The sequence below is a fragment of the Kribbella sp. NPDC051137 genome (assembly GCF_040682535.1).
GTDB classification, from domain to species: domain Bacteria; phylum Actinomycetota; class Actinomycetes; order Propionibacteriales; family Kribbellaceae; genus Kribbella; species Kribbella karoonensis.
The window spans coordinates 1,470,475-1,516,680 of sequence record NZ_JBFBBI010000001.1 but is presented as its reverse complement, the minus strand read 5'-3'; the positions used below and the strand labels follow the sequence as shown (position 1 = coordinate 1,516,680).

46 protein-coding genes, 7 tRNA genes and 1 riboswitch (1 of these 54 only partly in view) are annotated in these 46,206 nt (G+C 69.6%); of the genes, 25 read left to right on the top strand and 28 right to left on the bottom strand.

Translation table 11 applies throughout. The features are described 5' to 3' along the window. The coding region (locus tag AB0M51_RS07240; RefSeq protein ID WP_363748448.1) for an HIT domain-containing protein at positions 1–472 on the bottom strand (472 nt) is incomplete at its 3' end. Further along, complete coding sequence (thrS, locus tag AB0M51_RS07235; protein WP_344196432.1) at positions 469–2,490, bottom strand: threonine--tRNA ligase; 2,022 nt, start codon at positions 2,488–2,490, stop codon at positions 469–471. The genes AB0M51_RS07240 and thrS, both read right to left, overlap by 4 nt. Positions 2,491–2,664: 174 nt before the next feature. Between thrS and AB0M51_RS07230 the strand changes: the two genes are divergently transcribed. The 3 genes from AB0M51_RS07230 to AB0M51_RS07220 are packed head-to-tail and all read left to right on the top strand — an operon-like array spanning position 2,665 to position 4,972. Further along, on the top strand, positions 2,665–3,588 hold the full coding sequence (locus AB0M51_RS07230) for an ATP-binding cassette domain-containing protein (protein ID WP_344196434.1): 924 nt from the start codon (positions 2,665–2,667) through the stop codon (positions 3,586–3,588). Then, positions 3,585–4,232, top strand: a complete 648-nt coding sequence (locus tag AB0M51_RS07225) for a DedA family protein (protein WP_344196436.1) — start codon at positions 3,585–3,587, stop codon at positions 4,230–4,232. The genes AB0M51_RS07230 and AB0M51_RS07225 overlap by 4 nt, the downstream gene beginning before the upstream one ends. Further along, positions 4,229–4,972: an ABC transporter permease gene (locus AB0M51_RS07220; protein ID WP_344196438.1), complete on the top strand. Its 744-nt coding sequence runs from the start codon at positions 4,229–4,231 to the stop codon at positions 4,970–4,972. Before AB0M51_RS07225 ends, AB0M51_RS07220 begins: the two co-directional genes overlap by 4 nt. A 10-nt stretch (positions 4,973–4,982) precedes the next feature. Here the strand turns inward: AB0M51_RS07220 and AB0M51_RS07215 are convergent, their stop codons facing one another. The 4 genes from AB0M51_RS07215 to AB0M51_RS07200 all read right to left on the bottom strand — a co-directional run bounded on the left by AB0M51_RS07215 (position 4,983) and on the right by AB0M51_RS07200 (position 10,054). Continuing rightward, positions 4,983–6,509 (bottom strand): AAA family ATPase, encoded by a 1,527-nt coding sequence (locus AB0M51_RS07215; protein WP_344196440.1) that lies wholly within the window; start codon positions 6,507–6,509, stop codon positions 4,983–4,985. Positions 6,510–6,735: 226 nt separating this feature from the next. After that, positions 6,736–7,389, bottom strand: coding sequence for a response regulator transcription factor (locus tag AB0M51_RS07210; RefSeq protein WP_344196441.1), 654 nt, complete (start codon positions 7,387–7,389; stop codon positions 6,736–6,738). Further along, a complete protein-coding gene (locus tag AB0M51_RS07205) occupies positions 7,386–8,933 on the bottom strand; it encodes a histidine kinase (RefSeq protein WP_344196443.1) in 1,548 nt (515 codons plus the stop codon). Before AB0M51_RS07205 ends, AB0M51_RS07210 begins: the two co-directional genes overlap by 4 nt. Positions 8,934–8,980: 47 nt before the next feature. Then, entirely contained in the window at positions 8,981–10,054 is a 1,074-nt protein-coding gene (locus AB0M51_RS07200; RefSeq protein ID WP_344196445.1) for a GntR family transcriptional regulator, read from the bottom strand. A gap of 82 nt (positions 10,055–10,136) precedes the next feature. Between AB0M51_RS07200 and AB0M51_RS07195 the strand changes: the two genes are divergently transcribed. Next, complete coding sequence (locus AB0M51_RS07195; RefSeq protein WP_344196446.1) at positions 10,137–10,853, top strand: SDR family NAD(P)-dependent oxidoreductase; 717 nt, start codon at positions 10,137–10,139, stop codon at positions 10,851–10,853. A 32-nt stretch (positions 10,854–10,885) separates the two neighbouring features. Further along, positions 10,886–12,349, top strand: coding sequence for a glycosyltransferase family 39 protein (locus tag AB0M51_RS07190; protein ID WP_344196448.1), 1,464 nt, complete (start codon positions 10,886–10,888; stop codon positions 12,347–12,349). 13 nt (positions 12,350–12,362) lie between these two features. Here the strand turns inward: AB0M51_RS07190 and AB0M51_RS07185 are convergent, their stop codons facing one another. Beyond that, on the bottom strand, positions 12,363–13,331 hold the full coding sequence (locus AB0M51_RS07185) for an NADPH:quinone oxidoreductase family protein (RefSeq protein WP_344196449.1): 969 nt from the start codon (positions 13,329–13,331) through the stop codon (positions 12,363–12,365). Between the two features lie 104 nt (positions 13,332–13,435). Between AB0M51_RS07185 and AB0M51_RS07180 the strand changes: the two genes are divergently transcribed. Beyond that, positions 13,436–13,954 (top strand): GNAT family N-acetyltransferase, encoded by a 519-nt coding sequence (locus AB0M51_RS07180; RefSeq protein ID WP_344196451.1) that lies wholly within the window; start codon positions 13,436–13,438, stop codon positions 13,952–13,954. Between the two features lie 53 nt (positions 13,955–14,007). Here the strand turns inward: AB0M51_RS07180 and AB0M51_RS07175 are convergent. The 3 genes from AB0M51_RS07175 to AB0M51_RS07165 all read right to left on the bottom strand — a co-directional run bounded on the left by AB0M51_RS07175 (position 14,008) and on the right by AB0M51_RS07165 (position 14,278). Further along, positions 14,008–14,079, bottom strand: a tRNA-Val gene (locus tag AB0M51_RS07175). Between the two features lie 33 nt (positions 14,080–14,112). Next, a tRNA-Cys gene (locus tag AB0M51_RS07170) sits at positions 14,113–14,183 on the bottom strand. Between the two features lie 22 nt (positions 14,184–14,205). Beyond that, positions 14,206–14,278: transfer RNA gene (locus AB0M51_RS07165), tRNA-Gly, on the bottom strand. Positions 14,279–14,454: 176 nt separating this feature from the next. On the opposite strand from AB0M51_RS07165, the gene AB0M51_RS07160 reads away from it, so the two are divergent. After that, entirely contained in the window at positions 14,455–15,273 is an 819-nt protein-coding gene (locus AB0M51_RS07160; protein WP_344196453.1) for an aminotransferase class IV, read from the top strand. 111 nt (positions 15,274–15,384) lie between these two features. Here the strand turns inward: AB0M51_RS07160 and AB0M51_RS07155 are convergent, their stop codons facing one another. Continuing rightward, complete coding sequence (locus AB0M51_RS07155) at positions 15,385–15,945, bottom strand: CGNR zinc finger domain-containing protein (protein WP_344196454.1); 561 nt, start codon at positions 15,943–15,945, stop codon at positions 15,385–15,387. 127 nt (positions 15,946–16,072) lie between these two features. Here AB0M51_RS07155 and AB0M51_RS07150 point away from each other — a divergent pair. Beyond that, positions 16,073–16,144 (top strand) — tRNA-Val (locus tag AB0M51_RS07150). A gap of 363 nt (positions 16,145–16,507) precedes the next feature. Here AB0M51_RS07150 and AB0M51_RS07145 read toward each other — a convergent pair. From AB0M51_RS07145 to AB0M51_RS07135, 3 genes are read right to left on the bottom strand one after another with little or no spacing between them, the layout of a single operon-like run. Beyond that, complete coding sequence (locus AB0M51_RS07145; RefSeq protein WP_363748438.1) at positions 16,508–17,206, bottom strand: hypothetical protein; 699 nt, start codon at positions 17,204–17,206, stop codon at positions 16,508–16,510. Further along, positions 17,203–17,652, bottom strand: a complete 450-nt coding sequence (locus AB0M51_RS07140; RefSeq protein WP_344196457.1) for a hypothetical protein — start codon at positions 17,650–17,652, stop codon at positions 17,203–17,205. The genes AB0M51_RS07145 and AB0M51_RS07140 overlap by 4 nt, the downstream gene beginning before the upstream one ends. Positions 17,653–17,678: 26 nt before the next feature. Then, positions 17,679–18,665, bottom strand: coding sequence for an SDR family NAD(P)-dependent oxidoreductase (locus AB0M51_RS07135; protein ID WP_344196459.1), 987 nt, complete (start codon positions 18,663–18,665; stop codon positions 17,679–17,681). 71 nt (positions 18,666–18,736) lie between these two features. On the opposite strand from AB0M51_RS07135, the gene AB0M51_RS07130 reads away from it, so the two are divergent. Then, positions 18,737–19,681 (top strand): AraC family transcriptional regulator, encoded by a 945-nt coding sequence (locus AB0M51_RS07130; protein ID WP_344196461.1) that lies wholly within the window; start codon positions 18,737–18,739, stop codon positions 19,679–19,681. On the opposite strand, the gene AB0M51_RS07125 is transcribed toward AB0M51_RS07130, so the two are convergent. Then, positions 19,663–20,595, bottom strand: coding sequence for an aldo/keto reductase (locus AB0M51_RS07125; RefSeq protein WP_363748434.1), 933 nt, complete (start codon positions 20,593–20,595; stop codon positions 19,663–19,665). The two genes, AB0M51_RS07130 and AB0M51_RS07125, sit on opposite strands and share 19 nt — an antisense overlap. A 34-nt stretch (positions 20,596–20,629) precedes the next feature. Next, positions 20,630–21,067 (bottom strand): pyridoxamine 5'-phosphate oxidase family protein, encoded by a 438-nt coding sequence (locus AB0M51_RS07120; protein ID WP_344196464.1) that lies wholly within the window; start codon positions 21,065–21,067, stop codon positions 20,630–20,632. A gap of 91 nt (positions 21,068–21,158) precedes the next feature. Between AB0M51_RS07120 and AB0M51_RS07115 the strand changes: the two genes are divergently transcribed. The 4 genes from AB0M51_RS07115 (at position 21,159) to AB0M51_RS07100 (ending at position 22,436) form a co-directional block, all read left to right on the top strand. After that, positions 21,159–22,037 (top strand): sigma-70 family RNA polymerase sigma factor, encoded by an 879-nt coding sequence (locus AB0M51_RS07115; protein ID WP_344196465.1) that lies wholly within the window; start codon positions 21,159–21,161, stop codon positions 22,035–22,037. A 146-nt stretch (positions 22,038–22,183) separates the two neighbouring features. Next, positions 22,184–22,256: transfer RNA gene (locus AB0M51_RS07110), tRNA-Gly, on the top strand. A 22-nt stretch (positions 22,257–22,278) separates the two neighbouring features. Then, a tRNA-Cys gene (locus AB0M51_RS07105) sits at positions 22,279–22,349 on the top strand. A gap of 12 nt (positions 22,350–22,361) precedes the next feature. Beyond that, a tRNA-Val gene (locus AB0M51_RS07100) sits at positions 22,362–22,436 on the top strand. A 42-nt stretch (positions 22,437–22,478) separates the two neighbouring features. On the opposite strand, the gene AB0M51_RS07095 is transcribed toward AB0M51_RS07100, so the two are convergent. The 4 genes from AB0M51_RS07095 to AB0M51_RS07080 form a co-directional block, all read right to left on the bottom strand. Then, positions 22,479–22,970: an EamA family transporter gene (locus AB0M51_RS07095; protein ID WP_344196467.1), complete on the bottom strand. Its 492-nt coding sequence runs from the start codon at positions 22,968–22,970 to the stop codon at positions 22,479–22,481. 472 nt (positions 22,971–23,442) lie between these two features. After that, positions 23,443–24,186, bottom strand: a complete 744-nt coding sequence (locus AB0M51_RS07090; protein WP_344196469.1) for an SDR family oxidoreductase — start codon at positions 24,184–24,186, stop codon at positions 23,443–23,445. Between the two features lie 16 nt (positions 24,187–24,202). Next, complete coding sequence (gene rsgA / locus AB0M51_RS07085; RefSeq protein ID WP_344196471.1) at positions 24,203–25,270, bottom strand: ribosome small subunit-dependent GTPase A; 1,068 nt, start codon at positions 25,268–25,270, stop codon at positions 24,203–24,205. Between the two features lie 153 nt (positions 25,271–25,423). Further along, on the bottom strand, positions 25,424–26,602 hold the full coding sequence (locus AB0M51_RS07080) for a YihY/virulence factor BrkB family protein (protein WP_344196472.1): 1,179 nt from the start codon (positions 26,600–26,602) through the stop codon (positions 25,424–25,426). Between the two features lie 63 nt (positions 26,603–26,665). On the opposite strand from AB0M51_RS07080, the gene AB0M51_RS07075 reads away from it, so the two are divergent. After that, on the top strand, positions 26,666–28,291 hold the full coding sequence (locus AB0M51_RS07075) for an acyl-CoA dehydrogenase family protein (RefSeq protein ID WP_344196474.1): 1,626 nt from the start codon (positions 26,666–26,668) through the stop codon (positions 28,289–28,291). After that, a riboswitch (ZMP/ZTP riboswitch) is annotated at positions 28,290–28,372 on the top strand. Its footprint overlaps the gene before it by 2 nt. 29 nt (positions 28,373–28,401) lie before the next feature. Beyond that, a complete protein-coding gene (locus AB0M51_RS07070; protein WP_344196476.1) occupies positions 28,402–29,850 on the top strand; it encodes a glycine hydroxymethyltransferase in 1,449 nt (482 codons plus the stop codon). A gap of 3 nt (positions 29,851–29,853) precedes the next feature. Here the strand turns inward: AB0M51_RS07070 and AB0M51_RS07065 are convergent, their stop codons facing one another. Beyond that, the gene (locus AB0M51_RS07065; RefSeq protein WP_344196477.1) at positions 29,854–31,404 is read right to left on the bottom strand and encodes a DHA2 family efflux MFS transporter permease subunit; all 1,551 of its coding nucleotides are present in this window, start codon (positions 31,402–31,404) and stop codon (positions 29,854–29,856) included. A 63-nt stretch (positions 31,405–31,467) separates the two neighbouring features. Here AB0M51_RS07065 and AB0M51_RS07060 point away from each other — a divergent pair, with 63 nt between their 5' ends. After that, positions 31,468–31,938, top strand: coding sequence for a MarR family transcriptional regulator (locus tag AB0M51_RS07060; protein WP_344196479.1), 471 nt, complete (start codon positions 31,468–31,470; stop codon positions 31,936–31,938). Further along, positions 31,935–32,477, top strand: a complete 543-nt coding sequence (locus tag AB0M51_RS07055; protein WP_344196480.1) for a DUF6624 domain-containing protein — start codon at positions 31,935–31,937, stop codon at positions 32,475–32,477. Before AB0M51_RS07060 ends, AB0M51_RS07055 begins: the two co-directional genes overlap by 4 nt. On the opposite strand, the gene AB0M51_RS07050 is transcribed toward AB0M51_RS07055, so the two are convergent. The 4 genes from AB0M51_RS07050 to AB0M51_RS07035 are packed head-to-tail and all read right to left on the bottom strand — an operon-like array spanning position 32,470 to position 36,104. Further along, positions 32,470–33,696 carry an amidase gene (locus AB0M51_RS07050; protein ID WP_344196482.1) on the bottom strand — a complete coding sequence of 409 codons (1,227 nt, stop codon included), beginning with the start codon at positions 33,694–33,696 and terminating at the stop codon, positions 32,470–32,472. The genes AB0M51_RS07055 and AB0M51_RS07050 overlap by 8 nt on opposite strands. A gap of 38 nt (positions 33,697–33,734) precedes the next feature. After that, positions 33,735–34,337: a hypothetical protein gene (locus AB0M51_RS07045; RefSeq protein ID WP_344196483.1), complete on the bottom strand. Its 603-nt coding sequence runs from the start codon at positions 34,335–34,337 to the stop codon at positions 33,735–33,737. Next, entirely contained in the window at positions 34,312–35,538 is a 1,227-nt protein-coding gene (locus AB0M51_RS07040; RefSeq protein WP_344196485.1) for an MFS transporter, read from the bottom strand. The genes AB0M51_RS07045 and AB0M51_RS07040 overlap by 26 nt, the downstream gene beginning before the upstream one ends. Beyond that, the gene (locus AB0M51_RS07035; RefSeq protein WP_344196487.1) at positions 35,535–36,104 is read right to left on the bottom strand and encodes a winged helix-turn-helix domain-containing protein; all 570 of its coding nucleotides are present in this window, start codon (positions 36,102–36,104) and stop codon (positions 35,535–35,537) included. Before AB0M51_RS07035 ends, AB0M51_RS07040 begins: the two co-directional genes overlap by 4 nt. Before the next feature lie 387 nt (positions 36,105–36,491). Here AB0M51_RS07035 and AB0M51_RS07030 point away from each other — a divergent pair, with 387 nt between their 5' ends. Genes AB0M51_RS07030 through AB0M51_RS07005 form a run of 6 tightly spaced genes read left to right on the top strand, consistent with a single transcriptional unit; the run spans position 36,492 to position 41,982 of the window. Continuing rightward, positions 36,492–38,180 (top strand): nitrite/sulfite reductase, encoded by a 1,689-nt coding sequence (locus AB0M51_RS07030; protein ID WP_344196488.1) that lies wholly within the window; start codon positions 36,492–36,494, stop codon positions 38,178–38,180. After that, entirely contained in the window at positions 38,177–38,326 is a 150-nt protein-coding gene (locus tag AB0M51_RS07025) for a hypothetical protein (RefSeq protein ID WP_344196490.1), read from the top strand. Before AB0M51_RS07030 ends, AB0M51_RS07025 begins: the two co-directional genes overlap by 4 nt. Then, positions 38,323–39,009 carry a phosphoadenylyl-sulfate reductase gene (locus tag AB0M51_RS07020; RefSeq protein WP_344196491.1) on the top strand — a complete coding sequence of 229 codons (687 nt, stop codon included), beginning with the start codon at positions 38,323–38,325 and terminating at the stop codon, positions 39,007–39,009. Before AB0M51_RS07025 ends, AB0M51_RS07020 begins: the two co-directional genes overlap by 4 nt. Beyond that, positions 39,006–39,905: a sulfate adenylyltransferase subunit CysD gene (cysD, locus tag AB0M51_RS07015; protein ID WP_344196493.1), complete on the top strand. Its 900-nt coding sequence runs from the start codon at positions 39,006–39,008 to the stop codon at positions 39,903–39,905. Before AB0M51_RS07020 ends, cysD begins: the two co-directional genes overlap by 4 nt. Continuing rightward, positions 39,905–41,191 carry a GTP-binding protein gene (locus AB0M51_RS07010; protein ID WP_344196494.1) on the top strand — a complete coding sequence of 429 codons (1,287 nt, stop codon included), beginning with the start codon at positions 39,905–39,907 and terminating at the stop codon, positions 41,189–41,191. The genes cysD and AB0M51_RS07010 overlap by 1 nt, the downstream gene beginning before the upstream one ends. Beyond that, entirely contained in the window at positions 41,188–41,982 is a 795-nt protein-coding gene (locus tag AB0M51_RS07005; RefSeq protein WP_344196496.1) for a sirohydrochlorin chelatase, read from the top strand. Before AB0M51_RS07010 ends, AB0M51_RS07005 begins: the two co-directional genes overlap by 4 nt. Here AB0M51_RS07005 and solA read toward each other — a convergent pair. Together solA and AB0M51_RS06995 are read right to left on the bottom strand one after the other, a co-directional pair. Continuing rightward, positions 41,979–43,091: an N-methyl-L-tryptophan oxidase gene (gene solA / locus AB0M51_RS07000; protein ID WP_363748424.1), complete on the bottom strand. Its 1,113-nt coding sequence runs from the start codon at positions 43,089–43,091 to the stop codon at positions 41,979–41,981. The two genes, AB0M51_RS07005 and solA, sit on opposite strands and share 4 nt — an antisense overlap. Before the next feature lie 54 nt (positions 43,092–43,145). Next, positions 43,146–44,132, bottom strand: coding sequence for an aldo/keto reductase (locus AB0M51_RS06995; RefSeq protein ID WP_344196499.1), 987 nt, complete (start codon positions 44,130–44,132; stop codon positions 43,146–43,148). Between the two features lie 81 nt (positions 44,133–44,213). On the opposite strand from AB0M51_RS06995, the gene AB0M51_RS06990 reads away from it, so the two are divergent. Both AB0M51_RS06990 and AB0M51_RS06985 read left to right on the top strand, forming a co-directional pair. After that, entirely contained in the window at positions 44,214–44,441 is a 228-nt protein-coding gene (locus tag AB0M51_RS06990; RefSeq protein WP_344196501.1) for a ribbon-helix-helix protein, CopG family, read from the top strand. Then, the gene (locus AB0M51_RS06985; RefSeq protein ID WP_344196502.1) at positions 44,441–45,550 is read left to right on the top strand and encodes a Clp protease N-terminal domain-containing protein; all 1,110 of its coding nucleotides are present in this window, start codon (positions 44,441–44,443) and stop codon (positions 45,548–45,550) included. The genes AB0M51_RS06990 and AB0M51_RS06985 overlap by 1 nt, the downstream gene beginning before the upstream one ends. Before the next feature lie 7 nt (positions 45,551–45,557). On the opposite strand, the gene AB0M51_RS06980 is transcribed toward AB0M51_RS06985, so the two are convergent. Continuing rightward, a protein-coding gene (locus tag AB0M51_RS06980; protein WP_344196504.1) for a polyphosphate kinase 2 family protein crosses the window boundary here: on the bottom strand, positions 45,558–46,206 show its 3' portion. The gene runs 236 nt beyond the window's last position; only the last 649 of its 885 coding nucleotides appear in the window; its start codon lies beyond the right edge, outside the window; it ends in the stop codon at positions 45,558–45,560.

Here is a 46,206-nt window from a genome sequence, read left to right as displayed (position 1 = left end):
CCGCGGCGGGGGGGGGGGGGGGGGCGGGCGGGGGGGCCGGGCGGCGGCGGGGCCCGCCGGAGCCGCCCCCCCGGCCCCCCCCCCCCCCCCCCCCCCCCCCCCCCCCCCCGGCCTGCATCGCCTGCTGGGTGAGGGCGGCGACGTCGGCGGTCTCCTGATCGGTCAGCTCGGTGTAGTCGGCGACATGCCGGTAGGGCACGACCATCAGGTGGCCGGGGTTGTACGGGTACAGGTTCAGGACGGCGTACGCCGACTCGCCGCGGTGCACGATCAGCGCGTCGGCGTCCGGCAGCCCGGGGAGCCGGCAGAACGGGCAACCGGAGCCGGCCGCCGTACTGGTCGGCTTGTTCTCCCCTTCGATGTACGCCATCCGGTGCGGCGTCCACAGCCGCATGAACGCATCCGCCACCCCGACGCCGTCCTGCCGCAGCAACTCGTCCGGCGTGTACGGCGAGTCGGGGTGTTCGGTCATACCTGGGCGCGCTTCTTGACCGACTCGACGATCTCCGCGACCGCGTCGGCGATCGGTACGCCGTTCTGCTGCGAGCCGTCGCGGTACCGGAACGACACCGAGCCGGCCGCCATGTCCTCGTCGCCGGCGATCAGCATGTACGGCACCTTGGACTTCTGCGCGTTCCGGATCTTCTTCTGCATCCGGTCGTCGGAGGCGTCGATCTCGACCCGGATGCCCTCGGCCTTCAGCTGCTTGGCGACCTCGAGCAGGTAGTCGACGTGCCCGTCGGTGATCGGGATGCCGATCACCTGGACCGGGGCCAGCCACGGAGGGAACGCGCCCGCGTAGTGCTCGGTGAGGACCGCGACGAACCGCTCGATCGAGCCGAACAGCGCGCGGTGGATCATCACCGGCCGCTGCCGGGAGCCGTCCGGCGCGGTGTACTCCAGGCCGAAACGCTCCGGCAGGTTGAAGTCCAGCTGGATCGTCGACATCTGCCAGGTGCGGCCGATCGCGTCCTTCGCCTGGACCGAGATCTTCGGGCCGTAGAAGGCCGCGCCGCCCGGGTCCGGGACCAGCTCGAGACCGGAGCCCTCGGCAACTTCCCGGAGCGTCTCGGTGGCCTCGTCCCAGACCTCGTCGGAGCCGACGAACTTGTCCGGGTTCTTCGTGGACAGCTCGAGGTAGAAGTCGTCCAGGCCGTAGTCGGCGAGCAGCCCGAGCACGAAGGTCAGCAGGTTCTTCAGCTCGTCGCGCATCTGCTCGCGGGTGCAGTAGATGTGCGCGTCGTCCTGGGTGAAGCCGCGGGCGCGGGTCATGCCGTGCACGACGCCGGACTTCTCCAGCCGGTACACGGTGCCGAACTCGAACAGCCGCAGCGGCAGCTCCCGGTACGACCGGCCGCGGGCCGCGAAGATCAGGTTGTGCATCGGGCAGTTCATCGGCTTCAGGTAGTAGTCCTGGCCCTGCTTCCGGATCTGCCCGTCCGCGCCGCGCTCCTCGTCCAGGTGCATCGGCGGGTACATGCCGTCGGCGTACCAGTCCAGGTGCCCCGAGGTCTCGAACAGCTGGCCCTTGGTGATGTGCGGTGAGTAGACGAACTCGTAGTCGTCCTCGACGTGCCGCTGGCGGGAGTAGTCCTCCATCACCTTCCGCAGCACGCCGCCCTTGGGGTGGAAGACCGCGAGGCCGGAGCCGATCTCGTCCGGGAAGCTGAACAGGTCGAGCTCGGTGCCCAGCTTGCGGTGGTCGCGCTTGGCGGCCTCCTCCAGACGGGTCAGGTACGCCTTCAGCTCGTCCCGGGTCTCCCAGGCGGTGCCGTAGATCCGCTGCAGCTGCGGGTTCTTCTCGCTCCCCCGCCAGTACGCCGCCGCGGTCCGCATCAGCTTGAAGTTGCCCAGGTACCCGGTGGCCGGGACGTGCGGGCCGCGGCACAGGTCCTTCCAGGCGACGCTGTCGTCACGCCGGACGTTGTCGTAGATCGTCAGCTCGCCCTGACCGACCTCCACCGAGGCTCCCTCGGCAGCGTCGGCCGCCGAGCCCTTGATGCCGATCAGCTCGAGCTTGTACGGCTCACTGGCAAGCTCCGCACGGGCGTCGTCGTCGCTGACCACCCGGCGGCTGAACCGCTGCCGCTCCTTGATGATCTGCTGCATCTTCTTCTCGAGCTTGGTCAGGTCCTCCGGCGTGAACGGCGTCGGTACGTCGAAGTCGTAGTAGAACCCGTTCTCCACCGGCGGGCCGATGCCGAGCTTGGCGTCCGGGAACACGTCCTGCACGGCCTGCGCGAGCACGTGCGCGGTCGAGTGCCGGATGATCGCGCGACCGTCCTCCGAGGCCGCCCTGACCGGCTCGATCCGGTCGCCGTCGGCGACCACCCGGGAGAGGTCGCGCAGCTCACCGTTGACGCGGGCGGCGATGGCGGAGCGGTCCTGGCCGAAGATCCCGGCGAACAGCTCCCCGATCGTCGTCGTCTCGGTCACACTCCGCTCAGCCTCGCCCTCGACGCCGACCAGCTGGACCTTGACTTCCGACACGTTCACTCCTCGGGTCTTGACCGGCCGACTGCCGGTCACGCCACAGATGGTATCGACATCGCGACGCCGGCCCGACGGCGTATCCACAGGCCCGCCCCACCTGACGAAAGTCGGGGGTCGGTCCAGCCGTTGGTCCGATGTGCCGGAGGTCTCCGGATTCGTAGTTTCGACAGCGTGATCACCCTTGAAGGACTCACCAAGACCTACGGCGGCACCCGCGCCGTGGACTCGCTCGACCTCACCGTCGCGCCCGGCCGGGTGACCGGCTTCCTCGGCCCGAACGGCGCCGGCAAGTCGACCACGATGCGGATGATCCTCGGCCTCGACGCCCCGACCGCCGGCGTCGCGCTCGTCGACGGCCGCCCGTACGCCGAGTGGCCGGCGCCGCTGACGAAGGTCGGCGCCCTGCTCGACGCGAAGGCGCTGCACCCGCGGCGGACCGCGCGGAACCACCTGGTCGCGATGGCGCGCAGCAACGGCATCCCGGTCAGCCGGGTCGACGCCGTACTGTCGATCGTCGGCCTGGACCCGGTCGTCCGGAAGCGGGCCGGGCAGTTCTCGCTCGGCATGGGCCAGCGGCTCGGGATCGCCGGCGCGCTGCTCGGGGATCCAGAGGTGCTGATGTTCGACGAGCCGGTCAACGGCCTCGACCCGGACGGCGTCCGCTGGGTCCGTGAGCTGATGCGTTCGCTCGCCGCCGAGGGCCGGACGGTGTTCGTCTCCAGCCATCTGATGAGCGAGATGCAGCTGACCGCCGACCAACTGGTCGTGATCGGGCGCGGCCGGCTGATCGCCGACGCACCGGTCGCGGACGTGATCGCGGGCTCGTCCCGCGGCACTGTCGCCGTTCGCGTCCCCGATCGCGGGCACCACCTGGTACTGCGGGAACGGCTGACGGCCGAGGCGGAGCGGGTGGACTCCGTCGGCGACCGGCTGATCGTGACCGGCGTACCGGTCGAGCGAGTGGGTGATCTCGCGCACGAGCTCGGCGTACGGCTGCATGAGCTGCACACCGAGCAGGCGTCGCTCGAGGAGGCCTACATGGAGTTGACAGCCGGCAGCATGGAGTACGGGGTGGAGTACGGGGTGGCATCGTGAGCGACGCGATCCTGCACTTCGCCCAAGAACTGATGTCCTCCTGGTGGATCTACCTGGCGCTGTGGGGCTTCGCGGCGCTCGACGGCTTCTTCCCGGCGATCCCGAGCGAGACGCTCGTCGTCACGGCCGGCGTGTTCGCCGCGTCGACCGGAGAGCCCAACCTGTACGCCGTGATCGCGGTCGCCGCGGTCGGCGCGTTCATCGGGGACCACGTCTCGTACGCCCTCGGCCGTGGCGCCGGTGGGCGGTTGCTCGATCGGGTCGAGCCAGGCACCAGGCGGCACGCCGCCGTCCGATGGGCCCGGCGTTCGCTGGAGGAGCGCGGCGGTCTGGTTCTCGTCGTCGCTCGCTACGTGCCCGGCGGCCGCACCGCGGTCACGCTGACGATGGGCTCCGTCCGCTACCCGCTCCGGAGCTTCACGCCGTTCGCCGCGCTCGCCGCGGTGAGTTGGGGCGCGTACTGCACCTTGGTGGGCTTTATCGGCGGCAAAGCCTTCGAGGACAACCCGCTCAAGGGCGTGGTCCTCGGAATCGGCCTCGCGCTCGTGGTGACACTGATCGTCGAACTGGTCCGTCACCGACTGCGCAAGCGCAAACCTCAAGCTCAAGTAGACGCTCAACTCGTGGAAGCAGGCAGGCGATGAACGCGGTCCGGTCGGAGTGGACGAAGCTGTGGACGGTCCGGTCGAGCTGGCTGAACATCGTGGCGGCTGTCCTGCTGACAGCGCTGCTCGGTGTGCAGTACGGGTTCAGCCTCGCGTACGACAACTCGCATCGGGCGCACGCCGAGTCGCAGCCGGTCGGTGAGTTCGGCGCCTCGGTCATCCTGATCGTGCAGGTGGTCGTGGCCGCGTTCGCACTGCTGACCGTGACCTCCGAGTACGCGACCGGCAGCATCCGCTCGACGCTCCAATGGACTCCGGTACGGCGGAACGTCGTGCTCGCGAAGGCGGCTGTGTTGGCGCCGGTCCTGTTCTGCTACGGGCTACTGGTGGCCGCGATCGCGTCCGTGGCGGGAGGTCTGGCCGCGGGCTCGTGGGCCGAGTGGGACGCGAGCGGACTCCTCGTCGACCTGTTGTCCGTCGGCTTCTACGCGACCGTTGCCGGCTTGTTCGTCGCCGGGATCGCCTGGGTGGTTCGCAGTACGGCGGGGACGCTGACCGTCGCCTTCCTGCTGCTTCTGGTCGTCCCGCTCATACTCGGCCAGAGCTCGCTCCGCGCGCTGGTTTGGGTCGCCGCGCTGCTGCCCGGTGGTGCCGGCCAGAACTATCTGACCGGCACCGCGGATCCGCTCTCCCCCACTCTGAGCGCGGTCGTCCTGGTTCTGTGGGCTCTGGGTGGGCTCGCGCTCGGCAGCCGCGTGCTGACCCGGCGCGATGCGTGAGCTCGAGGCCTCAGCGGGGAGTGTTCAGCGCGATCGTGATCTGTTCGGAGACCTTGGCGGCCAGCTCCAGCGCGGCGCGGCGGGTGGCCGGCTGCAGGGCGGAGTGGTCGAGCGGGCCTTCGGCGGCGATGTGCATGTCGGTCGGGATGTCGATGACCGCGGCGGCGCGGGACTCGAAGTACGGCCGGAGTTGCTTCTCGACGTCCTTGTTCACGTCGCCGGGACCGTTCGAGACCGCGATCACCGCGCGCCGGATCAGCCGCTGCGCCTCGGGGCCCTGGTTGTCGAGCTCCTCGAGCATCTGCACGGCGGCGGCGCAGGACAGGCTCTTCCACTTGATCGGGATGACGAGGGCGTCGGCCGCCTTCATCGCCTCGCGCCAGTTGCTGGAGCCCTCGTTGTTCCCGGTGTCGATCACGAGCACCTTGTAGAACCGGCTCAGCAACCGGTGCACCTGGTCGAAGTCCTTCGCCTCGATCTGCGCGTACGTCGTGGTCGCCGACGTCAGCACGTCGTACTGGCCCGACACCTGGTGCCGCAGGTACGCCGCGACGTCGCCGAGCCGGGCGTCCGGCTGGGTCAGCATCGGCATCGCCTGCAGCATGTCGGTGACCGTGGACCGCGAGTTGGTGTCGTGGGTCCGCAGGTGCATGTTGCCGCGCAGCTCGTTGTTGTCCCACGCCACGACGCCGCCGCCGCGGGCCTGGCCGAGCGCGCCGGACAGCAGCAGCGTGGTCGGCGTCTTGCCGGAGCCGCCCTTCGGGTTCGCGATCACGATGGTGACCGGACGACGGAAGGCCGTCGCGGCGGTCGCGCGGGCGAGCCGCTCGGAGCGCTCCTGCGTCCCGGGACGCAGCTTCAGCATGCTCCGGACGCCGCGCTCGGCGGGAGCCTCCCGCGGCAGCGGCAGCGCCTGGATCAGGTCGTCGGTCCGGAACGACAGGTTCTGCGGCGGCTGCTGCTGGCCCTGCTGGCCGGGGATGCCCTGCGGGAAGAAGTGCTGAGCGGCCGGTGAGAGCGGCTGACCGCCCTGCGGCGGCTGCGGGTTCTGCGGGGCCGGCGTGGCCTGGCCGGGCTGCTCCTGGCCGGCGCCCGGGAAAGAGCCGGCGCCGAACACCGGGGCCTCCGGCTGCGGCGTCGCGGGCTCGTCCGTCGTCGGGTGCTCGGGCTCCTGGGCGGTGTGGCCGGCGTGGCCGGCGTGGTCGGCCTGGTCGTCCTGCGGCTCCGGCTGGCTCCACGAGGAGGCGGCGGAGTCCGGCACGGGCTGCGTCCAGGACGGGGCCGGCGGGCTCTGTTGCGGCTGGGTCCACGGCGCCGGCTGGTCGGCCGGTTTGGCCGCCGGGCCGGACCAGGAGTCGCCCGAGAAGTCCTCGGACAGCGCGTCCGGCTGCCCGGTGTCCTCGGTGCCCGCGGTCTCCTCGACGGCCTCGCCGTCGTCCGGCTGGGTCCAGGAGGGGGTCGGCTGCCACATTCTCCGGACCTCGGCCGCCGCCGCTTCCCGGTCCTTGTGCTGTCCGGAGTTGTGCGAGTCGGTCACGACCTGGATCCCCGATTCTGTCAGAGGGGGCGGGTGGCCCCTGGAGCTTTGCTGGGTTACTCCGGAGGTGTGAGGTCTCCGGGCGGGTCCACTATCCCACGACCGAGTGTCCTCACCACGTCACCACCCGGAGCGTTCGGTGACGGTTCCGCAACCAGTATCCAGGCTCGCCGGGAGCATGCGCCGCGGTGACCCGAAACGGCCGGCCAGGGCAGCTCAGGGCCGCTCAGCGAGTGACCAGGCCGGCTTCGTAGGCCACGATCGCCGCCTGGACCCGGTTCTTCACACCGAGCCGCTGCAGGATCGCGCTCACGTACGCCTTCACGGTCCCCTCGACGAGGTACAGCCGGCTCGCGATCTCGGCGTTCGACAGTCCCGCACCGACCAGCCCGAGCACGTCCAGCTCGCGCGGGCTCAGGACGGCGACCTGCTCCTTCGCGGCCGCCGCCCGGGTCATCGCGCCGCCGCTCAGCTCCTGGATGATCCGGTGCGCGATCTTCGGGGCCAGGTAGGCGGCGCCGTCGGCGACCGCCTTCAGGCCCGCGATCAGCTCCCGCGGGTCACCGGACTTGAGCAGGAACCCGCTGGCCCCGTCCCCCAGTGCGCGGGCGATGTACGAGTCCTCGGAGAACGTCGTGAGGACGACGACCGCGGTCTCCGGAACGGTCCGGCGGATCTCGGCGCCCGCGGCCAGCCCGTCCATCCGCGGCATCCGGATGTCCAGTACGGCGACGTCCGGCCGGTGCCGGCGTACCGCCTCCACCGCCTCGACGCCGTCGGCGGCCTCGGCGACGACCTCGATCTCGTCGTCGGTGCCGAGGATCGCGCGGACGCCGGCCCGCACCATCGCCTCGTCGTCCGCGAGCAGCACCCTGATCATCCGTTGCCTACCGGGGTCGGTGGGACGGAACCGCTCTGTACGACGGCCTTCGCGACCAGCGCACCGTCGGCGAAGCACAGGCGGTACACGTAGTTGCTGGTAAACGGAGCGGCCGGCCTGTAGTACTGGCAGCTCCAGCCGTCGGGCGGGACGTAGCCCTCCGCCGGCGGGTCGACCATCTGCATCGGCGGCAGCACCTTCGCGACCTCTTCCTCGGACTGGCCGACGGTCAGCCCGTCGTACTGCGCGGGTCGCAGGATCGCGCTGTACCCGGCGACGAGGTAGTAGCCGAGGGCAACCGCACCGACGACGGCACCGAGCAGGACGGGGGCCGCGATCGCGGTGATCAGCCCACGCCGGGCGCTCCGCCGTACCGTCGCCCGTTCGACCGCCGCCGTGGGAGGCCCGGGTCGGCCGCCGGCCCGCGGCATGGTCGCCGCGACCTCGAATCCGCCACCTGGTCGGGGGCCCGCGGTCAGCGAACCGCCTGCCAGGCGGACACGTTCCCGCAATCCGTCGAGGCCTCGACCACCCGGCGGTGCAGCCGCGGGCCGACTGGCCCCGGTGTCGACGACACTGACCAGCACGTCGTCCTCGTGCGTGGTCACGCTGACCGTCACCGTTGCGCCGGGCGCGTGCTTGCTGGCGTTGGTCAACGACTCCTGCACGACGCGGTGCACTGCACGGTCAACCATTGGTGCGAGAACGTCGTCCACCTGTTCGGTCAGCTCGACCGCGAGGCCCGATGCGGCGGCCCTGTCCACCAGCGCACGTACTGTCTCGTCGTGAGGCATGGTCGGTGCGTCCTGCTCTCGCAGTACGCCGACAATCTCGCCCAGGCGCTCAGTGGCGGTGGCGGCTGCCTCTCGTAGCTCACCTGCCGCCAGGCGGTGCTTTTCCGGCAAGGACGGGTCCAACTCGAGTGCAGCTGCCCGTAGTGCGATCAGGCTGAGCTCATGGCCGACAGAGTCGTGCATATCCTCGGCGATGCGGGAGCGTTCGCGGAGGCGTTCCTGGTCGATCTCCATCCGTTGCTCGCGTTCGATCCGCTCTGCACGCTCCCAGCCGGCTGTGGCGAGCAGTGCTTGCTGTGCGCGATAGCGGCCGATCAGCCAGGGCAGTACGACAAGTAGTAGAGCCATCAGGAGCATCAACAGCCACGTCAGTACTGCTTCTGTCGCCTGGCCTCGGGGCAGCGCGAGGACGAGCATCAGCAACAACGACAAGGTGCACAGCAGGACGAAGTGTTTGAGCTGTGTCTCTCGTTTGCCAGCCAGGTAGCTCAGGATGCTCACGGCCGGCACCAGCGCGATCTGTACGCCGTTCGTCGTACCGAACGAGACGACCAGGATGATGATTTCGGTCCACGACACGACGGCCAGCGCCGCCAGTGGCCATCTGCGTCTCGTGGCTACGGCCAGCGCCAGCACGGCGATACAGACGGCGCGGAACCAGTACGGATCGTTGCGTGCACCGCTCTCACCGAGCACGAGGAAGCTCAGCGCGGCCCACAGACCCACGTCCCCCAGGAGCCGCCACTTCATGACGTAGACGCTACACAGTCGCAGCGCCGCGGCCCTACTGCCGAAAGTCAGGTCGCGGCGTCGACGAGCGTGTATGGCACGTAGGACAGGCTCGGCACCTGCTCGCCGCGCAACTGTGCGAGCAGGAGGTCGACGGCTTGGCGCCCCATCTCGGTCTGGTTCTGTTTGACGTGCAGGTACGGCGGGCCGCCGATGGAGTCGCCCGGTGAGTCGAAGCACGCCACCACGCGGTCCCCGCCCAGTACCCGGTCGACCATGCGGGCCAGGTTGTACTCACAGGCGAAGTACGCCGTCACCTCGGGGCGGCTTTGCCGGAACGCGCGGATGGTGTTCAGGTCCGCCCGCACGCTCTCCGTGGTCGTCGAACCCGGCAGCGTGCTCCGGAGGTCGGTCAGCTCGTACGGCTGGCCGCGCTCGCCGAACGCCGTACGGAAGCCCTCCAGCCGGTCCTCGATGGACGACGTGTTGACGGGTGGTGGCGAGACGAACGCGATGTGCTCATGCCCTTGGTCCAGCAGCCGCGTGGTCAGTGCACGAGCCGCGGCCACGTTGTCGGTCAGTACTGCGGACACCGGGATCCCTGACAGGTGGCGGTCCACCAGCACGACCGGGAACCCGTCCAGTACCTGCCGGAGCAGGCTGGCGTTGTAGAAGTCCCCGTGCACCGGGAAGACGATCAGCCCGTCCACAGCGGCCACCAGCGAGTCAACGGCCTTCTCTTCATCGGTCTGACGCCCGTGGGTACGCCGTACCACCAGGTGGGCGCCGTACTCCGCGCATCGCTCCTCGATCGCGTTCAGGAGGTCCAGTCCGTACGCCTCGGACATGTCGGGGACGATGAGCGCCACGGACCGCGCCTCACGCCGCTGCGCCGGCCGGAGCGGCACGGTCAGGTCGGTGAGATCGGGCAGCCGCCGTACGACGAACGTGCCCTTGCCGCGGACCCGCTCCACCAGGCCGGCCTCCCGCAGTACCTCCAGGGCGCGCTTGGAGGTGATCCGGCTGACGTCGAACTGCGCCGCCAGCTCCATCTCGGACGGCACCCGGTCCCCCGGCCGCAGCGCACCCCGGCGCAGCTGCTCCAGCACGTGAGCGCAGATCCGCTCGTACAGCAGTGTCACGAAGTCGCCACCTCACCTGTCCTCTTGACATATCCAATCATCCTCGCGGGAACTGTCGGTGGCGCCTGGCAGCCTGACCGGCATGGACATCACACGGAAGATCGCCGTGGTCACCGGAGCCGCCGTGGGCATCGGGCGGGCGATCGCGGTCCGGCTCGCGGCCGCCGGGGCGGAGGTGGTGGTCGCGGATGTCGACGAAGCCGGAGGTGCCGAGACGTGTGCGCTGATCGGGCCGGCGGCGCGTTTCGTCCACGTCGACATGCGCGACGACGCGGCGGTCGCCGAGCTGATGGCCTGCCGACCGCGGATCCTGGTCAACAACGCGGGCGGCGGCGCCGTGCTGAGACCGTGCTTTCCGGACGCGGACCTCGCACGCTGGTCGGCGTCGCTCGACGTGAACCTCCGCGCGCCGATGCTCACCACCCAGCTGGCGCTCCCCGGGATGCGCGCGGCCGGCGGCGGAGCGGTGGTCAACGTCGGGTCGACGGCCGGCCTGGGCTTCGAGCCGCACGTGTCACCGGAGTACAGCGCGGCGAAGGCGGCGCTGATCCGGCTCACCGCGACCCTGGCGCCGTTGCAGGCCAGCCACGGAGTCCGGGTGAACTGCGTCGTCCCCGACTGGGTCGCCACACCTCGCGGACTCCGCGAACGGGAGGCGCTCCCACCGGCCGAACGCGGCCCGGAACTGGTGCCGCTCGACGCGGTCACCGACGCGGTCGTTCGCTTCGTGACGGACGAGTCGCTCGCGGGCCGGGTCCTGCTTCTCGATCGCGCCTCCGAACCGCGCTTCCTGCCCTAGCCGCGGCCCCCTCGGACTGACACGATTCCGCCATGACTCGCCCATCGGTGCCTGCCTTCGCGGTGCGGCCGGTGGCAGCGGTCGCGGTTCTGGTCGGCGTCGTACTCACCGCGCTGTCCGGCCGCTACGGCTACCACCGCGACGAGCTGTACTTCATGGTCGCCGGCCGCCACCTCAACTGGGGGTACGTCGACCAACCGCCGCTGACGCCGTTCGTCGCGCGGGTGTCGACCGCGGTCTTCGGCGACACCGTGATGGGGCTGCGGGTGCTGTCGACGCTGAGCAGTGTCGCGACGATCATCGTGATCGCGCTGCTCGCTCGCGAGTTCGGCAGCGCGCGTCGCGGCCAGCTGCTCGCGGCGGTGTGCGCGGCGGTTTCCGGGTTCGTGCTCGGGGTCGGTCACATGGTGTCGACGGCGACGTACGACCTGTTGGCCTGGATGCTGATCGCGCTGTTCGCGGTGAAGCTGCTGCGGACGCGGGACGGCCGCTGGTGGCTCGCGCTCGGGCTGACGGCGGGGATCGCGTTGGAGAACAAGTACCTCGTCGTGCTGCCGATCGGCGCGTTGCTCGCGTCGCTGCTGATCGTCGGCCCGCGGAGCGTGCTCCGGTCCTGGTGGCTGCTCGCCGGCGTGGCCGTCGCGGGGCTGATCGCCTTGCCGAACGTCGTGTGGCAGTTCCAGCACGACTGGCCGCAGCTCAAGGTGGCAGGCGGGATCAGTTCGGACGACGGCACCGAGAACCGGATCATGTTCGTCCCGCTGCAGATCCTCCAACTGTCGCCGTTCCTCGTTCCGGTCTGGGTCGCCGGGTTCCGGCGGATCTGGCGTTCGTTGCCATGGGCCCGTGCCGTCGCGCTCGCCTACCCGGTGCTGTGCGTCGTCGTACTCACCGTCGGCGGCAAGTCGTACTACGCCTTGCCGTTGCTGCTCGTACTCGTCGCCGCCGGGTGCGAGCCGACGCTGCGCTGGGTCGAACGGCACCGACAGGGAGCTGTCGTCGCGCTGGTGCTGGCCGGGTTGTCGTCGGCGCTGTTCACGCTGCCGCTGCTGCCGGCGTCGGCGGCGGACTTCGTCATACCGGTGAACAAGGAACAGGGCGAGCAGATCGGCTGGCCCGCGTTCACCGACGCGGTGGCCGCCGCCTGGAACCAGGTGCCGGCCGAACAACGGTCCACCGCGGCGATCGTGACCGGCAACTACGGGGAGGCCGGGGCGCTCGTCCGGTACGGTCCGGCGCGCGGGTTGCCGACGCCGTACTCGCCGCACATGAGTTTCTGGGAATGGGCCCGGCCGCCGGACACCAGCACCGGCCCGGTGCTGCTCGTCGAACTCGAACGGACGCCGATCTTCGAGAAGTACTTCCACGACTGCAACCAGGTCGGCACGGTGCACAGCATCGTCTCGAACGACGAGGACGGTACGGCGCTCGTCCTGTGCGCGGGACCGTCCTCGCCGTGGAGCAGCATCTGGCCGAAGATCCGGCAGTTCTACTAGGGGCTACCAGGGGCTACCAGGGCCTTAGGGCGAGCTTGCCGACTGTGGCGCGGGACTCCAACTCGGCGAGAATCTTGGGGCCGTCGGCCAAGTCGTAGACGGTGGGCTCCCCGGGCGGGTACACACCTTCCTTGATCAGCCGGTGGAGTTCTTCGAGCGCGGCGGCGAAGATCTCGGGCGCCTGCTGGATCGTGGTCGTCAGGTGCTGGCCGATCACGTGCACGGGGTGCTGGAAGTTCAGTTCCCAATTGCTGATCGTCGCTTCGCCGCCGGCCGCGCCGATCACGACCACCTTGCCCGTCACGCGGCGCGCCACCTCGATGCTCTGCCGGAACGTCGCACCGCCGACCGACTCCAGTACGACGTCGACGCCGTCGGTCAGCCGCAGGACCTCCTTGGTGAGGTCGACCGTGCGGTAGTCGATGACGTGGTCCGCGCCCAGGCGGCGTACGACGTCGTGCTTGGCCGCCGAGGCGGTGGCGATGACGGTCGCTCCGTAGTGCTTGGCGATCCGGACGGCCGCCTGCCCGACGCCGCCTGCTGCGGCGTGGATCAGCACGGTGTTGCCTGCTTCGAGCCGGCCGAGCGGACGGAGCGAGATCAGCGCCGTCGCCCAGTTGAGGGTCAGGCCGAGGGCTTGCTCGTCGTTCCATCCGTCCGACACGCGTACGACGCCGCCGGCCGGCATCACGACGTACTCCGCGAACGCGCCCGCCCCGGTGCCGATCACGTGCTCGCCAACGGCCACGGTCGTCACGCCGTCCCCCAGCGCGACGACCTCACCGGCGGCCTCGAACCCGGCGACGTACGGCGCCTGCGGACCGCCGTCGTACGTGCCGCGGCTCTGCATCACGTCGGCGAAGTTCACGCCCGCGGCGCCGACCCGCACGAGGACCTGACCGGTACCGGCCTCAGGCACTGCGACGTCCACCACCCGTAGCCCCTCGGGCCCTGTCAGTTCCTGCTGCTCCAGTGCGCGCATGATCCGCTCCTCGTAGTTGTTCGAGGATGATCATACAGCTGTTCGCTGTTGGTCGAACATTAATCCGGTCGCTACCGCCCGTCTCGCACCGCTAACGTTCCCGGATGGAGCTCACCACCCAGAGACTCACCCTCCGCCGGCCGATCGAGTCCGACTTCCAGATGCTCTGCGAACTCTGGACCGACCCGCGGGTAGCGCGCTTCATGGACGACTACGGCCCGCGCGACATCCCGTCGGTCCGCGAATGGCTCGACCTCCACGCCGACGGCGCGAGCGAGAACGGCACACACCTCCAGCTGATCCTGACCCGCCACGCCACCCCCGTCGGCTGGCTGGGCCTGGGCGAAAGCGACTCCCCCATCGCCGCCTGGAGCTTCGGCTACGCCATCCACCCCGCCCACCGCTCCCACGGCTACGCCACCGAAGCCCTCACCGCGGCACTCACCTACTGCCACAGAACCCTCGGAGTCCCCACCCTCTGGGGCGAATGCCACCCACCCAACAAGGCCTCAGCCCACGTAATGCTCACCGCCGGCCTGCAAGAACTCCCCCCAACCCCCACCAGCCGCCGCTTCCTCTACACCCCACCGCGCCCCCGAGCGAAGCGCAGCCGCACAAAATGACGAAGGCGACCCGGCCTGCGCTCTCCGCAGGCACGAGCCGCCTATCGCTTTCGTGGACGATACTGGGATCGAACCAGTGACCTCTTCCGTGTCAGGGAAGCGCGCTACCGCTGCGCCAATCGTCCGTTCGGAACACCCAGGACAAGCTGAGGTTCTCGAGGTGGAGACGGGATTCGAACCCGTGTACACGGCTTTGCAGGCCGTTGCCTCGCCTCTCGGCCACTCCACCACTGAGAGCCGAACCCTCTCCGAGCGGACGACCGGGTTCGAACCGGCGACCTCAACCTTGGCAAGGTTGCGCTCTACCAACTGAGCTACGTCCGCATTGCGACCGGGCTTTTCCGTCCCCCGGCGCGAGAAGAACATTAGCCCATCTCCGCCCGAGTTCAAAAACGGGGGTCCCCGGCAGGTCGACGTACGGTCATCAACTGCTCACCTTCGACGGGTCGCGCGGCGCGGGATCACCTGCGCACTAAGGTGTTCCGCGGAAGGAGCACCACATGCGTATCTGGCTCAACGGCGCCCTGCTGGACGACGCGGCGACGGTCTCGCCGCTGGACCACGGGCTGACCACCGGCGACGGCGTCTTCGAGACGATCAAGATCGAGGACGGCCGGCCGTTCGCGGTACGCCGGCACCTCGAGCGGCTGGTCCGTTCGGCGGTCGGGCTCGGCCTGCCGACGCCGGACGTGACCGCGATCGAGGCCGGAATCGCCGCGGTGGTCGCGGCCGACCCGGACATCCCGTTCGGCCGGCTGCGGATCACGTACACCGGCGGCGTGTCCCCGCTGTCGTCCGACCGCGGCACCTCCGGACCGACCGTCCTGGTCGCGACCCAGGAGATCAAGCGCCCAGCCCCGACCTCCGCGATCGTCACGGTCCCGTGGGTCCGCAACGAGCGCAGCGCGGTCGCCGGCCTGAAGACCACGTCGTACGCCGAGAACGTCCGCGCGCTCGCCTACGCGAAGGAGCGTGGCGGCAGCGAGGCGATCTTCGCGAACACGGTCGGCGACCTGTGCGAGGGCACCGGGTCGAACATCTTCTGCGTGTACGACGGCGAACTGGTCACGCCGACACTCGCGTCCGGCGCGCTCGCCGGGGTGACGCGGGCGCTGGTGCTCGAGTGGTTCGGCGGCACCGAGCGCGACGTACCGCTGGCGAAGCTTTCCGAGGCCGAGGAGATCTTCCTCACATCGACAACTCGTGACGTCCAGGCGATCCAGCGTGTCGACGGCCGCGAGCTGCCCGCGCCCGGCGTGATCACCGCGCAGGTCGCGAAGATCTTCGCGGAGCGTTCAGCGCAGGACCTCAATCCCTGACGGTCTCGCGGACACCAGCCACTCACTAACCCGCCGGCACACGGCCCGTTCGGCGCCCGCCAGGCGGCCGCCCGTCGCTGACGGCGACGTTGGTGAGTGGTGCGGGTCCGGCTACTCCCCCGACGCCTTCCGGCGTTCGCGGTACGCCGCGACGTGCAGGCGGTTGCCGCACGTGCGCGCATCGCAGTACCGCTTCGAACGGTTCCGGGAGAGGTCGATCAGGGCGTCGTCGCAGTCCGGGGCCTCGCAGCGGCGGAGGCGTTCACGTTCGCCGGCGGAGATCACCTGGGCGAGCGCGATTCCGCACTCCACCGTGATCCGGCAGGCCAGTGACGCACCCGCGCGGGAGTAGTGGATGTGCCACGGGTGGCCGTCGTGGTTCGTGAGCCGCGGAGTCGACGTACCACGGGCGATGATCGCGTTGATCATCGTCGCCGCCGAGGCGTCGGAATCGGTCGTGAACACCGGCGCGAACAGCGGCCGCAGATCGCGGACCTCCGCCAGGTCCTTCTCCGACAGCGAGTCGACCGCGCTGAACTCCCGTTCCTGGACGAACTTCTCCAACTCCTCCAGAGTCTCCAGCGAATCGACCTGGCTGTTCGGTCCGGGCAGGGTGTTGACGAGCCGGACCAGCGTCCCGAGCGCCTGCTCGGTGTCGTGCGAGAAAGTCACAATCACGTCTCCAACGCGACGGGATCTCCGTCCTGACCCAAGAGTAGCCCGGCCCGATTAGATCGGCGCCTCATCATGCGCTATGGTTTCACCCGCAACACCACATCAGAAACACCAGCACCACGCTGGGCGATTGGCGCAGTGGTAGCGCGCTTCGTTCACACCGAAGAGGTCACTGGTTCGAACCCAGTATCGCCCACGAAGGCGATAGGCGGCTCGTGCCTGCGGAGAGCGCAGGCCGGGTCGCCTTCGTCATTTTGTGCGGCTGCGCTTCGCTTGCCGCGAGCGGGGGCTCCGCCACCCGCACCCCCTTGCGCCTTCGCTTCGCTCGGCGGCTGGGGGCGGGTCGCGCTGTCAGCTCACCACCCGGGCCGGGTTCATCCGCGGGCGGCCTTCGCTTCGCTCGGGGGCTGGGGGTGGGTTGTGCTGTTGCCTCAACACCCGGGCCGGGGTTCACCCGCGGGCAGCCTTCGCTTCGCTCGGTGGCTGGGGGCGGGGTGCGCTGTTACCTCACCACCCCGGCCGGCGTTCACCCGCAGGCGGCCTTCGCTTCGGTCGGCTGTTAGGTGGTGGGGGCTGGTGGGTGGGTTGGGGCTTGGAGGGGTTGGGTGGGTGGGAGGTCGTCTGCTTGGGCTTCTACGAAGGCTGTGCAGGTTGGGTCGGCGCATTCGCAGTCGAAGGTGATGGGGGTGGTGGGGGTGCGGGCCTGGGTTGCTAGTTGGGTGTTGCCGAGGCGGATGTAGGACTGGCGGGTGGGGGTGTCGGGGTGGGTGGTCAGGTAGGGGGCGAAGTGGTGTTCGAGGGCTGCGAGGGTTTGGGGGATGGTTTGGTTGTCGACCTCGAGGACTGTTGCGGGGGTGCCTGCCAGCTGGTCGTGGATCAGTTGCCACCCCCAGATGAGGCCTTCGTGGTTGATGCCGGGGTTTCGTACGTGGAGCCTTGCCTGTTGTTCTGGTTTGGAGGGCATCAGCCAGACTGCGTTGCGGGCGGTGCCGGCCATGGCGGGGGTGACGAAGGCGCCTTCGACGATGACGGGGGCGTCGGCGGGGAAGGACTGGAGGTCCTCGCGGATCATCGGGCCGCGGTCGAAGGTGCCTGGGCCGGTGTGTGGTGTGTGGAGGCCGGCGTCGATCGCGCGGGCTTCGTGGAGGAAGGCGTGGGCGTCGACGCTGTACCAGATGTAGCCGTGCTTGCGGGCCAACAGCCGACTGAGAGTGGACTTGCCGGCTGCGGCGGGGCCGCCTACCCAGAGGACGGTCATTCGGGGAAGACCTCCGGAAACAGGTCGCCGGGGATGAGGACAGGACAATCCAACTGCCAGGCCGTCGGGAGTTCCGGGAACGGGACCCGCGGACCGGCGCCCAAGCGACCTTCGAGCGCCAGCGCGACCGGGCCGGTGGCCGCAGGGCGCACCTTGGCGCCGGCCCCGTTGAGCAGGTCCACGAGGGCCGCATACACGTCTGCGGGAAGGGCTCCGTCGATGACGTCGCACCAGACCTTCGCCCGGCCGCCGGGCTTCAGCCCGACGCCGAGGAAGAGCCCCAGGTCGCCAAACGCCTGGGAGTAGTAGCTGAAGTACTCCGTGCACGTCCAGGTCAGGGTCTTGATGTACGCCGCCAACTCCCCCGTCCCGGCGGGCAGGCGATCCTTCAGTACTGCGTCGGGCTGGTAGAGCCGGGCTGCGCCCAACTGGAAGTACGGCGTCATGCGGCGGACGATAGCGAGCCGTCGGCTCAGTGCTTGACGAGTTCCTCGCTGAGGTTCCACAGGCGTACGGCGGAATCCGGGTCGACCGCGTGCGGCACCACGTCGGACCGGACGTCCGGGTCGTGGAAGTCCGTGTCGCCGACCGTGTCGAGCGGCGACACCTCGTTGTCCTTCAGGTACGTCCCGCCGTGCCCCTCCAGCAGCGGACTCGTCGCGCCGAACACGGCCGTACTCGCGCCCTGCGCCGCGGTCTTGCGCTCGCGGGACGGGTCGACGATCTGGTTGCCGTCCGCATCGGTCAGCCCCATCGCCCGCAGGTCCTCGGGCGACAGCCACGCCGTACGGGCCTCCCCCACCGCCAGATGCGGGCCGAGGTTCGTGGTGATCACGATGCCGGGGTGTGCGGCGAAGGCGTGGATGCCGTACTGCGACCACCGCCGCTCCAGCTCCACCGCGAACAGGACGTTCGCGGTCTTCGACTGTCCGTACGCGAGCATCGGGTCGTACTCCCGCTCGAAATGCGGGTCGTCCCAACGAATGTCGGACAGCCGGTGCCCGCCCGACGTGACGTTCACGATCCGTGCGCCGTGCGCCGCCCGAAGAGCGGGCAGTAGGCCGAGTGTGAGCTGGAAGTGCCCGAGGTGGTTCGTGGCGAACTGCGACTCATACCCGCGGGCGTCGCGGTGCAGCGGGCCGGCCATGATGCCGGCGTTGTTGATCAGGATGTGCAGCGGCCGCCCGGTCGCGAGGTACCGCTCGACGAACGCGTCGATCGACTTCGGATCGAGCAGGTCCAACTGGCTCGCCTCCGGGTCGTCGACCGCGGCGGGGTCGCGGACCGCGACCGTGACGTGCGCGCCGGCCTTGCGCAGTGCGCGCGTCATCTCCAGGCCGAGGCCCCGGTGGCCGCCGGTGACGATCGCGTTCTTGCCGGTCAGGTCGATGCCTTCGAGTACGTCGTCGGCGGTCGACGCCGCGGTGAATCCGGTCCCGATGAGCTGTTGTTTGGTCATGCCTCCACCTTGGCGCGCGATCGGCGTACGATGAATAAGTATCCGTCCATACTTTCTTCGCGAGAGTACAGATGACTGATCAGCTGTCCGAGGTGTTCGAGCTCGTCGAGGTGCGCGGGCTGGTGTCCGGCGGGTTCGCGGCCCAAGGCCCGTGGGTGTCGCGTGCGACGCTGCGGGAGACGTTCAAGTTCATCGCGATGGTCAGTGGCCGCGCCCGGCTGACGACCGACGGCATCGACGCGCCGATCGAGCTGCGGCCGGGCGACGTCGCGATCCTCAACAACCGCTCCCGGCTGGAGCTGTCCGGAGGCCCGGACGACGGCTCGGACGACGGCTCGGGCGGCCCGGTCCGGGAGGTCGAGCCGATCGAGACCGGGCTGGAGCTGCTGGAGGCCGACTGGGACAGCAACGACATCGTCCTCGGCGGCCGCATCGACCTGAACGAGGCCGGGCGGACCCTGCTCGGCGAGGCACTCCCACCGGTCGCGCACGTGCAGGCCTCCCCGAGTACGGGCGCGAACCTCCGCGGCAGCCTGCACCGGTTGTTCGCGGAGGTCACCGGCAACCGGATCGGCTCCGCGTTCGCGATCCGCCAGCACGCCCAGCTGGTGCTGCTCGAAGTCCTCCGCACGTACGTCGAGCAAGCCGAGCTCCCGCCCGGCTGGCTGCGCGTCCTGACCGACGAACGCCTCCGTCCCGCGCTCACCCTCATGCATTCGCAGCCGGACACGCTGTGGGGCCTCAACGAACTCGCGCATGCCGCCGCCATGTCCCGCACTGCCTTCGCCGAGCGCTTCCGCGCCGTCGCCGGCATGCCACCCCGCGCGTATCTGAACCGCTGGCGCATGATGCTCGCCCAACGCGCCCTCCGCAACGGCGACGTCAGTGTTGGATCACTCGCCTCCGAGCTGGGCTACGCCTCCGAGAGCGCCTTCAGTACTGCGTTCAAACGCGAGGTCGGCGAGTCCCCGCTGCGCTACCGCTTCAACGCCCGCGCTCAGGCCTTGTCGAGCTGAGCCACCAGCTCATCGTCCAACCGCAAGTCGACAGCCCCGAGCGCCTCCTCCAGCTGAGCAACCGACGACACGCCGACCAGCGGTACGACGCGGTGGTGCAGCAGCCACGCGAGTACTACCTGGTTGACGGTCACCCCCAGCTCCCCCGCCACATGGCGGATCGCCTCGAAGCGCACGTACGCCGTCGGGTGCGCATAGCCGCGCTGCTCCGAGAAGGGCCGCTCTGGACGCACATACGAACCGGTCAGCAGCGGCTGGTACGCAACCAACGTCACGTCCGGGTGCTCCGCCAGGTAGTCGTAATGCTCGATCCCAGCGTGCTGGAAGTGCGGTGTGCCGCGGCGCAGAACCCCTTGCAGCGCAGGCGGATTCGGCCACAGGTAGGTCGAGTGTTGCTGGATCACGGTGTACTGCGCGACGCCCTGAGCGGCTGCTGTCTGCCGAGCACGGTCGAACCGCCAAGTGGCGGTATTGCTACAGCCGATCCGGTCCACAACCCCGTCCGCCGCCAACTGCCCAAAAGCGGCCACAGTCTCCTCAAGCGGAGTGCTGCGGTCGTCGATGTGCGCGTAATACAGACCGATCCGCTCGACACCCAGCCGCCCCAGGCTGCCCTTTGCTGCCTCGCTGACAGCCCGTGCGCTCAAACCTTCCCAATGCGCATCACCGGGATCGCCCGGCACCGTCGTACGCGCACCACACTTCGTAGCGATCACCAGGTCGTCGCGGTCGGCACGCGTCCGCAGCCAGCGCCCGAGCAACTCCTCGCTCTCCCCGCCGTGCCCGACCCACTGGTTGTAGTTGTTCGACGTGTCGATGAACGTCCCGCCCGCATCCACGAACCTGTCGAGGATGGCGAACGCGGTGTCGGCAGGCGTCGACGTACCGAAGTTCATGGCTCCCAAACACAACATGCCGTCCAGCCTGCCTTCTCGACCGCGCTCTAAGTCAAGAGAGCCAGCGGCCGTTCTCCATCAGTACACGCTCCTTCAGCTCCTCGACCTCGCGCCACGCCTGGATCTTGGTCGGCGTCACCCGGAAGAACGGGTAGTTCGGCAGCGGGCGCGGGTCGAAGCCGGCCTTCGCCGCGAACGCCGCGCCCTCCGCGTCGGTCGCTTCGACCACCTCGACGGTGCCGGTCACGTGGACGACGTCGCGGACCTCGCCGATCGTCAGCTGCACCTGCGGGTTCGCGATCAGGTTGCGCGCGGTCGGGTTGGTGCGCGTCGTCGACAGCAGCAGTGTGCCGTCGGTCCACAGGAACGAGAGCGGCATCAGGTACGGCGTACCGTCGAGCGAGGCCGTCGACACCCAGGCGTCGACGTCTTTCTCCAGGCGGTCCAGGGTGTCCTGCTTGCGGACCGCTGCGGGGCGGGCTGCCGTCATGGCGTACTCCTCTGTCACATGTCGTCCTCGGGCTCCGTCAATCGGTTGACGGCGCCGGGCCGCACAGTGTGACAGGTGAGAGGTTGACGAGATGACCGGGGACGACTGGCTGGCAGTGCGGTTCGAGGAGAACCGGGACCGGCTGCGCGCCGTCGCGTACCGGATCCTGGGCTCCGAACCGGAGGCGGAGGACGCGGTCCAGGAGACCTGGATCCGGCTCAGCCGCAGCGACAGCGACAGCGAGACGATCGACAACCTCGGGGGGTGGCTGACGACGGTCGTCGGACGGATCTGCCTGGACATGTTGCGAACCCGCCGCGGCCGGCCCGAACTCCCGGTCGGCGAGCACTCCCCCGTGCTGACGGACGACGGCGTACCGGATCCGGAGCTCGAGGCGATCCAGGCGGACTCGGTCGGGCTGGCGTTGCTCGTGGTGCTCGAGACGTTGTCGCCGGCCGAGCGGCTGGCATTCGTGCTGCACGACCTGTTCGCCGTACCGTTCGAGGACATCGCGCCGATCATCAAGAAGTCGCCGGCCGCGGCGCGGCAGATCGCGAGCCGGGCGCGACGACGCGTCCGCGGTACGCCGGGACCGACCGACGTGGATGTGCTGCGCCAGAAGGAAGTCGTGACCGCGTTCCTGACCGCGGCGCGGGAGGCCGACTTCACCGGCCTGCTCGAGGTACTCGACCCGGAGGTCGTGGTGCGCGGGGACGCTAGCGCCGCGTCGTACGGGTCAACGATGGCGCCGTTGTCCGGAGCCGCCGAGGTCGCGCAGGCCTTCACCGGGCGGGCTCGGGCAGCCAAGCTGGTGCTCGTCGACGGGATGCCCGGGCTGGTGTGGATGCAGCGCGGCGAGCCGCTGATTGTGTTCTCTTTCACGGTTGCCGGCGGGCGTGTCGCCGCGATCGACCTCCGGGGTGATCCGGAGTACCTCGAAAGCGTCGATCTCGTGACCTTGCGGGCCTGATCCGACGGCGTGGCGAGTGGACAGGACCGGGGTGGATCGTGCGCGCGCCGAGGCGGCTCGGAACCCCCTGGAATCCGGTTTTTGCGGACGCGAAAAGTGCGCTACTGTTCTGCTCTCGCAGGGAGCGGAAACGCTCACAGCGAAGCGCGGACGTAGCTCAGTTGGTAGAGCGCAACCTTGCCAAGGTTGAGGTCGCCGGTTCGAACCCGGTCGTCCGCTCGGAGAGGGTTCGGCTCTCAGTGGTGGAGTGGCCGAGAGGCGAGGCAACGGCCTGCAAAGCCGTGTACACGGGTTCGAATCCCGTCTCCACCTCGTACAGCACGCGGACGATTGGCGCAGCGGTAGCGCGCTTCCCTGACACGGAAGAGGTCACTGGTTCGATCCCAGTATCGTCCACCAACAGGCGGCGTGGTCAGCGAAAGACTGACCACGCCGCCTTTTTCAATGGCTGCGAGCTTGAGCGACGACCGCGAGCAGCAGCACTGCTGCTCCTGTGACGGCCAGTGCGGTCAGGTGCTCGTGGAAAGCGAGGACTCCAATGGCTGTTGCTACTACGGGTTCCAGGAGCGCTATTACTGCTGCTGTTGAAGCCTTGAGGGTTCGTAGGCCGGCGTAGAACAGCGTGTAGGCAAGAGCGGTGGGGACCAGGCCGAAGTACGCGATCAAGAGCCAGCCTGTCCACGTTGTGGGGAGTTCTGCGAACGGTGCCAGCACCAGCGCTCCGGTGATGAAACCTACGAGGGCTGTGGCCAGCGGGTCTTGGCCGTTTCGGTTCAGGAGCGTGGTGATTGAGTAGCCGACGGCCGAGGCCACGGCGGCTGCTATGCCGGTGAGGCTGGCGGTGCCGGTCGTGGCTGTGAGAAGGACCAGGCCGGCTATGGCGGTGAAGGTAGCTGCGGTGAGGCGTTCGCGGGCGGCGATGGTGATGATCACCGGCGCAGCGCCCAGAGCGACCACGGTGGCGATTCCTACACCTACACGTGGGATTGCGGTGAAGTAGCCGAGTTGGCAGATGGCCAGGCCGACGCCGCTCAGTGCGGCACGTCGCTGGACAGGTCGGCGACGTACGGCAGGCAACAGCCAGACGGCTGCGGCGGCCAGGCGCCAAAAGGACGTGGCCAGCGGCGACAGACCGGCGTACGTCGACAGCAAGACGCCGGTGGGGCCGCCGGTACCCCAGGCGAGGGCGGCGAGGATTACTAGGACAAGGGCACGCCGATGGTGCATCGGACACTCCGGGATGGTGTTCGCAACGAAGGATGGGGCGTCTGCGAACAGCCCGAAGAAGCCCAGGTCACAGGACCTGGGCGCGTGGGGGAAGCCGTCCGCTAAGCGGCGGTCGGCGGAGTGATGATGCGATGCACGAGGCAGACCTTAGCCAGTGCCGCAAAGCTCGGCGAGTGGATTACATGCGGAGGTATGAGCCGCCGTTGAAGTCGAGGACCGTGCCGGTGGCGAACTCTGCTTCGGCCGAGGCCAGGTAGCAGATGGCGGCGGCCACCTCGGACGGGTCTGCTACACGTTCCAGGGGGCTTTCCAGGCGGCGCCGGTCGTAGCCTTCGCCGGCCAGGTTGACCGCGGCCATGTCGGTGACGGTCCAGCCGGGGGCGATGGCGGTGACGGCGATTCCTTCGGGCCCCAGGGCGCGGGCCAGGGATTGGGTGAAGGAGACGATCGCCGCTTTCGAGGCGCCGTACGCCGGCTGGTTCGGCTCGCCCCGGAACGCACCGCGGGACGACACGTTCACGATCCGGCCGCCGCGGGTCATGTGCCGCACTGCGCACCACGTGACGTTGGACGGACCAACGAGATTCACCGCGAGCGTGTCCGCCCACGCGCGCTGCCACTCGGCGTACGTCGTCTCCCGGATCCGGTGCGGGTGGTACACGCCGGCGTTGTTCACGAGTACGTCGATGCTGCCCAGCGCGGTCGCGGCGTCCGACACCATCCGCTCGATCGCGTCCGGATCCGCCAGGTCCGCCTGGACGGTGAGATGACCCGACCCGGGCAACTCCTTGACGAGTCGGGAGGCCGCCTCCCCGGACGAGCTGTAATGCACCGCCACCCGGTCCCCCGCGGCGGCGAAGGCCCGCGCCGTCGCCGCACCGATCCCCCGCGAAGCCCCTGTCACCAGCACTGATCGGTTCATGCGACCGATCCTGCCATCAGGGACGCGGCGTCCAGTCCTTGCGGTACGACTTCGCCGCCCGGACCCTCTGCCTTTTCGCCTCGTTCCGCAGCCGCACGTCCGCCCGCCGAGCCATGTACGCCGCTTCGCGCTGCAGCTTCACCCAGCTCTCGTAGCGCCGGTACGGCAACGTCCCGTCCTCGAGACCCGCCCGTACCGCGCAGCCCGGCTCGGACTCGTGTGAGCAGTCCTTGAACTTGCACTGCTCCGCCAGCTCAGTGATGTCCGGGAACGCGGCAGCCAGGCCCTCCCCGCTCTCCTGCAGACCGATCCCCCGCAGCCCGGGCGTATCGATGACGACGCCCCCACCCGGCAGCACGATCAGCTCACGCCGTACCGACGTGTGCCGTCCCTTGCCGTCCTCCCGGATGTCCTGCACGTCCAGCAGCTCTACACCGGCCAGCGCGTTCACCAGCGACGACTTACCGGCACCACTGGATCCCAGCAGCGCCAGGGTCGCGTCGCCGGCCAGTAGCTCGCGTACGGCGTCCATCCCGGCGCCCGTGCTCGCACTACACACGAGTACGTCGGCCCCGGGCGCGGCAGCAGCCACGTCCTCGGCCAGCAGGTCGGCGTCGTTGACGAGGTCCGACTTGGTCAGTACGACGACCGGCCGCGCGCCGCTCTCCCACGCCAGCGCCATGAAGCGCTCGATCCGGACGATGTTCGGCTCGGGGACCAGGCCGACGACGATCGCGATCACGTCGACGTTCGACGCGAGCACCTGGCCGCGGGACGAGCCGCCGACCTCGGCCCGGACGATCGCCGACCGGCGGGGCAGCACCGACTCGACCGTGATCCGGTCGTCCGGCCAGGATCGCAGTACCACCCAGTCACCCGTGCACGGGCCGGCCTGGGCGTCGGAGGCCATCTCGGCGAGCAGCGCCCCGGACCAGCTGGCCCGGACCGGCCCGCCCTCGGTGAAGACCGTCGCCAGGCCCTTGTCGACCCGGGCGACGCGTCCCGGGACCAGGTCCGCGGGAACGGTTTGCAGACAATCGGCCGTGGAGCTGTCGAGTCCCAGGGCCTGGAGTGTGGCTGACATGCGGCGAACCTTTCGAAGGGTCCGGCCGCGGGATTCAGCTCCGCGGACGGACGATGCGGGAGACAACGGGCCGTACGGCCTGTTCGAAGCTCATGGCGGATTGCCTCCCTTCGGGTCCTTTGCGGTCCGCCAGGACCGTCTGTCGCGATGCCGTCAGCGTAGGTCGTCGGTGTCCCCCTGCGCACCCGGTTTTCCGACCCGGGCCGGCTCGTCGGGATCCTTCTTCGCCACGGTCTTCCGCGCGGCCTTCTTCAGACTCTTCTGCACCGCCGGAGCGACGTTCCGCGGGTGCTCCGCGAGCTCCTCCAGCTTCCGCGCCGCCTCCGCCTCCGGGCGTTCGTCGGACTCGACCGGCGTCAGCGGGTGCGTGTGCGGGTGGTCGTGGTGCTGCTCCGGCTCGGCCTTCATCACCGGCTCGACGTCGTCCTTGTCCTCGGCCGGCTCGGGCTCTTCCTTCTTGACCTCGGTGACGTGCGCCTTGTGCGGCCACAGCCGGTCCACCACCGCGTTCAGCGCGGCGCCGATCAGTACCGCGATCGCGGTCATGTAGAGCCACATCAGTACCGCGATCGGTGCCGCCAGCGGGCCGTAGATCGACGTACCGCCGACCGTGCTCTGCAGGATCCAGCGGAGCACGAAGCTGCCGAGGATCCAGATCGACAGCGCCAGGAACGAGCCGGGCAGGTCCGAGACCCACGGCGTCCGGATCGGGACCGACAGGTGGTACAGGGTGTTCAGGAAGCCCGCGGACAGGATCGTGACCACCGGCCAGTACAGCTGGTTCAGGAAGTCGAGGCGGTGCGGCAGCAGGGCGTCGACCGCGTCCGGGCCGGCCAGCACCAGAGGCAGCACGATCACGCCGATGACCAGCGCGGCGCAGTACAGGCTGAAGGACAGTGCGCGGGTCTTGACGATGCCGCGCTTGCCGCCCATCCCGTACATGATCGTGATCGTGTCCACGAACACGTTCAGCGCGCGGCTGCCGGACCACAGCGCGAGCACGAATCCGATCGAGATCACGTCCGGCCGGCCGCCGTTCAGCACCTGGTCCAGCGTCGGCGAGATGACGTTCCGGATCGAGTCGTCGGTGAGCGCCTGGGCGGCCAGGTCGACGATCTGCTGCTTGATGTCGTTGATCGTCTCGACCTCGAACCACTTGCTCGCGATGTAACCGAGCGAGCCGGCCAGCCCGAAGATCAGCGGCGGCAGCGAGAGGATGGCGTAGAACGCCCCCTCCGCCGCGAGTCCGGTGACCCGGTAGCGCAGACACACCCCGATCGTCTGGGTGAGCAGCCTCCAGGTCGTCGCGGGGACCTTGCGAACCCATGCCAATGAGAGGGAGCTCCCACCAGTGGGTCCTGCCCCAGAACGTGCCATACCGCTTACCGTACTGACATGGCGGACCCATTCGCGGTAACGAACCAGGCTCCCCCACTGCGGGGCGTGAACTTCTTCACGCGGGACGCGGCCCTCGGTGACGCTCTGCGTCCGTACGCCGGGCTCACCGGCGACCTCACCGCGGATCCCGGCCTGACCCGGATCGGCGAGCTGGCCGGCTCCGAGGAGGCCCGCGCGCACGCCCTCCCGGCCAACCAGAACCCGCCCGTCCTACGGACCCACGACCGGTACGGGAACCGGATCGACGAGGTCGAGTTCCACCCGTCGTGGCACTGGCTGATGGAGCAGGCCGTCGGGTTCGGGCTGCAGGCCGCGCCGTGGACGAGCGACAGCCCCGCGCCGCACCTGCGACGGGCGGCCGGGTTCTACCTCTGGTCGCAGGTGGAGCCCGGGCACGGGTGCCCGATCTCGATGTCGTACGCCGCGGTCCCGGCGCTGCGCGCGGACGAGCGGCTGGCGGCGGAGTGGGTGCCGCGCCTGGCGTCCACGGAGTACGACGTACGCCGGCTGCCGGCCGCGGCGAAGGGCGGCGTACTGGCCGGGATGGGGATGACCGAGAAGCAGGGCGGGTCCGACGTACGGGCGAACCTGACGACGGCGACGCCGGCCGGGGACGTGTACCAGCTGGACGGGCACAAGTGGTTCTGCTCGGCGCCGCAGGTGGACGTTTTCCTGGTACTGGCGCAGGCGCCGGACGGGCTGAGCTGCTTCGTCGTACCCCGGGTACTTGCCGACGGCAATCGGAACCCGTTCGCGTTGCAGCGGCTGAAGGACAAGCTCGGGAACCGGTCGAACGCGTCGTCGGAGGTCGAGTTCCACGGGACGATCGGGTACCGGCTCGGCGACGAGGGGGCCGGCGTACGCACGATCATCGAGATGGTCGCGGCGACCCGTCTCGACTGCGTGCTCGGGTCGGCCGCGCTCCAGCGGCGCGCTCTCGTCGAGGCCGTCTGGCACACGCGCCACCGATCCGCCTTCGGTGGGCTGCTGTCGGACAAGCCCGCGATGCGGAACGTGCTCGCCGACCTGGCGATCGAGAGCGAAGCGGCAACAGCCCTCGCCATGCGCCTCGCCGCCGCCGTCGACGGGGGCAGCGAGGCTGAAGGGGCGTTCCGGCGGATCGGGTTGCCGTTGGCGAAGTTCTGGGTGTGCAAGCGGACGCCGTTCATGGTGGCCGAGGCGCTGGAATGTCTTGGCGGGAACGGGTACGTCGAGGAGTCCGGGCTGCCGCTGTTGTACCGGGAGTCGCCGTTGAACTCGATCTGGGAAGGGTCCGGCAACGTGAACGCGCTCGACGTACTGCGAGCGCTGCGCCGTCCGGAGTCGCTCGACGCCTGGCTGACGGAGCTGGCCGCGGTGCAGGGCGCGGACCAGCGGCTGGACGCGGCCGTGAACGACGTACTGCAAGCGCTTGCTGACGCGGAGAACGCAGAGGCAGGGGCGCGCCGGCTGGCCGCGCAGATGGCCCTGTGCCTGCAAGCTTCGTTGCTGATCAGGAACTCGACGCCGGAGGTCGCGGATGCGTTCGTGGCGTCCCGGCTGGCCGGCGATTGGGGCGGGGTGTTCGGGACGCTTCCGAGGACGACTCCCTTCGAGCGGATCCTCGAGCGCACGATAGGGTGAGCGACGTCGCGACTGGCGCGCTGAAGGTGGAGAACCACCGGGGAGCGAAACCCGTCGGCACCGTGCGCCTGGGTGCCTTCGACCCACTGCAAACCGCAGGAGAGACAACGATGACTCAACCCTTCGATGCCGCCGCCGCGTCGGCCGCGTACAACAACGCGCTGCAGGTGATCGCCGCGGTCGAACCGACGATCGCCGGCGCGATCAAGGCCGAGCTGGCCGACCAGCGGTCCTCGCTGAAGCTGATCGCCAGCGAGAACTACGCCTCCCCCGCCACGCTGCTCACGATGGGCAACTGGCTGTCGGACAAGTACGCCGAGGGCACCGTCGGGCACCGCTTCTACGCCGGCTGCCAGAACGTCGACACCGTCGAGCAGACCGCCGCCGACCACGCGCAGGCACTCTTCGACGCCCCGCACGCGTACGTCCAGCCGCACTCCGGCATCGACGCGAACCTGGTCGCGTTCTGGGCGATCCTGGCGCAGCGGATCGAGTCCCCGGCGCTCGCCGAGGCCGGTGCGAAGCACGTCAACGACCTGTCCGAGGAGGACTGGACCAAGCTCCGCAAGGCGCTCGGCGACCAGAAGATGCTCGGCATGTCGCTGGACGCCGGCGGTCACCTGACGCACGGTTTCCGGCCGAACATCTCCGGCAAGATGTTCAACCAGCACTCGTACGGCACGAACCCGGAGACGGGGCTGCTGGACTACGACGAGGTCGCCCGCAAGGCGCGCGAGTTCAAGCCGCTGATCCTGATCGCCGGCTACTCGGCGTACCCGCGCAAGGTGAACTTCGCCAAGATGCGCGAGATCGCCGACGAGGTCGGTGCCACGCTGATGGTCGACATGGCGCACTTCGCCGGCCTGGTCGCGGGCAAGGTGTTCACCGGCGACTTCGACCCGGTCCCGCACGCGCACGTCACCACGACGACCACGCACAAGTCGCTGCGCGGCCCGCGCGGCGGCATGGTGCTCTGCCAGCCGGAGTACGCCGAGTCCGTCGACCGCGGCTGCCCGATGGTGCTCGGCGGCCCGCTCAGCCAGACGATGGCCGCGAAGGCGGTCGCGCTGGCCGAAGCGCGGCAGCCCTCGTTCCGGGAGTACGCGCAGAACGTCGCGGACAACGCGGTCACGCTCGCCGAGGGACTGATGAAGCGCGGCGTCAAGCTCGTCACGGACGGCACGGAGAACCACCTCGTGCTGCTGGACGTCTCGTCGTACGGCATCACCGGCCGGCAGGCCGAGTCGGCGCTGCTCGACGCGGGCATCGTGACGAACCGGAACGCCGTACCGCGGGACCCGAACGGGGCCTGGTACACGTCCGGCGTCCGGATCGGTACGCCGGCGCTCACCACGCGCGGGTTCGGGGCCGACGAGTTCGACCGGGTGGCCGAGCTGATCGTCGACGTACTGTCGTCGACCACCCCGACCACCACGTCCGCGGGCGCCCCGTCGAAGGCGAAGTACGTCCTCGCCGACGGCGTCGCCGACAAGACCAAGGCCGCCTCGGCCGAGATGCTGGACAAGTTCCCGCTCTACCCGGGCCTCGAGCTCAGCTGATCCCTAGCCGACCACCGGCTGCCCGTCCTCAGCTTGCTGGGGGCGGGCAGCTCTTTTCGGCATCAGTACGGCGGCGAGGATCGCGCCGGCGACCGCGATGCCGCCGGAGACCCACATCGTGGTGTTGAGGCTGGTCAGGAACGCCTCCCGCACGCTGCTCGCCAGCCCCGCGGAGCCGGTCTTCGCCGCCACCGAGAGACCGCCCGCGAGACTCCGCTGCGCCGCGTCCGCGACCTGCGCCGGCAGACCGGTCGTGTCCACGTTGTGCCGGTAGACCGAGTTCAGCACGGTCCCGAGGACGGCGACGCCGACCGTCCCGCCGACCTGACGGAACGCCTGCAGCAATCCGGATCCGGTCCCGGCCCGCTCCGGGTCGAGGACGCCGAGCGCCGCGTTCATTGCCTGCGGCATCGAACACCCGAGCCCGAAACCGACCACCACGAACCAGCTCGCGGTGTAGCCGTACCCGGTGCCGAGGTCGGTGAACGCGCCGAGCACGAACCCGGCCGCCATCACCACGAACCCGGCCATCACGACCAGCCGGGTACCGATCCGCGACTCCACCGGCTCGGCCAGCTTCGCCCCGACGGTCATCCCGCCGATGAACGGCAACAGCTTCAGCCCGGTGTGCAACGCGTCCGAGCCGTTGATGCCCTGGAAGTACTGCGGCATCGTGAACAGCAGCCCGAAGATCGCGAACACCGACACCGTCAGCAGTACGGCGCCGCCGGTGAACACCCGCTCGCGGAACAGCCGCAGCTCGATCAGCGGCTCCCGGTTCCGCCGCTGCCAGATCAGGAACCCGGCGATCAGGACGACGGCCAGCCCGAGGGACACGATCGTGGCCGCGTCGGACCAGGACGTCTCGCCCGCCTTCGTCACGCCGTACACCAGGGTCGCGAGTCCGGCGCTGGACAGCACGATGCCGAGCCAGTCGATCGCCGGGCGGTTCGCGCTCCGGCTCTCCGGGACGAGCAGCGTCACCGCGAGTGCGGCCAGGAACGCGATCGGGACGTTGATCACGAAGATCCACTGCCAGCCGGCGTGGTCGAGCAGCAGCCCACCGACGATCGGGCCGAGCGGCATACCGATGCTGTTGGCAACGACGAAGAAGCCGATCGCCTTCTTCCGCTCCTGCTCGGTGCGGAACAGCACGGTGATCAGCGAGAGCGCGACCGGGACGATCATCGCGGCGCCGATCCCGAGGAACGCGCGGGCCGCGATCAGCTGACCGGCCGAGCCGGAGAGCGCGCAGGCGAGCGACGCCAGCCCGAAGAGCGTGAGGGCGATCGCGATGAGCTTGCGCCGCCCGTACCGGTCGCCGAGCAGACCGGCCGGCAGCAGCAGCGCGGCGAGCACCAGGTTGTAGCTGTTCGCCATCCATTGGAGCTGGCCGGTGGACGCGTCGAGGTCCTTGGCGAGGGTCGGCAACGCGACGTTGAGCACGGTGGTGTCGAGGCCGAGCACGAGCACGGCCAGACACAACGCGACGAGGACACCGAAGCGGCGGGCGCCGGTCAGCGCCGGCGCGGCGGTGGTGGCTGCTGAGGTCATGCAATTCAAATTATCAGAAGTTTGTGATAGTTGCGATAAATCCAATTACTGTAAGCTTCAACCATGGCGGAGGAACCGAGCCGGGAGGCAGTCAGCCAGTTCGTCGAGCGGTTCGCGGGCGTGCTGGCGAACAGCGGCGTACCGACGATGTCGGCTCGGGTGATGGGCGCGATGCTGGTCAGCCCCGACGGGACGCTGACCGCGGCGGAGCTCGCCGAGTCCCTGAAGATCAGCCAGCCGGCCGTGTCCGGCGCGGTCCGGCAGCTGCTCCAGGTCTCGTTCATCTCCCGCGAGCGGCTGCCCGGCTCCCGCAAGGACCACTACCGGATCCGCGAGGACGTCTTCGCCGCGATCCTGGAGCGCCGCAACCTCGCCCTCAGCGAGTGGGAATCCACCAGCCGCTCCGGCGCCGCCCTCTTCCCCGCCGGCTCCCCCGTCGCCAACCGCCTCACCGAGGCCGCCGACTTCTTCGCGTTCATCCACGCCGACATGGACCAAATGATCAAGAACTGGCGCGCGGACCGCCACCCATGACCCCCACCCTCCGCGACGAACTCCTGCGAATGGCCTCCGCAGACCAGGACGCCCGCCGGCAGTTGGACGAACATCCACGCCTGCTGGACGGCGTACCCGAGATGGAACTGACGGCGTCTGAGAGGCAATCCCTGGATCGCCTTCAGGCGGTGGACGCCGAGAACACCACGCGGATGAAGACAATCGTCGCATCACACGGCTGGCCCGGTCACAGCCTCGTTGGTGCCGATGGTGCCCAAGCGGCTTGGCTGCTGGTCCAGCACGCCGATCGCGACCTGCCGTTCCAGCGCGCCTGCCTCGAGCTGTTGAGCGAGTCTGTCCAAGCCGGCGACGCCGACGCCGCCCACGAGGCGTACCTCACCGACCGGGTGTTGGTGGCTGAGGGTAAGCCGCAGCTGTACGGGACTCAGTTCAGGCTGGCTGCTGACGGCTCGTGGGAACCTCGGCCGTTGGACAGTCCCGAGCAGGTCGACGTGCGGCGGCGTCGGGTGGGGCTGGAGTCGTTGGATGAGTACCGGAGGCGGTTTCCGGTCAGGTGATCGGGGGTTGGGGTAGGGGTGCTTGGATCAGGCGGGCGAGTGACAGGGCGGTGGCGTCCGCGTGGTGTGGGGTGACTACCTGGGCGCCTACGGGGAGACCGGTCGAGAGGCCGGCGGGGACGCTGACGGCGGGGTGGCCGGTGACGTTGAAGGTCCAGCAGGGGTCGCCGGTGATGATGGACTGTTCGTGCTGGTCGTAGCCGTGGGCAACGGTCAGGGTTGTCGGGGTGATGAGTGCGTCGACCTTCGTGAAGACGTCCGCCATGGCGGTGTTGTTGTGATCCCGCACTCGCCGGGCGCGCTGCACCTCCTCTGCCGTCACGCCTCGCCCGTTGTCGAGCGCCGACAACACAGGCCACGCGATGTCGGTCGGCGCGAGCTCCAGCGGTACGTCGACCACATCCACGCCGCACTCCTCCAGCCGCTCACGAATCACCCGATCAACTCCGGCGTCAGCAGCACACGCCCCAAGCGTCGACCGATACGCCACTCGCCACTCGCGTCTTTGTGAACCCACCAACCACGAATCCGCGCCGAGCGTGGTTGGTGGGTTCTCAAAGATGGGTACAGGCCAGCGCGGTAGGGCTGTGGGGTCGAGGCGGTGGGGGCCGCTGGCGAGGCTCGTGGCGAGGATGACGTCGTCGAGGTCGGCGCCGATCACGCCCGCCGTGGTGAGCTCACCTAGGCCCCTGCCACCAGGGCGCGGGATCCGTCCGTACGTGCCCTTGAAGCCGACGATCCCGCAGAAGGAGGCCGGGATGCGCAACGAGCCGCCGCTGTCGCCGCCGGTCGCCAGTGGTACGACGCCTGCCGCCACCGCGGCCGCCCCGCCGGCGGTCGAACCGCCAGGTGACCGCGTGAGGTCCCACGGATTGCGCGTGTACTCCTGCCCGTTCCATCCGAAGGTCAACGACACCGCGCCCGGCCGGGCCCGCGTCGACCAGCCGATCGGGACGGCGCCCGCCGCGGTCAGCCGGCTCAGGATCGGCGACTCCGGCGGCGTCCGCGCCTTCACCAGGAACGGCACTCCCGCCAACGCCCCCGCTGGATCCACTCGCTGCGCCGCCCGCCGCGCTCCGTCCGCGTCCAGCTCCGCCAAGAAGTGCAACACCGGATCCAGTCGCCGAGCCGCCTCCAGCGCCTCCTCGACCATCTCGATCGCCGTCGCCGCACCCGACCGCACCAACTGCGCTGTCTCGAGGGCGGTACGTCGCCCCATCAGACCTCCCCGACCACGCAACACCCCGCGTCGGCTGGTCATTTGGCGATCAGGCAATAGGTGAAGGCAAGGCGCCGGTCCAGCCAGTCGGCTGTCACGGTGACGACGTTCGTGCCCTCGGAGTACATGGCGACTTCGTCGCCGGCGCGCCACTCCAGGGTGCGGGCCTTCACCGGCTGGTCGCCGCCCTCGTCGCCGATCCCGGTGAGGCCATCGAGTACGCCGACGAGCAGACGGCCGGCTGCCTTCGCGGCGAGGCGGGCCGGTGAGCCGGTCAGCCATTCCGTGCGGCCCAACAGCTCAGGCCGGCCCGGCTGGGTGATGCGCCAGTTCGGGCGGACGAGTGGGCGGCTGGACGGGAGGCGGGTGATGGTGCCGATCTCGGTGCCGTTCGCATCGACAACCGACCAGCCGTGGTCGGACAGACGCACGACCCCGCAGAGCAGCTGCGTCAGTTCGGCGTCGACGTACAGCGTCCGGTCGGGGCCGACGTACGCGCAGGCCGTGAGCACCCGTTCGTCCTTGGAGCCCGACGGCACCCGGATGGCGTTCGGTCCCCATTCGATCCGGTTGCGGCTGCGGGTCGCCGGCCGTTCGACATTGCTGAGCGTGAACTCACGTACGCTCTCCCAGCCGGGCACCCGCCGAGTCTACGTGCACCCGGGTCGCGGCCCACAGCATCAGGAGAGCGAACAGTACGCCGACCACGCCGCACGCGACCGAGATACTCGACAGGCTGATCAGTGCTCCGAACCCGGTCATCGCGAGCGGCATCAGCGCCTCGTCGGACAGGTTCACGATGCTGAAGCTGCGCCCGAGGTACGACGGATCGACCGACTGCTGGAACGCCGCCGACAGCTGCGCCGACGCGATTCCCGCCGTACAGCCGATCATCGCCATCGCGACGAACACGGCCAGTCGCGGCACCACCCCGATCATCGCGCACCCGGCCGCCTGCACCACCAGCGCCAGCAGCCCCGACCGCGCCAGGTCCGCCGGCTTCCACCGGATCGCCACCAGCGCACCGGCCGCGGCCGCGATCCCGGAACAGGCCTCGAACCACCCGTACCAGGCTGGGCCCCAGCCCGCCTGGTGCGTGCGCTGCACGAGTCCGACCGCGAGAACCGGCCCCACGCACAGGTTCAGTCCGGAGAACGCGATCACCAGCGTCCGCGCCCGGACGTCGCGCTTCAGGTACGCGAACCCGTCTCGAAGATCGGCCCGCACAGACCTGCCCGAGGAAGCGGGCTGCGGCAACCGCGGCTTCACCACGAACGCGAGCGCCAGCGCGATCACCACGAACGACGCCGCGTCGACAAGCATCACTGTGACGAGACCACCGTGCGCGACCAGCAACCCGCCCAGCGGCGCACCCGCGAACGTCGCCAACCGCGTCGCCAGCTGCGTACCGGCCGACAGCTTCACGAGGTCCTCGGACCTCACCATCCGCCGCGGCAGAGTCCCGGACGCGGGCGTGTACAGCGCGTCGACCGCCCCGAACACGACCGCCACCGCGACCAGCAACCCGAGCGACAACCCCCACACGAGGACCGCCGCCGAGGCGGCGACGAGCACGACGATCCGCGCCAGGTTCGCGAGGATCATCGTCCGCCGGCCGTCGAGCCGGTCCGCGAGCGCGCCGCCGTACAGCAGGATCAGCGCCTTCGGCAGCGCGCCGATCCCCATCACCAGCCCGGCTCCTGCGGGCGTCGTGACCTGGGCCGCACTCCAGGCGAGCCCGACGTACCACGCCACGTCACCGGCCCAGGAGATCCCGGCCGACAGGATCCAGCCGTGCACCCGACGGTCTCTCCGGAGCGGCGGGAAGACCGGGGCGCTCATGGCCGGGCGGGTACGGCGTGCGCGAAGAAGAACACGCGGTGCGCGTCCTCCCCCTCGGCCGGGTGGTCGCGGTACTCGCGGACCAGGTCCTCGATCCGTTCGCTCAGCTCCTCGAGCTGCGACGGCGTCAATGTGAGCCATCTCTCGGTCGCGTACGCCGCCCGCACCCAGGGCTCGTCGAACTCGTGCCGGATGTCGAACCACTGCCGCACCTTGCCGACGTGGTGGGCCAGGTTCACGTCCTCCGCCGAGGCCGCGACCAGCTCCCCCGCCGGGTCGCCCTGGGCGTCGGCGATCGACCACGAGTACTCCGAGGCGTCGCCGAGCTTCCACCAGCGTTCGCGCCGGGTCTTCGCGAGTTCAGGCGCTTCGACGATCACGCCCGCGGACGCGAGAACCTTCAGGTGATGGCTGACGTTGCCGACAAGTTCTCCGGTCGCCCCGGCCAGCCGGGAGGCGGTCGCGGGGCCGTCGACGTGCAGCAGGTCGAGCAGCCGGCGGCGCAGCGGATGGTGCATCGCGGCCAGCACGGACGGGGTCACGGACCGCCGGTTCGGAGGTGTCATGGACGCCACCGTAGCTTCCACAAGATATCTTGCACAAGAGTTCTTGCAGATCAGTGAAGACGCCGCGAGTAAACTCCACCAGGCCGCTAGACATAGCCACATCGTGAGATCGGGTCTCAGGATGTAGGAATGGGAGTTGATTTGTCAGGCGCTGGCGCTGACGCTTGTGGACATGCTCGCTGCCCTTTCCACCCACCTCGTAGGTCGCATTCATGTCGACCTCGGGCGGATGCGCAGCGCCATCTGTTGTCCTTCGATGTTCTGACAGCCCCCTGATCATTCCCCGATCACCGCTGGGTGCGCACCGCGCGGAACACATCGAACCGACGACGCTTCGATCTCCCCGCCGCTGGTGAACACCTGTCACGAGGACAAGGACACGCCCCGATGACTGCCGGCGTCACCACTCCTGCTCGCAAGCCCGCCCGCCCGCGCAAGGGCAAGGGCGAAGGCCAGTGGGCACTCGGATACCGCGAGCCGCTGAACAAGAACGAAGAGAACAAGAAGAACGACGACGGCCTGAACGTCCGGGCCCGGATCGAGAACATCTACGCGCACCGCGGCTTCGACTCGATCGACCCGGCCGACCTGCGCGGCCGGTTCCGCTGGTGGGGGCTGTACACGCAGCGCAAGCCCGGGATCGACGGCGGCAAGACCGCGACGCTCGAGCCGGAGGAGCTGGACGACCGCTACTTCATGATGCGGGTCCGGGTCGAGGGCGGGCAGCTGACCACCGAGCAGCTCAGGGTGATCGCCGAGGTCTCGGCCAAGTACGCGCGGAACACGGCCGACATCACCGACCGGCAGAACATCCAGCTGCACTGGATCGCGATCGAGGACGTGCCGGCGATCTGGCAGGCGCTCGAGGCCGTCGGGCTGTACACGACCGAGGCATGCGGCGACGTACCGCGCGTCGTGATCGCCAGCCCGGTGGCCGGGATCGCGGCGGACGAGATCATCGACCCGACGCCGGCGATCGACGAGATCGTCGCGAAGTACATCGGGTCCGACGAGTTCTCGAACCTGCCGCGCAAGTTCAAGACCGCGCTGACCGGGCACCCGTCGCACGACGTCGTACCCGAGGTGAACGACATCGCGTTCGTCGGTGTCGTGCACCCGGAGCACGGCCCGGGCTTCGACCTGTGGGTCGGCGGCGGCCTGTCCACGAACCCGATGCTCGCGCAACGGCTCGGCACCTGGATCCCGCGCGAGGAGGTCGCCGAGGCGTGGTGGGGCGTGACCAGCATCTTCCGCGACTACGGCTACCGCCGGTTGCGGAACCGGGCCCGGCTGAAGTTCCTGGTCGCGGACTGGGGCGTCGAGAAGTTCCGTGAGGTGCTGGAGACGAAGTACCTCAACCGGAAGCTGATCGACGGCCCGGCGCCCGAGGTGCCCGCTGTCCAGGGCGACCACGTCGGTGTCCACCAGCAGAACGACGGCAAGTACTTCGTCGGCGTCGCCCCGGTCGTCGGCCGGGTCTCCGGTACGTCGCTCGCCCAGGTCGCGGACGTCGTCGCCCGGCACGGGTCGAACCGGATCCGGACCACGCCGCAGCAGAAGCTGCTGGTGCTGGACGTCGAGGAGTCGCAGGTCGACTCGCTGGTCGCCGAGCTGGACGCGCTCGGGTACCAGGCGAACCCCTCGGCCTGGCGGCGGAACACGATGGCGTGCACGGGGATCGAGTTCTGCAAGCTCGCGATCGTCGAGACCAAGGCGAAGGCGGCCCGGCTGATCGAGGAGCTCGAGGAGCGGATCCCGGAGCTCGACGTACCGATCACCGTGAACCTGAACGGCTGCCCGAACTCCTGCGCCCGGATCCAGACCGCGGACATCGGCCTCAAGGGCCAGCTGGTGATGGATGCCGACGGCAACCAGGTGCCCGGGTACCAGGTACACCTCGGCGGCGGCCTCGGCCTGGACGCCGGCTTCGGCCGGAAGCTCCGCGGTCACAAGGTGACGGCCGACGACCTCACCGACTACGTGGAGCGGGTCACGCAGACGTATCTGAAGGAGCGCAACGAGGGCGAGCGGTTCGCCCAGTGGGTCACCCGGGCAGACGAGGAGGCGTTGCAGTGAGCGAACGCGCAGCGCCTCATTACTGCCCGTACTGCGGGGACGAGGACCTCAGGCCCTCCGAGGACGGCCACGGCGCGTGGGAGTGCCGGGCCTGTGCACGGGTGTTCCAGCTGAAGATGACCGGACTGCGGGTGAGTGTGGAATGAGCACGGATCTGAAGACGCTCGCCGAGGAGGCGAACGAACGGCTGGCCGACGCGTCGCCCGTCGAGGTGCTGAGCTGGGCGCGCGAGACGTTCGGTGACGAGCTCGTCGTGACTGCCTCGATGGCCGACGGCGCGCTCCCCCATCTGGCGGCGCAGGCGGCGCCGGGTGTCGACGTACTGTTCCTCGACACCGGCTACCACTTCGCGGAGACGATCGGGACCCGGGACGCGGTGGCCGCGACGCTGCCGATCAACCTGATCAACGCGCTGCCGAAGCAGACCGTCGCCGAGCAGGACGCGGAGTACGGCGAGAAGCTGCACGACCGCGACCCGAACACGTGCTGCGCGCTCCGCAAGGTCGAGCCGCTGAACCGGTACCTGTCCGGCTACAAGGCGTGGGTCACCGGCATCCGCCGCGAGGAGGCGCCGACCCGCGCGAACACGCCGGTCGTCGAGTACGACGAGAAGCGCGACATGGTGAAGCTGAACCCGATCGCGCCGTGGACGCAGGCCGATCTCGACGAGTACATCGCCGACAACGGCGTACTGGTGAACCTGCTGCAGTACGACGGCTACCCGTCGATCGGCTGCGAGCCGTGCACGCAGCGCGTCGCGCCGGGCGAGGACCCGCGCAGCGGCCGCTGGGCGGGCACCGGCAAGGTGGAATGCGGGTTGCACACATGAGCACAACTGTTACCGAGTTGGACGCTCTGGAGAGCGAGTCGATCTTCGTGTTCCGCGAGGTGGCGGCGGAGTTCGAGCGGCCGGTGATCCTGTTCTCCGGCGGCAAGGACTCGATCGTGATGCTGCACCTGGCCCGGAAGGCGTTCGCGCCGGCAGGTGTGCCGTTCACGCTGCTGCACGTCGACACCGGCCACAACTTCCCCGAGGTGCTGGCGTATCGGGATGCGGTCGTGAAGGAGCTCGGACTGCGGCTCGAGGTGGCCAGTGTCGAGGACTACATCGCCGACGGCCGGCTGCGTGAGCGCACCGACGGGACCCGGAACCAGCTGCAGACGATTCCGTTGCTCGACGCCATCAACTCGCACCGCTTCGACGCCGTGTTCGGCGGCGGCCGGCGGGACGAGGAGCGGGCCCGGGCGAAGGAGCGGATCTTCAGCCTGCGCGACGAGTTCGGGCAGTGGGACCCGCGGAACCAGCGCCCCGAACTGTGGTCGCTGTACAACGGCAAGCACCGGCCGGGTGAGCACGTGCGCGTGTTCCCGCTGTCGAACTGGACCGAGCTCGACATCTGGCACTACATCGAGCGCGAGCAGATCCCGCTGCCGTCGATCTACTACGCCCACGAGCGGGACGTGTTCGAGCGCGACGGCATGTTGCTTGCCGTCGGCCCCTATTCGCGGCCTCGTGACGGCGAGACCGTCGCGCAGCGCCTGGTGAGGTACCGCACGGTCGGCGACATGTCCTGCACCGGGGCGGTGGCCAGTGACGCGACGACCGCCGCGGACGTGGTCGTCGAGGTCGCGGCCAGCGAGATCACCGAGCGCGGCGCCACCCGCGCCGACGACCGGGCCAGCGAGGCCGCGATGGAAGACCGTAAGCGAGAGGGGTACTTCTGATGAGCACGCTCCTCCGCCTGGCGACCGCGGGGTCGGTCGACGACGGTAAGTCCACGCTGGTCGGCCGGCTGCTGCACGACTGCAAGGCGATCCTCGCCGACCAGATCGCGCACGTGAAGACCGTCTCCGAGGCCCGCGGCGGCGACTTCGACTTCGCACTGCTCACCGACGGCCTGCGGGCCGAGCGAGAGCAGGGCATCACGATCGACGTCGCCTACCGGTACTTCGCCACCGACAAGCGCTCGTTCATCCTGGCCGACTGCCCCGGGCACGTGCAGTACACCCGGAACACCGTGACCGGCGCCTCGACCGCGGACGTGGTGATCATCCTGGTCGACGCCCGGCATGGCGTTCTCGAGCAGACCCGCCGGCACCTCGCGGTGGCCGGCCTGCTCCGGGTCCCGCACGTCGTACTCGCGGTCAACAAGATCGACCTGGTCGGCTACGACGAGGTCGTGTTCACCAAGATCGCCAAGGAGGTCAACGAGGTCGCCGACCAGCTCGACATCGCCGACGTCCAGGCCATCCCGGTGTCCGCACTGGTCGGCGACAACGTCGTCGACCGGTCCGGGCGCACCGAGTGGTACGACGGCCCGACGCTGCTCGAGCTGCTGGAGAACGCGAACGGCCGCACCGACACGTCGCAGCAGCCGCTGCGGTTCCCGGTGCAGTACGTGATCCGTCCGCAGACCGACGACGAGTACCGCGACTACCGCGGCTACACCGGGACCGTTGCCTCCGGCACGGTTTCGGTCGGCGACCCGGTGATCGTGCTGCCCGCGGGACGCCGTACCTCGATCGCCGGCATCGACCGCCCGGTGATCACCGCGACCGGTACCGCGGTGGCCGAGCGGCCGTCCGCGGTCGCCGGCGAGGCGGTCACGGTCCGGCTCGCCGACGACATCGACGTCGCCCGCGGCTCGGTGATCGTCGCCGCCGACGCCTCTCCCGGCACCCGCCGGGAGCTGGCCGCCACCGTGAGCTGGTTGTCCGACCGGCCGCTCACCGTCGGGGCCCGGGTGCTGATCAAGCACACCACGACCACCGCGCAGGCGATCGTCACCAAGATCACCGGCGCGCTGGACCTCGACACCCTCGGCGTCATCGACGCCGCCGAGCTGGCCCTGAACGACATCGGCAAGGTGCAGCTCAAGATCGCCGCACCGCTGGCCGCCGACCCGTACTCCCGCAACACCATCACCGGATCGTTCCTGCTGATCGACGCCCACGACGGGTGGACGCTGGCAGCCGGCATGATCGACGACGAAGAAGGGGAACTGCTGTGACTGCTCCAGCGCTCGTGATCCTCGCCCACGGCAGCCGCGACCCGCGCTCGGCCGCCACCGTCCACGCCCTCGTCAAGTGCCTGCGCGAGATGCGTGACGACCTGCGGATCGAAGCCTCCTTCCTCGACCACTGCCCGCCGACGCCGTACCAGGTACTCGGGAAGCTCGCCGCCGAAGGCGTCGAGGAGGTCGTCGTCCTGCCGCTGCTGCTGTCGGCCGCGTACCACGCCCGGATCGACGTACCGGCGGTCATCGACGAGGCACGCAGCCGGTTCCCGAACCTCCGGGTGATCGCCTCCGACGTCCTCGGGTACGACGACACGCTGCTCGACGTGCTCGACCGGCGGATGCGCGCCGAGCTGAAGGGCGGCCGCGTCCGCGAGCTGGACGCGCTGGTGCTCGCGTGCGCCGGTTCGAGCGACTCGCACGCGAACGCGAGCGTCACCCGCCTCGCCCGTCTCTGGGGTCAGCGGCACAAGCTGCCGGTCACCGCCGCGTTCGTGTGCGCGGCGTCGCCGTCGCCCGCCGAGGCCGTTCTGCAGTGGCGGCTCGAGGGCCGGCGGCACGTCGCGGTCGGCTCGCTGTTCTTGGCGCCGGGCGTCCTGCCGGACCGTGCCGAGTCCACCTCACGCCGGGCCGGCGCGGTCGCGGTGTCGCGTCCGCTCGGCGTCAGCGCCGAGGTCGCCCGGCTGGTCATGCTCCGGTACGGCGTCGCCGGCCTCGACCTGCTGACGCTGGAGCCGGCCCCCCGCCCGGTCATCGCCCGCCCCGAGCTGGTCCGGACCGCCTAGAACCTGTGTGGATCGAGGAAGGAGACGTCCGTGTAGGGCGTCTCCTTCGTCGTTTCCTGGGCGAGCAGTTCGCCGATCCCGGCGCAGTGCTTGAACCCGTGTCCGCTGTCGCCGCCCGCGATCACCACGCGGTCGCCGTACCGGCCCGCCAGGAACTGGCCGTCGAGCGAGTCCGTGACCATGCACGGCATCAGCTTCACCGGCTCGGGATCAAGGCCCGGGAACTGGTCGGCGATCGCCGCGGACAGTTCGGCGATGTCCTTGCGCGGGTGGATGTAGCGGTCCAGCTCGTCCGGGTCGACGTCCCGCTCCCGCTCCGCACCGTCGAGGCCGACCTTCACCAGGAAGTCCTCGTCCGACCCGTGCCCCCAGAGCCCCCGGCCGTCCGCGAACTCCCAGATGAACGCCGGGAAGTTCCGTAGCCGGAACGCCTCCGACGCCGGGTCCCTGGGCTGGAACCAGAACAGCGGCGTACGGCGCGGTGACAGCGACACGCCCGGCACCAGCTTGCTCAGCCACGCCCCGGTACAGATCACGACCTGCTCCGCGGTGATGCTCGTGGTCGGCGTCCGCACCGTCACGCCGTCCGGGCGTACGTCGATCCCCGTCACCATCGTGTGCGGATACACCGTCGCGCCCAGCCGCTCGGCCTCCGCGACGTGCGCCCGCACGGTCGGCTCCGCGTAACAGATGCCGGCGTCCGGATCCCACACGGCGACGTCCTCGGCCGCCAGCGCGTACTGCGGGAAGCGCTCGGCGAGTTCGTCATGCGTGAGGTCCGTCGTGGCCGCACCGGCAGCCTTCCGGGCGCCGGTCACCGGACGGCTGTCCGGCGTACCCACGTTGAGCGAACCGGTCTGCCGGACATAGGTCTCCCCGGTCCGCTCCCCCAGTTCCGTCCACAGCCCCAGCGACTTCCGCGCGATCGCCGTCAGCCCCGGATGCTCCATGCACGCCACCCGGAACAACCGCGTGGTCCCGTGCGACGACCCGAACGAATGCCCGATCCCCTGCCGCTCGATCCCGACCACGTCCACTCCGCGCACCGCCAACCGCCACAACGCGGCCGACCCGAACGCCCCCAGCCCGACCACCACGACATCCGCCACACCCGCAACCCTACGCACCCCCCTGCCCGCCCCGCCGGAGGTGGGTGGGTGTTGTTACAGGCCGACCATCGACATTCCGGCTGGGTTGTAGCGGTTGCCTCGGACTCCTACTCGGGTGGCGAGGGTATTGAGGTCTGCCAACTCGTCAGCGGACAGGGCGACCTGAGTGGACGTGTTGTTTTCGTCGACGCGTTCGCGCCGGCGGGTGCCGGGGATGGGGACGATCCACGGCTGCTGGGCGAGCAACCACGCGAGCGCCACCTGCCCCGGCGTGCATCCCTTCGGCTCGGCGAGGGAGCGGATGTACGTGACCAGCGCCTCGTTGGCCGTCAGGTTGTCCGCCTCGAAGCGTGGGACCCGGTTGCGGATGTCGCCGGCGTCGAACGTCGTCGACGTCCCGACCGTACCGGTCAGGAACCCCTTGCCCAGCGGGCTGAACGGCACGAAGCCGATGCCGAGCTCGGCACAGGCGGGCAGCACCTCCGGCTCCGGATCCCGGGTCCACAGCGAGTACTCGCTCTGCACTGCCGTGACGGGGTGTACGGCGTGCGCCCGGCGGATCGTCGCCGCACCGGCCTCGGACAGCCCGAAGTGCCGCACCTTGCCCACCTCGACGAGCTCTCCCACCGTCCCGGCGACGTCCTCGATCGGCACCTCGGGATCCACCCGGTGCTGGTAGAACAGGTCGATCACGTCGATCCCGAGCCGTCGCAGCGACTCGTCGGCGACCCGGCGGATCTGCTCCGGGCGCGAGTTCGTGCCCTGCATCGTCCCGTCCTGGATGTTCCAGCCGAACTTGGTCGCGATCACCACCTGGTCCCGCACCGGCGCCAGCGCCTCGCCGACCAGTTCCTCGTTCACGTACGGCCCGTACACCTCGGCCGTGTCGAAGAACGTGACTCCTTGCTCCACGGCGTACCGGATCACGCCGATCATGTCGTCGCGGTCGCCGGGGTTCGGTCCGTAGCTCTGCGACATGCCCATGCAGCCGAGACCGACCGCGGACACCTGGAGACCTTGACCGAGGGTTCGTGTGTGCATGACCTGACGGTAGATCCGGCCAGGCGTCCGGAGGGAGTCTCTGCGAGTACCTCCCTTGGATAGCGTGATATCTTGATATCTATGGTGAAGGACGTGACCAAGAACATCCTGCTCAGGCTCGATCCGGAGCTGGCCGAGCGGTTGCAGACCGTGGCGTCGGTGGAGGGGCGGTCGGTGTCGGACGTGGCTCGCGAGGCGATCGCGGCGCTGGTGGACCAGCGGCGCCAGGACGCCCGGTTCAGCCGCCTCCTGGAGGAGAACCTGACCCGCCACGAGGAGTCGCTGCGCCGGCTGCGCGGAGACGACTGATGCGTTATCTCGAGCGGTACGACGTCCTCGCCGTCGCCGCGCGGGTGCTGCGTCGCGGGTCCGGCGACGTCGTACGCGGGACCGACCTGGACGCGGTCGACCAGGTGCTGGCCGACGTACGGCGGACCGGCGGGCTGGCGGAAGCGGCCGGTGTACTGCTCGCGGGGCTGGTGCGGGCGCGGCCGTTCGACGGGGCGAACCGGGTCGTCGCGGTCGCCGTGGTGCTGCAGTTCGTCTCGCTGAACCGGGCCGACCTGCAACTCGAGCCGGTCGCGGACGTCGACGAGCTGCTCGACCGGATCGCCGCCGGTGACGCCGGGCAGACCGAGGCCGCCGCGTTCGTCCGCGGCCGGCTGGAACATCACCCGGTCGCCGCCGAGGACCTGCAGGCGGACCTGCGGCTCGAGCTGCTGCTCTCGGAAGAAGCCTTGACCTTCGACATCCAGGACGAGTGGTGGAGGGGAATCCAGATGTACGAACAGTTCAACGAGCAGGCCAGGCAGGTCATCGTGCTGGCGCAGGAAGAGGCCCGCAACCTCGACCACGTGTACGTCGGCACCGAGCACCTGCTGCTCGGCGTCCTCGCGCTGAGGACGAGCGTCGCCTCGCGGGTGCTCTCCGACCTCGGCATCACCGCCCCGGCGGTTCGGGACCTCGTGGTCGAGATCATCGGCCGCGGCAAGAGCGGTGCGGGGACGGGCGCGATCCCGTTCACGCCGCGGGCCAAGAGCACGTTCGAGTTCGCGTGGGGTGAGGCCCGGGCGCGCGGCGCGGAGCAGGTCGGCCCGGAGCACCTGCTGCTCGGCGTACTGCACGACGGCGACGGAGTCGGCGGCCAGATCCTCACCAAGCTCGCCGAGGACGTGGACGAGGTACGCCGGAAGCTCGAGCAGCGGATGAGTTGGCGCCGCCGCTCCGAGTCGGTGGTCGCCGACGCCGTCCAGGAAATGATCGGCGGATCGACCGAAGAGTGGACCGCCTACGGCCGCCGGCATCACCTGATCGCCGAGCTGACCGCCGTACTCGACGAGAACGAGCGACTGCACGAGCAGGTCGCCCGGCTCCGCGACCTGCTCCGCCGGCACGGCATCGACCCGGACACGCCCTGACCCCGGATCAGGTCGCGGCCAGGCGCTTCTTCTCCTTCTCGACGTCGAAGTCCGCGGCCGGCCACTCCGGGTCCAGCTCCTTCAGCGTCTCGAGCAGGATCGTGGTGACCGCCCAGTTCCGGTACCACTTGCGGTCGCTCGGGATCACGTACCACGGTGCGTCCGCGGTGTTACAGCGCTCGATCGCCGCGTGGTAGGCGTCCATGTAGTCCGGCCACAGCTTCCGCTCGTCGACGTCGCCCGGGTTGTACTTCCAGTGCTTGGTCGGGTCGTCGAGGCGGGCCTCCAGCCGGCTGCGCTGCTCCTCGGGCGAGATGTGCAGGTAGCACTTCACGATCTTCACGCCGCCCGCGGTCAGCTCGGCCTCGAAGTCGTTGATCTGGTCGTAGCGCCGGGTCCAGACGTTCGGCGTGACGAGCTCGCGGACGCGGGCGATCAGCACGTCCTCGTAGTGCGACCGGTCGAAGATGCCGATCATGCCGCCGTCCGGCACCGCCTGCCGGATCCGCCACAGGAACCCGCGGCGCTTCTCGGCCGGCGTCGGCGCCTTGAACGAGGTGATCTTCAGGCCCTGCGGGTCCATCAGCCCCGCGCCGTGCCGGATCACGCCGCCCTTGCCGGAGGTGTCCATGCCCTGCAGCACCAGCAGGATGCTC

Excerpts from the sequence above, each read along its gene's own strand:
- AB0M51_RS07220 (WP_344196438.1), top strand. The coding sequence starts at position 4,229 with ATGAACGCGGTCCGGTCGGAGTGGACGAAGCTGTGGACGGTCCGGTCG.
- AB0M51_RS07210 (WP_344196441.1), bottom strand. The coding sequence starts at position 7,389 with ATGATCAGGGTGCTGCTCGCGGACGACGAGGCGATGGTGCGGGCCGGC.
- AB0M51_RS07205 (WP_344196443.1), bottom strand. The coding sequence starts at position 8,933 with ATGAAGTGGCGGCTCCTGGGGGACGTGGGTCTGTGGGCCGCGCTGAGC.
- AB0M51_RS07195 (WP_344196446.1), top strand. The coding sequence starts at position 10,137 with ATGGACATCACACGGAAGATCGCCGTGGTCACCGGAGCCGCCGTGGGC.
- AB0M51_RS07190 (WP_344196448.1), top strand. The coding sequence starts at position 10,886 with ATGACTCGCCCATCGGTGCCTGCCTTCGCGGTGCGGCCGGTGGCAGCG.
- AB0M51_RS07185 (WP_344196449.1), bottom strand. The coding sequence starts at position 13,331 with ATGCGCGCACTGGAGCAGCAGGAACTGACAGGGCCCGAGGGGCTACGG.
- AB0M51_RS07180 (WP_344196451.1), top strand. The coding sequence starts at position 13,436 with ATGGAGCTCACCACCCAGAGACTCACCCTCCGCCGGCCGATCGAGTCC.
- AB0M51_RS07160 (WP_344196453.1), top strand. The coding sequence starts at position 14,455 with ATGCGTATCTGGCTCAACGGCGCCCTGCTGGACGACGCGGCGACGGTC.
- AB0M51_RS07145 (WP_363748438.1), bottom strand. The coding sequence starts at position 17,206 with ATGACCGTCCTCTGGGTAGGCGGCCCCGCCGCAGCCGGCAAGTCCACT.
- AB0M51_RS07140 (WP_344196457.1), bottom strand. The coding sequence starts at position 17,652 with ATGACGCCGTACTTCCAGTTGGGCGCAGCCCGGCTCTACCAGCCCGAC.
- AB0M51_RS07135 (WP_344196459.1), bottom strand. The coding sequence starts at position 18,665 with ATGACCAAACAACAGCTCATCGGGACCGGATTCACCGCGGCGTCGACC.
- AB0M51_RS07130 (WP_344196461.1), top strand. The coding sequence starts at position 18,737 with ATGACTGATCAGCTGTCCGAGGTGTTCGAGCTCGTCGAGGTGCGCGGG.
- AB0M51_RS07125 (WP_363748434.1), bottom strand. The coding sequence starts at position 20,595 with ATGTTGTGTTTGGGAGCCATGAACTTCGGTACGTCGACGCCTGCCGAC.
- AB0M51_RS07120 (WP_344196464.1), bottom strand. The coding sequence starts at position 21,067 with ATGACGGCAGCCCGCCCCGCAGCGGTCCGCAAGCAGGACACCCTGGAC.
- AB0M51_RS07115 (WP_344196465.1), top strand. The coding sequence starts at position 21,159 with ATGACCGGGGACGACTGGCTGGCAGTGCGGTTCGAGGAGAACCGGGAC.
- AB0M51_RS07090 (WP_344196469.1), bottom strand. The coding sequence starts at position 24,186 with ATGAACCGATCAGTGCTGGTGACAGGGGCTTCGCGGGGGATCGGTGCG.
- rsgA (WP_344196471.1), bottom strand. The coding sequence starts at position 25,270 with ATGTCAGCCACACTCCAGGCCCTGGGACTCGACAGCTCCACGGCCGAT.
- AB0M51_RS07075 (WP_344196474.1), top strand. The coding sequence starts at position 26,666 with ATGGCGGACCCATTCGCGGTAACGAACCAGGCTCCCCCACTGCGGGGC.
- AB0M51_RS07070 (WP_344196476.1), top strand. The coding sequence starts at position 28,402 with ATGACTCAACCCTTCGATGCCGCCGCCGCGTCGGCCGCGTACAACAAC.
- AB0M51_RS07065 (WP_344196477.1), bottom strand. The coding sequence starts at position 31,404 with ATGACCTCAGCAGCCACCACCGCCGCGCCGGCGCTGACCGGCGCCCGC.
- AB0M51_RS07060 (WP_344196479.1), top strand. The coding sequence starts at position 31,468 with ATGGCGGAGGAACCGAGCCGGGAGGCAGTCAGCCAGTTCGTCGAGCGG.
- AB0M51_RS07055 (WP_344196480.1), top strand. The coding sequence starts at position 31,935 with ATGACCCCCACCCTCCGCGACGAACTCCTGCGAATGGCCTCCGCAGAC.
- AB0M51_RS07050 (WP_344196482.1), bottom strand. The coding sequence starts at position 33,696 with ATGGGGCGACGTACCGCCCTCGAGACAGCGCAGTTGGTGCGGTCGGGT.
- AB0M51_RS07040 (WP_344196485.1), bottom strand. The coding sequence starts at position 35,538 with ATGAGCGCCCCGGTCTTCCCGCCGCTCCGGAGAGACCGTCGGGTGCAC.
- AB0M51_RS07035 (WP_344196487.1), bottom strand. The coding sequence starts at position 36,104 with ATGACACCTCCGAACCGGCGGTCCGTGACCCCGTCCGTGCTGGCCGCG.
- AB0M51_RS07030 (WP_344196488.1), top strand. The coding sequence starts at position 36,492 with ATGACTGCCGGCGTCACCACTCCTGCTCGCAAGCCCGCCCGCCCGCGC.
- AB0M51_RS07020 (WP_344196491.1), top strand. The coding sequence starts at position 38,323 with ATGAGCACGGATCTGAAGACGCTCGCCGAGGAGGCGAACGAACGGCTG.
- cysD (WP_344196493.1), top strand. The coding sequence starts at position 39,006 with ATGAGCACAACTGTTACCGAGTTGGACGCTCTGGAGAGCGAGTCGATC.
- AB0M51_RS07010 (WP_344196494.1), top strand. The coding sequence starts at position 39,905 with ATGAGCACGCTCCTCCGCCTGGCGACCGCGGGGTCGGTCGACGACGGT.
- AB0M51_RS06995 (WP_344196499.1), bottom strand. The coding sequence starts at position 44,132 with ATGCACACACGAACCCTCGGTCAAGGTCTCCAGGTGTCCGCGGTCGGT.
- AB0M51_RS06990 (WP_344196501.1), top strand. The coding sequence starts at position 44,214 with ATGGTGAAGGACGTGACCAAGAACATCCTGCTCAGGCTCGATCCGGAG.
- AB0M51_RS06985 (WP_344196502.1), top strand. The coding sequence starts at position 44,441 with ATGCGTTATCTCGAGCGGTACGACGTCCTCGCCGTCGCCGCGCGGGTG.